The 46,978-nt window shown below is 62.2% G+C and carries 47 protein-coding genes, 1 tRNA gene, 1 other RNA gene and 1 pseudogene; 25 read left to right on the forward strand and 25 right to left on the reverse strand.

Annotation, left to right across the window (positions count from 1 at the left end; genetic code table 11):
• On the reverse strand, positions 1–1,790 hold a 1,790-nt coding region (locus VBE63_RS10895; RefSeq protein WP_323683053.1), incomplete at its 3' end, for an N-acetylglutaminylglutamine amidotransferase.
• Positions 1,791–1,974: 184 nt separating this feature from the next.
• Between VBE63_RS10895 and VBE63_RS10900 the strand changes: the two genes are divergently transcribed.
• Complete coding sequence (locus VBE63_RS10900; RefSeq protein WP_323683054.1) at positions 1,975–2,556, forward strand: superoxide dismutase; 582 nt, start codon at positions 1,975–1,977, stop codon at positions 2,554–2,556.
• A 194-nt stretch (positions 2,557–2,750) separates the two neighbouring features.
• Here the strand turns inward: VBE63_RS10900 and VBE63_RS10905 are convergent.
• The 10 genes from VBE63_RS10905 to rsmI all read right to left on the reverse strand — a co-directional run bounded on the left by VBE63_RS10905 (position 2,751) and on the right by rsmI (position 9,013).
• Positions 2,751–2,824 (reverse strand) — tRNA-Gln (locus tag VBE63_RS10905).
• A gap of 66 nt (positions 2,825–2,890) precedes the next feature.
• Positions 2,891–3,277 carry a 30S ribosomal protein S9 gene (gene rpsI, locus VBE63_RS10910; RefSeq protein WP_323683055.1) on the reverse strand — a complete coding sequence of 129 codons (387 nt, stop codon included), beginning with the start codon at positions 3,275–3,277 and terminating at the stop codon, positions 2,891–2,893.
• A gap of 87 nt (positions 3,278–3,364) precedes the next feature.
• A complete protein-coding gene (rplM, locus tag VBE63_RS10915) occupies positions 3,365–3,793 on the reverse strand; it encodes a 50S ribosomal protein L13 (RefSeq protein ID WP_323683056.1) in 429 nt (142 codons plus the stop codon).
• Between the two features lie 96 nt (positions 3,794–3,889).
• A complete protein-coding gene (sbcB, locus tag VBE63_RS10920; RefSeq protein ID WP_323683057.1) occupies positions 3,890–5,335 on the reverse strand; it encodes an exodeoxyribonuclease I in 1,446 nt (481 codons plus the stop codon).
• A 132-nt stretch (positions 5,336–5,467) separates the two neighbouring features.
• Entirely contained in the window at positions 5,468–5,812 is a 345-nt protein-coding gene (gene rplS / locus VBE63_RS10925; RefSeq protein ID WP_323683058.1) for a 50S ribosomal protein L19, read from the reverse strand.
• Between the two features lie 4 nt (positions 5,813–5,816).
• Positions 5,817–6,599 carry a tRNA (guanosine(37)-N1)-methyltransferase TrmD gene (gene trmD, locus VBE63_RS10930; protein WP_323683059.1) on the reverse strand — a complete coding sequence of 261 codons (783 nt, stop codon included), beginning with the start codon at positions 6,597–6,599 and terminating at the stop codon, positions 5,817–5,819.
• A 38-nt stretch (positions 6,600–6,637) separates the two neighbouring features.
• Positions 6,638–7,159, reverse strand: a complete 522-nt coding sequence (gene rimM, locus VBE63_RS10935; protein WP_323683060.1) for a ribosome maturation factor RimM — start codon at positions 7,157–7,159, stop codon at positions 6,638–6,640.
• A 42-nt stretch (positions 7,160–7,201) separates the two neighbouring features.
• Complete coding sequence (gene rpsP / locus VBE63_RS10940) at positions 7,202–7,468, reverse strand: 30S ribosomal protein S16 (protein ID WP_323683061.1); 267 nt, start codon at positions 7,466–7,468, stop codon at positions 7,202–7,204.
• Between the two features lie 204 nt (positions 7,469–7,672).
• An RNA gene (rnpB, locus tag VBE63_RS10945) (RNase P RNA component class A) lies at positions 7,673–8,043 on the reverse strand.
• Between the two features lie 139 nt (positions 8,044–8,182).
• A complete protein-coding gene (gene rsmI / locus VBE63_RS10950; protein WP_323683062.1) occupies positions 8,183–9,013 on the reverse strand; it encodes a 16S rRNA (cytidine(1402)-2'-O)-methyltransferase in 831 nt (276 codons plus the stop codon).
• 159 nt (positions 9,014–9,172) lie between these two features.
• On the opposite strand from rsmI, the gene VBE63_RS10955 reads away from it, so the two are divergent.
• From VBE63_RS10955 to VBE63_RS10980, 6 genes are all read left to right on the forward strand, one after another.
• Positions 9,173–9,868 carry a hypothetical protein gene (locus VBE63_RS10955; RefSeq protein ID WP_323683063.1) on the forward strand — a complete coding sequence of 232 codons (696 nt, stop codon included), beginning with the start codon at positions 9,173–9,175 and terminating at the stop codon, positions 9,866–9,868.
• Positions 9,869–10,019: 151 nt separating this feature from the next.
• Entirely contained in the window at positions 10,020–10,517 is a 498-nt protein-coding gene (locus tag VBE63_RS10960; protein WP_323683064.1) for a FlgO family outer membrane protein, read from the forward strand.
• A gap of 45 nt (positions 10,518–10,562) precedes the next feature.
• On the forward strand, positions 10,563–12,443 hold the full coding sequence (locus VBE63_RS10965) for a penicillin-binding protein activator (protein WP_323683065.1): 1,881 nt from the start codon (positions 10,563–10,565) through the stop codon (positions 12,441–12,443).
• A 45-nt stretch (positions 12,444–12,488) separates the two neighbouring features.
• Complete coding sequence (locus tag VBE63_RS10970) at positions 12,489–12,857, forward strand: YraN family protein (RefSeq protein WP_323683066.1); 369 nt, start codon at positions 12,489–12,491, stop codon at positions 12,855–12,857.
• A complete protein-coding gene (locus tag VBE63_RS10975; RefSeq protein WP_323683067.1) occupies positions 12,835–13,512 on the forward strand; it encodes a BON domain-containing protein in 678 nt (225 codons plus the stop codon). The genes VBE63_RS10970 and VBE63_RS10975 overlap by 23 nt, the downstream gene beginning before the upstream one ends.
• A complete protein-coding gene (locus tag VBE63_RS10980) occupies positions 13,499–14,908 on the forward strand; it encodes an FAD-binding oxidoreductase (protein WP_323683068.1) in 1,410 nt (469 codons plus the stop codon). The genes VBE63_RS10975 and VBE63_RS10980 overlap by 14 nt, the downstream gene beginning before the upstream one ends.
• 10 nt (positions 14,909–14,918) lie before the next feature.
• On the opposite strand, the gene VBE63_RS10985 is transcribed toward VBE63_RS10980, so the two are convergent.
• A complete protein-coding gene (locus VBE63_RS10985) occupies positions 14,919–15,470 on the reverse strand; it encodes an RNA pyrophosphohydrolase (RefSeq protein ID WP_323683069.1) in 552 nt (183 codons plus the stop codon).
• 289 nt (positions 15,471–15,759) lie between these two features.
• Between VBE63_RS10985 and VBE63_RS10990 the strand changes: the two genes are divergently transcribed.
• From VBE63_RS10990 to VBE63_RS11010, 5 genes are all read left to right on the forward strand, one after another.
• Entirely contained in the window at positions 15,760–16,428 is a 669-nt protein-coding gene (locus tag VBE63_RS10990) for an HAD family phosphatase (protein ID WP_323683070.1), read from the forward strand.
• A gap of 110 nt (positions 16,429–16,538) precedes the next feature.
• Positions 16,539–17,297, forward strand: a complete 759-nt coding sequence (locus tag VBE63_RS10995; RefSeq protein ID WP_323683071.1) for a GNAT family N-acetyltransferase — start codon at positions 16,539–16,541, stop codon at positions 17,295–17,297.
• 95 nt (positions 17,298–17,392) lie between these two features.
• Complete coding sequence (locus tag VBE63_RS11000; protein ID WP_323683072.1) at positions 17,393–18,196, forward strand: lysophospholipid acyltransferase family protein; 804 nt, start codon at positions 17,393–17,395, stop codon at positions 18,194–18,196.
• Entirely contained in the window at positions 18,193–19,422 is a 1,230-nt protein-coding gene (locus VBE63_RS11005; protein ID WP_323683073.1) for a glycosyltransferase family 1 protein, read from the forward strand. Before VBE63_RS11000 ends, VBE63_RS11005 begins: the two co-directional genes overlap by 4 nt.
• Positions 19,394–19,921 carry a phosphatase PAP2 family protein gene (locus VBE63_RS11010; protein WP_323683074.1) on the forward strand — a complete coding sequence of 176 codons (528 nt, stop codon included), beginning with the start codon at positions 19,394–19,396 and terminating at the stop codon, positions 19,919–19,921. Before VBE63_RS11005 ends, VBE63_RS11010 begins: the two co-directional genes overlap by 29 nt.
• An 87-nt stretch (positions 19,922–20,008) precedes the next feature.
• On the opposite strand, the gene VBE63_RS11015 is transcribed toward VBE63_RS11010, so the two are convergent.
• Entirely contained in the window at positions 20,009–20,404 is a 396-nt protein-coding gene (locus VBE63_RS11015) for a sulfur globule family protein (protein ID WP_323683075.1), read from the reverse strand.
• 177 nt (positions 20,405–20,581) lie between these two features.
• A complete protein-coding gene (gene nadC / locus VBE63_RS11020) occupies positions 20,582–21,469 on the reverse strand; it encodes a carboxylating nicotinate-nucleotide diphosphorylase (RefSeq protein ID WP_323683076.1) in 888 nt (295 codons plus the stop codon).
• 170 nt (positions 21,470–21,639) lie between these two features.
• Here nadC and ampD point away from each other — a divergent pair, with 170 nt between their 5' ends.
• Positions 21,640–22,206, forward strand: coding sequence for a 1,6-anhydro-N-acetylmuramyl-L-alanine amidase AmpD (ampD, locus tag VBE63_RS11025; protein ID WP_323683077.1), 567 nt, complete (start codon positions 21,640–21,642; stop codon positions 22,204–22,206).
• A 19-nt stretch (positions 22,207–22,225) separates the two neighbouring features.
• Here ampD and VBE63_RS11030 read toward each other — a convergent pair whose 3' ends face one another.
• On the reverse strand, positions 22,226–23,080 hold the full coding sequence (locus VBE63_RS11030) for a UDP-2,3-diacylglucosamine diphosphatase (RefSeq protein WP_323683098.1): 855 nt from the start codon (positions 23,078–23,080) through the stop codon (positions 22,226–22,228).
• Positions 23,081–23,378: 298 nt separating this feature from the next.
• On the opposite strand from VBE63_RS11030, the gene VBE63_RS11035 reads away from it, so the two are divergent.
• A complete protein-coding gene (locus VBE63_RS11035; protein WP_323683078.1) occupies positions 23,379–24,602 on the forward strand; it encodes an argininosuccinate synthase in 1,224 nt (407 codons plus the stop codon).
• 41 nt (positions 24,603–24,643) lie between these two features.
• Positions 24,644–25,216 carry a Uma2 family endonuclease gene (locus tag VBE63_RS11040; protein ID WP_323683079.1) on the forward strand — a complete coding sequence of 191 codons (573 nt, stop codon included), beginning with the start codon at positions 24,644–24,646 and terminating at the stop codon, positions 25,214–25,216.
• Between the two features lie 34 nt (positions 25,217–25,250).
• Here VBE63_RS11040 and VBE63_RS11045 read toward each other — a convergent pair whose 3' ends face one another.
• The 5 genes from VBE63_RS11045 to VBE63_RS11065 form a co-directional block, all read right to left on the reverse strand.
• Positions 25,251–25,685: a DUF971 domain-containing protein gene (locus tag VBE63_RS11045; protein ID WP_323683080.1), complete on the reverse strand. Its 435-nt coding sequence runs from the start codon at positions 25,683–25,685 to the stop codon at positions 25,251–25,253.
• A gap of 292 nt (positions 25,686–25,977) precedes the next feature.
• Positions 25,978–27,033 carry a ferrochelatase gene (hemH, locus tag VBE63_RS11050; RefSeq protein ID WP_323683081.1) on the reverse strand — a complete coding sequence of 352 codons (1,056 nt, stop codon included), beginning with the start codon at positions 27,031–27,033 and terminating at the stop codon, positions 25,978–25,980.
• 159 nt (positions 27,034–27,192) lie between these two features.
• Positions 27,193–27,744, reverse strand: a complete 552-nt coding sequence (locus VBE63_RS11055) for a hemerythrin domain-containing protein (RefSeq protein ID WP_323683082.1) — start codon at positions 27,742–27,744, stop codon at positions 27,193–27,195.
• Complete coding sequence (locus VBE63_RS11060; RefSeq protein WP_323683083.1) at positions 27,745–29,490, reverse strand: NAD(P)-binding protein; 1,746 nt, start codon at positions 29,488–29,490, stop codon at positions 27,745–27,747.
• A gap of 9 nt (positions 29,491–29,499) precedes the next feature.
• On the reverse strand, positions 29,500–29,883 hold the full coding sequence (locus VBE63_RS11065) for a DUF6394 family protein (protein WP_323683084.1): 384 nt from the start codon (positions 29,881–29,883) through the stop codon (positions 29,500–29,502).
• A 129-nt stretch (positions 29,884–30,012) separates the two neighbouring features.
• Here VBE63_RS11065 and VBE63_RS11070 point away from each other — a divergent pair, with 129 nt between their 5' ends.
• Positions 30,013–30,900, forward strand: a complete 888-nt coding sequence (locus VBE63_RS11070) for an alpha/beta hydrolase (RefSeq protein WP_323683085.1) — start codon at positions 30,013–30,015, stop codon at positions 30,898–30,900.
• Positions 30,901–31,004: 104 nt separating this feature from the next.
• Here VBE63_RS11070 and VBE63_RS11075 read toward each other — a convergent pair whose 3' ends face one another.
• From VBE63_RS11075 to thrC, 3 genes are all read right to left on the reverse strand, one after another.
• Positions 31,005–31,253: a hypothetical protein gene (locus VBE63_RS11075; RefSeq protein ID WP_323683086.1), complete on the reverse strand. Its 249-nt coding sequence runs from the start codon at positions 31,251–31,253 to the stop codon at positions 31,005–31,007.
• 31 nt (positions 31,254–31,284) lie between these two features.
• Positions 31,285–32,886 carry an alpha-isopropylmalate synthase regulatory domain-containing protein gene (locus VBE63_RS11080; protein ID WP_323683087.1) on the reverse strand — a complete coding sequence of 534 codons (1,602 nt, stop codon included), beginning with the start codon at positions 32,884–32,886 and terminating at the stop codon, positions 31,285–31,287.
• Between the two features lie 278 nt (positions 32,887–33,164).
• Positions 33,165–34,559 (reverse strand): threonine synthase, encoded by a 1,395-nt coding sequence (gene thrC, locus VBE63_RS11085; protein WP_323683088.1) that lies wholly within the window; start codon positions 34,557–34,559, stop codon positions 33,165–33,167.
• A 446-nt stretch (positions 34,560–35,005) separates the two neighbouring features.
• Here thrC and VBE63_RS11090 point away from each other — a divergent pair, with 446 nt between their 5' ends.
• The 9 genes and pseudogenes from VBE63_RS11090 to VBE63_RS11130 form a co-directional block, all read left to right on the forward strand.
• Complete coding sequence (locus VBE63_RS11090) at positions 35,006–35,260, forward strand: DUF4212 domain-containing protein (protein WP_323683089.1); 255 nt, start codon at positions 35,006–35,008, stop codon at positions 35,258–35,260.
• Between the two features lie 18 nt (positions 35,261–35,278).
• Positions 35,279–37,075, forward strand: a complete 1,797-nt coding sequence (locus VBE63_RS11095) for a sodium:solute symporter family protein (protein ID WP_323683090.1) — start codon at positions 35,279–35,281, stop codon at positions 37,073–37,075.
• A gap of 228 nt (positions 37,076–37,303) precedes the next feature.
• A complete protein-coding gene (locus VBE63_RS11100) occupies positions 37,304–39,247 on the forward strand; it encodes a putative nucleotidyltransferase substrate binding domain-containing protein (protein WP_323683091.1) in 1,944 nt (647 codons plus the stop codon).
• 50 nt (positions 39,248–39,297) lie between these two features.
• A complete protein-coding gene (locus tag VBE63_RS11105; RefSeq protein ID WP_323683092.1) occupies positions 39,298–39,972 on the forward strand; it encodes a 3'-5' exonuclease in 675 nt (224 codons plus the stop codon).
• A 162-nt stretch (positions 39,973–40,134) separates the two neighbouring features.
• The gene (locus tag VBE63_RS11110) at positions 40,135–40,944 is read left to right on the forward strand and encodes a hydrogenase subunit MbhD domain-containing protein (RefSeq protein WP_323683093.1); all 810 of its coding nucleotides are present in this window, start codon (positions 40,135–40,137) and stop codon (positions 40,942–40,944) included.
• Positions 40,941–42,386: a complex I subunit 5 family protein gene (locus tag VBE63_RS11115; RefSeq protein WP_323683094.1), complete on the forward strand. Its 1,446-nt coding sequence runs from the start codon at positions 40,941–40,943 to the stop codon at positions 42,384–42,386. Before VBE63_RS11110 ends, VBE63_RS11115 begins: the two co-directional genes overlap by 4 nt.
• The gene (locus VBE63_RS11120; RefSeq protein WP_323683095.1) at positions 42,383–43,885 is read left to right on the forward strand and encodes a complex I subunit 5 family protein; all 1,503 of its coding nucleotides are present in this window, start codon (positions 42,383–42,385) and stop codon (positions 43,883–43,885) included. The genes VBE63_RS11115 and VBE63_RS11120 overlap by 4 nt, the downstream gene beginning before the upstream one ends.
• Entirely contained in the window at positions 43,885–45,813 is a 1,929-nt protein-coding gene (locus VBE63_RS11125; protein WP_323683096.1) for a complex I subunit 5 family protein, read from the forward strand. The genes VBE63_RS11120 and VBE63_RS11125 overlap by 1 nt, the downstream gene beginning before the upstream one ends.
• A gap of 281 nt (positions 45,814–46,094) precedes the next feature.
• Positions 46,095–46,229 (forward strand): annotated as a pseudogene (locus tag VBE63_RS11130) (IS1595 family transposase); the annotation flags it as partial.
• A 78-nt stretch (positions 46,230–46,307) separates the two neighbouring features.
• Here the strand turns inward: VBE63_RS11130 and VBE63_RS11135 are convergent.
• Both VBE63_RS11135 and VBE63_RS11140 read right to left on the reverse strand, forming a co-directional pair.
• Positions 46,308–46,496: a hypothetical protein gene (locus tag VBE63_RS11135; protein WP_323683099.1), complete on the reverse strand. Its 189-nt coding sequence runs from the start codon at positions 46,494–46,496 to the stop codon at positions 46,308–46,310.
• Between the two features lie 94 nt (positions 46,497–46,590).
• Positions 46,591–46,821, reverse strand: a complete 231-nt coding sequence (locus tag VBE63_RS11140; protein ID WP_323683097.1) for a type II toxin-antitoxin system prevent-host-death family antitoxin — start codon at positions 46,819–46,821, stop codon at positions 46,591–46,593.
• Positions 46,822–46,978 lie beyond the last annotated feature (157 nt).

The raw sequence follows: 46,978 nt of genomic DNA on the forward strand, positions 1-46,978 counted from the left end.
CGCCCATCGCTATGGCGCTGCAGCCAATACTCGAGCAGGGCAAGATGCCAGAGCTTGCTGCCCTGGATGCGGGTGTGATGCTGATCAGGGGCATCAAGGAGACAGTCAATGTATTCGCGCCGATAGAGACCTCGCTCACGACAGGCCTGCGCGTTGAGAATCTCGCGCATGAAGTCGAGGAAGGCGCCACGCACATACTTCAGCGCTGGCATCGGGAAATAACCCTTGGGTCGGTCGATCACCGCATCTGGCAACCGACCCCGTGCAATCGCTTTGAGCGGATACTTGCCACCATCGCGCAGGCGCAGCTCGGGCGGGCAACGGGCCGCCAACTCAACCAATTGATGATCAAGGAACGGCACCCGAGCCTCCAACCCCCAGGCCATGGTCATGTTGTCGACCCGCTTCACAGGGTCATCAACGATCAAGGTGGTCACATCCAGGCGTAGCACCGCATCGATGACCTCATCGGCCCCTGGCTCGGCGAGCCGCTCCACAATCATGGCTTCGGTATAATCTGGCCCAGAATAGGCTGGGGCGACCATCCGCAGGTACTCATCCTGATCGCGGTCGAAATAATGGCGGCGCAGCCGATCGACTGGCGCGCCCTGGGTCTCCGCAGCGATGCGCGAGTACCAGAAGTAGCCGCCGAAGACCTCGTCAGCGCCCTGACCGGACTGCACCACCTTGATCTCGCGCGAGACCTGCTCAGCGAGCAGATAGAAGGCGACCGCATCCTGCCCAAACATCGGCTCGGTCATCGCATCCACGGCCTCCGGCAGCCGGCGCAGCACCTCGTCGTTCGGCACCCGAAAGCGATGATGCCGGGTGCCAAAGTAATCAACGACCTGGTCCGAGTACTCGAACTCGCTGCCGGCCTCCTCGGGGGTATCTTCGAAGCCGACCGAGAAGGTATGCAGATCGCCAACACCGTGTTCGGCGAGCAAGGCGACCAGCAGGCTCGAATCGAGTCCGCCCGAGAGCAGGACCCCGACCGGCACATCAGCGATCTCACGACGCTTGCGCACCGCGGCCTCAAGCGCGTCGTGAATCGCCTCGATCCATTCGTCATCGCTCGTCGGCAATCCGGACTCAGTGGTGCCGCGGGTCGCCTCCAGCTGCCAGTAGCGCTGTTCGGTGCGACGCCCACCGGCCTCGATGCGCAGCCAGTGCGCCGGCGGCAGCTTGCGTACATCGCTGAGGATGGTGCGTGGCGCCGGCACCACAGCATGCAGCGTGAAGAGGTTGTGTAGCGCCACCGGATCGATACCCGCACTGACGCCGCCGGCGGCGACCAGCGCCTGCGTGGTCGAGGCAAAGCGCAGCCGGCCATTGGACTCGCTCCAGTAGAGCGGCTTGATCCCGAAGCGATCGCGGGCGAGGAAGAGCTGATGCCGGTTAGTATCCCAGATCGCGAACGCGAACATCCCATGCAGACGCTCGACACAGGCCTCGCCCCAGGCATGCCAGGCCTTGAGGATGACCTCGGTATCACCATCCGAGAAGAAGCTATAACCTCGGTCGCGCAGCTCGCGACGCAGCTCAGGGTGATTGTAAATCGTGCCGTTGAAGACCAGTGCGAGGCCCAGACCCTGGTCGACCATCGGCTGATTCGAACGCGCCGAGAGATCGATGATCGATAGCCGCCGATGCCCGAAGGCCAAGGCACCATCGCTGTAGCTGCCGCCATGATCCGGCCCACGCGGCTCTAATCGCTGCATCATCCGCTCGATCGCGCCCAAGTCTGCCGGCCTGCCATCGAAGCGCAGCTCTCCGCAGATACCACACATGAGCTCGCGTCCTCCGCCATTATTGTGCTTGCGGCCAAGCTCGGCACCTCTCCAGGCTGCGCTTCGCCACACCAAGTTCACCGGACGCGAACAGCATTCCCTTGATATCCCCTGTCTCGGGCCTACGTTTTTGTCGCAAGCAGTTCATTCACCCATCCCTAGCCCAACCGCCAGGAGACTCAGTATGGCACACGAACTTCCACCACTCCCTTACGAGAAGAATGCTCTTGAGCCGGTGATCTCGGCCGAGACGATCGATTACCACTACGGCAAGCATCACCAGACCTATGTCAACAACCTCAACAACCTGGTGCCCGGCACCGAGTTTGAGGGCAAAACGCTTGAGGAGATCGTCAAGTCAGCATCCGGCGGCATCTTCAACAATGCGGCCCAGGTCTGGAATCACAGCTTCTACTGGAACTGCCTCAGCCCCACCGGCGGCGGCGAGCCGAGTGGTGCTCTGGCCGACGCGATCAGCGCCAAGTTCGGCAGCTTCGATGAGTTCAAGAAACAGTTCAGTCAATCAGCGGCCACCAACTTCGGCTCTGGCTGGACCTGGTTGGTCAAGAACGACGACGGCAGCGTCGAGATCATGAACACCTCGAACGCCGGCACGCCGCTGACCGAGGGCAAGACCGCGCTCCTGACCGTCGACGTCTGGGAGCACGCCTACTACGTCGACTACCGCAACGCGCGGCCGAAGTACCTCGAAGCGATCTGGGACAAGATCAACTGGGAGTTTGTTGCCAAGAACTTCGCAGTTTAAAAGATTGACGCTCGGCCCGGCACGCCGCGGGCCGACGACACTCGAGATCACCGAAGCCAGACAAGCAGCAAAAGCCGACGGCTTAGCCTCCCGCTCGACTAAGCCTCGATCAGGTCCGCCCCAGGCATGTCTCGCCACCTATGTAATCGCAGGCTCAAGACATAAAAAAACCCTTCCGAAGAAGGGCTTTAAGATGGCTGGGGGACTAGGATTCGAACCTAGGTTGACGGAGTCAGAGTCCGTAGTCCTGCCGCTAGACGATCCCCCAAATGAGTCGTCTTCACACCGAGGTGTTGAGCTTACTAAACACTCGGAGCGAAGATCGATGCGCCGATTAACGCTTGGAGAACTGCGGACGCTTACGCGCCTTGTGCAGACCAACCTTTTTGCGCTCAACCTCACGGGCGTCGCGGGTGAGGAAACCAGCGCGGCGCAACGGCGAACGCAAGCGCTCGTCGTGCTCGACTAGGGCGCGTGCGATGCCGTGGCGGATGGCGCCTGCCTGTCCGCTCGAGCCACCACCGACGACGGTCGCGTTGATATCAATGCGATCGACCATGTCGACCGCCTCAAGCGCTTGCCGGACGAGCATCCGCGCGGTCTCGCGGCCAAAGTATTCATCGAGCGAGCGGCCATTGACGTTGATCTGCCCGGAGCCCGTGCTCAGGAACACGCGCGCCGAAGAGCTTTTGCGACGCCCTGTGGCGTACTGTTTTTCCATGGTTCAGGTTTCCGAGAGTCTGGTTTCCGAGAAACAGGTCTTTAGGGGATGGCTTAGCGCCTTTACCGGACACTCCAGCGCGAATCGCTAGATCTCGAGCGGCTGTGGCTGCTGCGCGGCATGGCGATGATTTGGCCCGGCGAAGACCTTCATCTTCTTGATCATCGCGCGGCCGAGCGGATTGCGCGGTAGCATGCCCTTCACGGCAAATTGAATCACCCGCTCCGGATGCTTATCCAGCATCTGCGCTAAGCTGGCCGAGCGCAAGTTACCGATGTATCCGGTGTGCCGGTAATACATCTTGTCCGACAGCTTATTGCCAGTCACCCGCACCTTCTCGGCATTGACGATGACTAGGTAATCGCCAGTATCGACATGCGGGGTGTAGGTGGGCTTATGCTTGCCGCGCAGACGGCGCGCGCACTCGCTGGCGAGCCGACCAAGCGTTTTGCCCTCGGCATCAATTAAGTACCAAGCTCGCCGAACTTCAGCCGGCTTTGCGCTTTGGGTTGTCATGGCGGTCGCTCCCAGCGAGTCGTCAGTAAAAAGATAGACCGCCTAGGATAAACAATCCTAGCGGCTGCCGCAACCATCTCGAGGCTCGAAATGGCATTAAATGTCTTCTGCTGTCATCACTAGCTCGCCCCAGCGCGCGAGCCGGTCGAGAATGGCGAGCGCCTGTGCATCGGCACTCCGCTCGGCGCGCAGGTTGGCGAGCTTGGCCTCATAGGCGTCGATGGTGATCGAAGCGCCAGCATCAGGCTCGGTTAAGCGCTCAAAGCGCCAGGCGTCCCAATCTTCGCGCTCTGGCTCGCTGAGCGTTTCAGGCCAGCTCCGCGCCCGCATCCGCAAGAGCAGGGTCGGCAAGCGCGCGTCTTCAAACCGCGGTTGCGCATCGGCCAGCTCAGATGGTTTCAGGCCCACGAGTTGGTCCATCAGTCGCCGATCCCGATCCGAGAAAAAGCCGCCAGTGTAAAGCATCTGCTCAGGATCAGTGGACGCCTGCCGAGCCGGCTCCGCGGCATAGGCCTGACGTAGGCGCTCGGCAATCTCGCCGCGATGCTCGATCGCCCGGGTCGCATGCGCGGCGACCTGTGCCGGATCGATCTGCCAGCGCTCTGCGGCCTGCGGCGTTAGGGTCTTTATCGGCGCCAGCATCGGTGCCCCGTTGATCTTGACGCCCTTGACCGGCAGGCGCTCAATCCCCTCGGGCAGATCCTCCCGGCGTGAAAACAACCGCTGTTGGAGCGCGTCGGGCGCCAGATCCAGAATTTGCGTCGGGTCCTGGCGCAAATCGAAGCAGATCACCGCATTCTTCTGGCTCGGGTGCGCCGCTACCTTGATCACCGGCGCGATGCAGCCTTGGGCCGCTGGATAACGCTGCGAGACGTGCAGCAATGGCTCGCCGGCCGCGAACAGGTCCGCCACATGGACCTTGTTGCGCAGCGTTAACGCATAGTCAAACAATCGCGGCTGCACGGTCTTGAGCCGTCGCGCCATGGCCAGGGTTGCACGCACGTCAGCCAAGGCATCGTGGGCGCCAACGTGCTCAATGGCATTGGCCGCGGTCAGCGCTTCGAGCTTGAACGAGGTCACGCCAGGCTCGCGCTCGGGCCATTCGATGCCCTCTGGCCGCAGCGCATGCGCGAGACGCAAGACATCGATCAGATCCCAGCGCGAATTCCCGTGCTGCCAGGCATGCGCATAGGGATCGAGCAGGTTACGGTAGAACAGCCAGTGATTGATCCGATCGTCGAACCGCAGGCTGTTATAGCCGACCGAACAGGTGCCCGGCATGGCCAGCGTTTGCTGGATAGTGCGCGCAAACTCGGCCTCGGGAATGCCTTGCTCAAGCGCCTGATCCGGCGTAATGCCGGTGACCAAGCAGGCCTCTGGCTGCGGCAGCAGATCAGTGGCCGGGCGCGCGAAGATGACCAGCGGCTCGCCGACTTCATTGAGGTCGGTATCGGTGCGCAGCCCGGCGAACTGACAGGGCCAATCCAACATGGGGTCGTTACCCCAGGTCTCGTAGTCGTACCAGTAAAAGGTCGCCGTCATGAGCGATAGCCGTTCCAGTTGACGGCGGGACCAAACAAGCCGGAAAACCTAGGGTTCATGGGCTTGTCCTTTTCCAGACATCATCAACCAGACCGCGGATGACACAGTTGGGCCAAACGCCCCAGGCGCAGGTCAAACCTTCTCTTTAATACGGGCAGCCTTGCCGGTAAGACCACGCAGATAATAGAGCTTTGCACGACGCACATCGCCCCGACGCTTGACGATGATGTCAGCGATGGACGGGCTGTGGGTCTGGAAGACACGCTCCACGCCCTCGCCGTGCGAGATCTTGCGCACCGTGAAGGCCGAGTTAAGCCCACGATTGCGCTTGGCAATGCAGACGCCCTCAAAGGCCTGCAAACGCTCACGATCGCCTTCCTTGACGCGGACCTGCACGACAACGGTGTCGCCCGGCGCGAATTCAGGCACCGACGGGCGCATCTGCTCTTGCTCGATTTGCTGAATGATATTACTCATGTCGTTACTCACTCTGTTCCGATCCGACGCGCGGCCGAGACCGTGACGCCTCCTGAAGATAGTCGTCAAGCAATCGCTGCTCGACCTCACTCATGCCTCGATGTTGCAACAACTCAGGACGCCGCTGCCAGGTGCGTCCCAAAGCCTGCTTTAATCGCCAACGCTCAATCGCCTGATGATCGCCGCTCAGCAGCACCTCGGGCACGCCGCGATCGCCAAGTTTCTCCGGTCGGGTGTAGTGGGGGCAGTCCAGCAACCCATTGGAATGCGAATCCTGACGCGCCGAATCCGCATGTCCAAGCACGCCCGGCAGGAGCCGGATTGCCGCGTCCATCACGACCATAGCCGCAAGCTCGCCGCCACTGAGGACGTAGTCTCCAATCGACCATTCCTCATCAACACAATCCTCGATCAGTCGCTCATCCACGCCCTCGTAGCGACCCGAGAGCAACACCCAGCCGGAGGCCGCACTGATGCGCTCAATCTGCCGCTGATCCAGGCGCTGCCCCTGCGGAGACAGGTAGGCAACGCGGCTCTGAACCCCCTCGGCAGCGGCCTCGGTCTTAGCTGCCTCAAGGGCTTGCCGTAACGGGGCATAACGCATCACCATTCCCGGCCCACCGCCATAGGGACGATCATCGACGGTGCGATGCGCATCCTGGGTGTAATCACGCGGCGTATGCAGATGGATACTGGCGATCCGCCGCTGCAATGCCCTCGCGACCACTCCCTCTTCGGTCAGCGCGGCGAATTGCGCCGGAAACAGGGTAATAATATCGAATCGCATCGCTTCCGCCTGCTCAGGCAGCGCTGCTGCCGTGGTCGCTAGAACTCAGGGTCCCAGTCGACCATCAAACGGCCTGCGTCGAAATCGACATCGAGCACGCACTGACCCCAGACGAAGGGCAGTAGGCGCTCTCGTTCCCCTCGCACCACCAAGACATCATTGGCGCCGGTCTCGATCAAGTGACTCACCTTCCCGAGCGACAGGCCCTCGCGTGTCTCAACCCTCAGCCCCTGCAGGTCGATCCAGTAGAATTCATCCGGCGACGGCGGCGGCAATTGATCACGTCGGATCAAGATCGCCTTGCCGGTCAAGGCCCGCGCTTGATCGCGGTCGTCATAACCTCGCAGCTGCGCAACGAGTCCTTTACCATGCGGTCGCCAAGCGACAACCTGCTGTTCCTCTCCATCAATCAGCCAAGGCGAGTAGCTGAAGATATTCTCGAGTGGACTTGTCTCTGAAAAGACCTTTAGCCAGCCGCGTACACCATAGACGCCGAGGATGCGACCAAGAACGATGCTGCCGGGTGCAGCCTGAGCCGACGCATCGGCGCTCCCGATCATTCCTTGCTCGCAGCCGGTCGCGGCAGCGATCAACGTCAGTGCTTAAGCCGCAACGGATGTCTCGGCATCCTTGGCCGCATCCTTGAGCAGCTTTGCAACGCGATCCGATGGCTGCGCGCCCTGGTCAAGCCAATGCTGCGCGCGCGCGCGGTCGACGCGTAAGCGGCTTTCACCACCGGTTGCGCAGGGATTGAAAAAGCCCAGGCGTTCGATGCAGCCACCATCCCGTGCCTTACGCATGTCGGTGACGACGATCTGATAGAAGGGACGCTTCTTCGCGCCGCCACGGGTGAGTCGAATCTTGACCATCGCTGTTGATCCAAAATGCTCGCGTTGAGAAAAACCGCTGCCACGGTCCATCGGCCCGACAGGGCACGAGGCTATTTCCACGTGGCGTAACACACCATTGTACCCGAGTGAACGACTACCGAAAAGACCCTTTAGGCGCCAAGATCGGCAAGGGTGGGCGGGTCAGGTGAACGCATTGCGGCGGCAGCCGCTGCGAACGAACAAAACGGGAGCCGGCCTGTAAGCCGGGTTCTGTCATGGACAGTCATTCATCTAGGACGCGGATCACTCCGCGCCTCAAGCGACCTACCCGGGAGCCCATGCGGGCCGCATGTCGCAGCCTAAGCCGCTTGCTCCTCTATTTGGTCTTGCTCCGGGTGGGGTTTACCCTGCCATCGCGTGTTGCCACGGACGCGGTGCGCTCTTACCGCACCTTTTCACCCTTACCGCCCGCTTGCGCGGGGTTGGCGGTTTGTTTTCTGCGGCACTTTCCGTGGGCTCTCGCCCCCCAGGCGTTACCTGGCACCCTGCCCGATGGAGCCCGGACTTTCCTCCGCCTAGCGCATACGCTAGGCCGCGACTGTCCGGCCGACTCCCGAAATTCAGTCTAGCCTCTCAGGGTCCAGCTGACCATGATCATTTTCGCACGAACTCATTTGCGAATTATGCGCACGAGCGCTTGCGCGCACCAGCGCACTGCCTGCGCACTGACAAGGGAGCCAGCCTCATGGCTCATCAGGCTTCGGTCTTGTCACGCGCAGCAAGTGCCGCTTTGTATAACTGATTACGCGCGCCGCCCGTGATCGCCGCCGTCAAGGCCGCGGCCTGCTTGAGCGGCAGCTCGGCTGCGAGCAGTGCCAACACCCGCAATTGCTCGGCGCGATCACGCTCATCCTCGCTGCGCAGATCACCTTCGATGAGGATCACCAGTTCGCCAAGCTGCTGTTCAGGGCTTGAGGCCAGGCGCTCGGACAGCGCCTGAAGGCCATCCACCAGAAAGGTCTCGAAGCGTTTGGTCAGCTCGCGGGCAATCACGGCACGTCGATCAGCGCCAAGCGCATCGGCCATATCGGCCAGGGTCGCCGCAGCCCGGCGCCCACTCTCGTAACAGATGATGGTCCCGGGCTCCTTGACAAAGTCTTCACACCAGGCCAGCCGCTGCGCCCGGGTGCGTGGTGGAAACCCAACAAAGAGGAAGCGATCGCTTGGCAGACCAGCCGCCGACAGCGCACAGATCGCCGCACAGGGCCCCGGGATCGGCTCAACGCGAACGCCTTGCTCGCGCGCCGCACGCACCAGTACGAATCCGGGATCGCTGATCAGTGGTGTACCGGCATCACTGATCAAGGCCACGGCCTCACCGGCCAGCAGGCGTGCCAAGAGACGCGGCGTTACCTGATCCTCGTTGTGCTCGTGAAAGGACAATAGCTCGCCCCTGATACCAAAAGCAGCGAGCAGAGGACGGCTGTGCCGGGTGTCTTCGCAGGCGATCACATCTGCTTCGGCCAGCACCGCCTTAGCCCGTGAGCTAATATCCTCTCGATTGCCGATCGGTGTCGCGACCACGTATAGTATTCCTGTCAAATCATCCCCCTAGCGGTTGGCCTCGTTGTTTTTATCTCACAAGTGTGCATGATGCCCGCACAACGCGCTCACCTCCTGCAGGGGACTGCGAGGCTCGGGCGCAGATACCTGGGCTCTCGACCCAGCCAACTGGAGGTGCTGGTGGCCTTATCGCGACTCGCCATTCTTGCCATTGTCAGTGGGATCAGCCTGGTCCTGAGCGGCTGCTTTTACACCAATGCAGCCCAGGTGCCCATGGCGAAAACCTACCCTTACAGCGAGCAGCAACGCATGCAAGCCGCCCATCATTGGCAGGTACTGGCCGAATATGAAGCGAAAGGCATTCTGCAGCAGCCTAATCTCAGAGCAATCCCGCTGTACCTGCCAGAGCAGACCGACCACACCAGCGGTGAATTCGCCCGTGGCTATCGATCGCTGCTCACCAGTGAACTTGTCTCGGGCGGCGCCATCATTAAGCATCGGCCAGGCCACGCCGCAACCCTCAACTTCAATGTCGAAGTGATCAACCACAGCGATCGCGGCTTCATTCGCCCCTACCCAGGGGCGATGACCTTGGCCGCCTTTGCCTCGGGTGTCTCCGTGCTCGTGGCACCATCGAGCAATGCGGCGCTGGCATTGATACCCCCAGTCGTCGGCGCTGATGTCACCAGCGGGAGTTGGTCATCGGTCAGTGATGAGGAGGTGATCATTACCACGAAGATCACCGATAACGAACGCGTCCTCTATTCGTCATCCAACATCTACTACATCAATCAGGGCGATCGCCGACACTATGCGCCTCACCGGGTCCCCAAACCGCCACCAGTCACCCGTGTTCCCCTGGATAATCAATGGTGAGCATGCGGCGGTGAAACCATCTTCAATCGAACATCTCAGGCGCGGCTGGCTCAGTCTGGTCACGCTCTTGTTCGCCTTGATGCTCGCTGGATGCCCCTCTGCACATGCACCTCAAGCGCGGGATACTCAACCTTGGGCGCCCGCTTCAAGCGTGTCTTTCTGGAGCGCCCCCCATGCACGGCATGCACGGGCCAATGACCCGGCGAGCTTATCCGCTGAAATCACGGCCGCCGCCAACCGATTAGTGAGCGTCAATCCACAGTTGCAGCACTATACGCCGATGATCGCGGCCACCTTCGTTGACATCAATGATCTGCGAGCATCTTCGACTTTTGGCCGCATGAGCTCTGAGCTCTTCGCCTCGGCCCTCTCTCAGGCCGGCATCCAGATGCGGGAGGTGAAGATGCGCGACAGTCTCTTCGTAGAGGCAAAGCTCGGTGAGCTTATCTTGACGCGCGAGATCAAGCGCCTCAACGAGGCCTATTCTGCGAACTCAATTCTTATTGGGACTTATGCAGTGGGCTCAAATCAAGTGTACATGAGCGTGCGCGTGGTCAAAAGCGCCGACGCCCTCGTGCTAGCAACCGCTGATTTCAGCCTGCCACTCAACAACAATCTGCGCACGATGCTAGGCGAGCGCGGTTGGTAATGTCACTGCCGCTCAAGCCCATCGCCTGCATCTCAGGAGTGCATGATGCCTAAACGCCCCGGTTCGCCGTTCCAACAACGGATGCCTGCCATCATCCAGCAAGACCATCCGCCTCTTCACGACCAGGCACGCAGCCGTACCGGCGTGCAATGGATTGCTCTGGGGTTGATCATCATCATCGGTTTTATCGCTAGCTGCGCGATAGACCCCGTCAAAGACGCTGAGCGCTTACTTGACACCCTGCCGCCAAATGCACTCGCCGAGGCTCGTCGGTTGGAGCGCGATCATCAACCCGTTGCGGCCGCCGACGCCTACCTTGCACTCGCCGAGACGACACCCCCGCCAGCGCGTCAACAACTTGAACTCGAAGCGGCAAGAACACTCCTGCAGGCGAGCGATGTGCAGCGTGCGAGCCGTATCCTGCTCGCACTCGATCAAGCGGCTCTCACCGCATCGCAGCGCCAGGCCGCCCTGCTGCTGCAGGCCGATATCGCACTGAGTCGCGGACGCGCGGAGGACGCGATCAGCGCGCTCGATCGCGTCAACCAGGGCACCCTGCCCGCAAACCTGAAGCAGCAGTATCTCGGTTCCCTCGCGGCCGCTTATCGGCTGAGCAAAGCGCCCGTTCGTGCCGCTGAAACGCTCGACCAACTAGACCGGCTGCTCGACTCACCCAAAGCGCGCCTGGATAACCAAGTCTCGCTGCTGTTCACCCTGACCAGTCTGAATAAGGCCAGTCTCGCGCAGGCCGAAAAGGCCTCCCAGGGGCGCATGCGCGGCTGGACGGAACTAGCAACGATCCTCGCTGGGCAGAGCAGACTCAGCCCCGAACTCAATGCCAGTCTCAAGGCATGGCAGCTCAAGAATCGCGCAGGCCATCCCGCGTTGGCCGAGCTTGCCGGGGCTTACTTCGCGACGCTCGCCGGCGGCTACGCGGAGGGTACCAAGGCACTCGTCCTGTTGCCGACCAGCGGCCAGTTTGGGGCGGCGGGAGGCGCCATCAAAGACGGCATCATGGCGGCTTACCAGGCCGATCGCAGTGGCACTCGCCCTCAGTTAAGCTTCGGCTCGGATAGCGCATCGGCCTATGCAAGTCGTATCGAGGACGGCGCCAACCTCGTCATCGGGCCACTACAACGGGCATCCGTCAGCGCGCTTGCCAGTCAGGGCGCATTGCCGGTCCCGACGTTGGCTCTCAACCGCATCAGCGGCGCAACCCCAGAGAACCTCTTCCAATTCTCACTGGCTCCGGAAGACGAGGCCTTCAACGTCGCCAATTATGCCTTCGCTGCCGGACTCAAGCGCGCAGCACTGGTTTATCCGCAGAGCGCTTGGGGAGCCCGGATGGCCGATGCGTTCCGCAGCCAGTGGCGGGCATTGGGCGGCACGCTGGTCGCGCAGCCAAGTTACGGCGCGATTCGCGACGCGGCTGAATCCCTGGCCGGCAGCGATGCGCAGGTCCTGTTCCTCGTCGCCACGACGAAGAACATAGCGGCACTCTGGGAGGCGCTCCAGATGTCGGGCGTCAAAGGCCCCGTCATCGCAACCTCACACGTCTATGAAGGCACTTTCAATCGCGCCCAAGATCCTGTCTTGGCTGGGCTCTATTTCGTCGATATACCTTGGCTGCTCGACCAGCAACGCTCCGATCAACTCTCGCGTCGGGCGCTGCAAGGAACCCTGGGCGACGTCAGCGGTCCCTTGGCAAGACTCTATGCCATGGGGATCGATGCCTATCGGCTTGCCCCGCGTGTCACCGAAATGAGCCAGCAACCCGGGACTTTCTTTCCTGGCGAGACCGGTGGGCTGAGCATCGACGCGCGCGGCCAGGTGCGCCGCCAATTAACGCTGGCGCGCTTCACCCGCTCTGGCATTGTCACCCTGGAGCGCATCAGTGATGACGCACCAGAAGCCGACGGCGATTGAGGCTGCGCGCAGCCCTCGACGAGCACGCAGGGCAAGGTATCAGGCTTGACCAAGAAGACGACGCCCTGGCGTAAACGGCTCGGCGACTATCAAGAGCAACAGGCGCGCCGTTATTTGGAGGATCAAGGCCTCTGCCATGTCGCCAGCAATGTACGCTGCAAGCGCGGCGAGCTGGACTTAGTGATGCGCGACGGCGACACCCTGGTGTTTGTCGAGGTTCGCTTTCGCGCATCGGACCGTTTTGGTGGCGCTGCGGCAAGCGTAGACCCGCGCAAACAGGCTCGCCTCGCGGCGGCGGCAGCCTATTATCTGCAACGCCATTCAATCCATCTGCCCTGCCGGTTCGACGTCATCGCCATCGATGGCACCGGCGCCATCCAATGGATTCGTCATGCCTTTGACGCCAGCGCTTAATCTGCTCCCCATGCTGCTGATCGCCCTGGCCGCCGGCCTTGCCCCGCTGCTGCAGGGCTGCGCACCGGCGGTCGTGGTCGGAACCGCCTACGGGGCGTCCGTGATCCATGAGCGCCGCACAGCCGGAACCATTCTCGACGACGAGATGATCGAGCTGAAAGCGAAGCACCTCTTCTACCAGAATCCCGAGATTGAACGGGCAAGCCGCATCGCGATCACCAGCTACAATTATCAGGTGCTGCTCACCGGCCAGGCCGACACCCCTGGGGTGAAAAAACAGTTCGCCGAGATCGTGAGTCGCATCCCGAAGGTCAGCAAGGTGTTCAACGAGGTGCACATCGGGCCGCGCATCTCACTCGCCCAACAGAGTCAGGATGCACTGATCAGCTCGCGTGCCAAGATCGCGATCGGTGGTGGCAAGGGCATTCAGGGATTCGACGCAACACGCGTCAAGATTGTCACCGAAGATGGCATCCTTTATCTGATGGGACTGGTCACGCGTGAAGAGGCCGACACCACCACCGAGATCGTGCGCCGACTGCCGGGTGTCGTCCGCGTCGTGAGGCTGTTCGAGTATATTGAGCCGACTTCGGCGTCGAGTCGCTCAGCAACGACCCATTCGACAGCCCGGACTGCCGCTGATGGCCATGACTAAGCCCGTCACTCAGGCCCTCGCGGCCATTGTTGGCCCTGAAGCCCTGCTCACCGACCCAGGCGATTGCTGGCCTTACGGTTACGATAATAGTCGCCGTCAGAGCCTGCCCGCGGCGGTCGCCTTTGTGACCAGCGCGGCGCAGGTCGAGGCCTTGGTCCAACTCGCGAACCAGCACGGCTTTCCCATCACGGCGCGCGGGCTCGGCACCGGCACTACCGGCGCCACGGTCCCGGAGCGCAGTGGTATCGTCGTCGCCTTCGAGCGCATGAACCGCATCCTGCAGATCGATCCGGCAAACCGAATCGCCATCGTCGAGCCCGGCGTGATCAACGAAACGCTACAGCGGGCCTTAAGCGAATACGGCTTCTTCTGGCCACCCGACCCCACCAGTGCTGCCGTCTGCACCATCGGCGGCAACCTCGCCTACAACTCGGCGGGGCCGCGGGCGGTGAAATACGGTACGCCGCGCGAGAACACGCTGGGACTCACAGCGGTGACCGGCAGCGGACAGCGCATTCGCACCGGTGTGCTCACCACCAAGGGGGTAGTTGGCTATGATCTAACACGGCTGATCATCGGCTCCGAGGGAACCTTGGCTCTGATCACCGAGGCCACCCTGAAGCTGACCCCGGTCGCCGAGGCGAAGCAGACGCTGCGCGCCACCTATCGCCATATTCACGCCGCCGCTGATGCGGTCGCGGCGATCATGGCGCAACCCATCACCCCCTGCGCGCTGGAGTTCATGGATGCGGCCGCGATCGACATGGTGCGCCAATACTCCGATCTCGGCGTCAGCGCCGACACCGGCGCGCTACTGATGATCGAGGTCGACGGACCGGCGGATTGCGTCTCAGCCGCCGCGGATGCCGTCGCCTCAGCGGCACGCAATCCTGGTCTGCTCGATCTGAGCGTCGCCCGCGATCAGGAGCAAATCGCCGCACTCTGGCGCACCCGCAAGGCCCTCTCACCGGCGCTGCGGCATGTCGCGCCGAAAAAGATCAATGAAGACGTCGTTGTGCCCGTCTCCAGGATCGCGACCTTTATCGATGCGCTGGAACAGCTCGCGGACACATATCGTATCCGCATTGTCAACTTTGGCCATGCCGGCAACGGTAATATCCACGTCAACCTACTGGTCAATCCGGATGACGCTGACGAGATGGCGCGCGCGGCAGACTGCCTGGCCGGCGTCTTCGATTGCGTCGTCGCCCTCGGCGGCACGCTCTCCGGCGAGCACGGCGTCGGACTCGAGAAGCGCGACTTCGTCGACCGCGAGATCGATCCCCCCGCGCTCGCGCTGATGCGCGCCATCAAGGCTCAGTTTGATCCGAGCGCTATTTTGAACCCAGGCAAGGGACTCCCGCTGGTCCCCAGCAACTCAGCAACGGCTCGATAACAGACCCCTATTAGCGCCGCCGCTGGCGTAGATATCCGCGGCTGCTTTGGTGGATCTGCGCGGAGGCGACATCATAGGCTGGCACACCATCTGGATAGAGCAGCGGCGCCAATTCCTGCAAGGCGCGCTCGTAGACACGACGCTTGAAATAGACCACATCCTGAACCGGATACCAGTAGCGCACCCAGCGCCAAGCGTCGAATTCAGGCTTCTCGCTCCGATCGAGACAGAAATCACCTTCACCGCAGTGCACCCGTAGCATGTACCAGACCTGCTTTTGGCCGATGCAGATCGGACCGCAGTGGCGCCGAATAAATCGTTTTGGCAAGCGGTAGCGCAGCCAGCCTCTGGTGCAGCCCAGGACTGTCACATGCCCCGGCAGCAGGCCAACCTCCTCCTCGAGCTCCCGATACATGGCCTCAAGCGGTGTCTCGTCGGACTTGATACCGCCCTGCGGAAACTGCCACGCATTTTGCCCGACCCGACGCCCCCAGAACAGGCGGCGGTCTGCATTGCTCAAGATAATGCCGACGTTTGGCCGGAAACCGTCCCCGTCGATCAAGTTGCTGTACCTTTTTGACTTTCGTTGGCATTCTTCCACAATCTGCCCAGCGGCTTCAAATCCTGTGAAGGGCCATCGAGACATCGCCTATCCCAAAACGGCACGTCTGTACGCTCAGCCTGTATGCTCAGTTTGTGCGCTTGAGCTTCTTGAGCATAGCGCCCGAATCAGACTGAGCGCTGGCAGTATCGAGCCAAGCGAGCGTCAAAATCGCGCTAAGGCCGGCCGAAACTGGGATAATCGCGGTTAATACCAAGACGCTTTCTGAGCCTAAATTCCGAGCCTAACCATGCCTCTTGCCCTCTTCGACCTCGACAATACGCTACTCGGCGGGGATTCGGATTATCTCTGGGGGCGCCATCTGGTCGACCTCGGTGTCGTCGACGCTGAGCATTACGAGCGCGCCAACCAACAGTTCTATGATGATTACCGCACCGGTCAGCTCGATATCGATGCTTTTCTACGCTTCTCGCTCGCCCCTCTCAGCCAGCATCCGCGCGAGCAGCTCGAGCAGTGGCGGGATGCCTTTGTTCGTGAACGCATCGAGCCAATCATGCTGCCCGCGGCAAAGGCCCTCGTCGAGCAACATCGAAGCATGGGTGATACCCTCATGATCATTACCGCAACCAATGCCTTTGTCACCGCACCCATTGCGGCAGGTTTCGGCATCGATCACCTGATTGCCACCGAGCCCGCCATCCACAATGGCCGCTATACCGGAGAGATCGTCGGGCCACCGGCCTTTCGCGAGGGCAAGGTTGAGCGTCTTCGCCAGTGGCTAACCACCCATGCCGCCAACCATGCCGAAAGCTTGCGCGGAAGCGTCTTCTACAGCGACTCGATTAACGACCTGCCACTGCTCGAAACAGTAGAGGTTCCGGTCGCCATCGACCCTGATGAGCGCCTGGCTGCCATTGCCCGCGAGCGCGGTTGGCCGATCCGATCACTGCGCGACTGACAACAGAGCACTGCCAGTAGTTGTCATTGATCCGTCACAGCAAGGCCACCGGATCGACATGCGCCTTCGTTAAACTGAGAAGTTACCCCGTTGCGATGGTCGGAGAGAACATGGGAGCGAGTGCATCTGCGCTGAGTATCAAACGCGGTGAGCGTCTTTTCGCTGAGCTGGCCGATTCCCCACAAGCGGTTCGAGAGGCACAAGCGTTGCGCTATCAGGTCTTTGGTGAAGAGCTTGGCGCTAAGCTCAAGGCTGGCGAGCATGGACTGGATGCCGATGAGTTCGACGCCTTCTGCGAGCATCTGTTGGTGCGCGAGACCAAGACCAAACGCGTCGTCGGCTGCACCCGACTGCTCAGCACCCAGGGCGCCGAGCGCATCGGCCGTTTCTATTCCGAGAGCGAGTTCGAGCTAGGCGCCATCCCCTCGTTGCCCGGCCAGTTGTTGGAGCTTGGCCGAACCTGTGTCTCACCTGAATGCCGTCACGGCTCGGTCATCGCGGTGCTGTGGTCCGGCGTGGCGCATTACATCCAGCAGCACCGGGTCGACTACCTCTTCGGCTGCGCAAGCGTCCCCCTAGGCGAGAACGACTGCCAGGCCGCCGCCATCATGAACCGCCTGCGCCGACAGGCCATGGCGCCGAAGGCATTTCAAGTCATACCGCGAGTCCCACTACAAACAGGCGGTAATCTGACAGAGATCCTCGATGCGCCGCTCCCAGCATTACTCAAAGGCTATGTCCGTTTGGGCGCCCTTGCCTGTGGTGAACCCTGTCGAGATCCGGATTTTGAGGTCGCTGACGTCCTCATGCTGCTCGACATGCGCTCAGTCAATCCCAGTTATGCGCGACATTTCTTGGAGCGGATCTAGCCCTGAACCTCTAGGCGGGACTCTCTAGATGTGAGCATATAGTAGCGACTCCATAAAGATGTAACTCTCCAAGGGTGACCCTCTAGGCCTGATCAATGTCCAACAACATCCGACCGCATCTACGCGCCAGCGCTCGCTTCCTTGCGCTATTGGGCTTTCATCTGCTCGGCGCCGCCATCCTGCTTGGCATCGCCATTTGGCGCCGACTTGGCGGCTCCGTGGCATCGGCGCCCGCGATCATTCAGTGGTGGTTTCAAGGCGTCTCGCCGATCCTCGGCCTGCGCATCCGCGTCGAAGGCCAACAAGCTAAGAGCGCGCTGATCGTCGCCAACCACATCTCTTGGCTCGACATCGCCGTGCTCGGCTCACTCGGGCCCATTGGCTTCCTCTCCAAGGCTGAGGTTCGCCGCTGGCCCTTGATCGGCTGGATGGCCGCGCAAGTGGGTACCCTCTTCATAGCGCGTGGCGGCAATCAAACCGCGGATCTCATCCAACGCATCGAGCAACGCCTGCGCGAGCAACGACCCGTGGTGATCTTCGCCGAGGGCACGACCAGCGATGGCCGGCAGCTGCGTGGCTTCTATCCCAGGCTCCTCGCCGCGGGACAACAGCCGGGCATTGACGTGCAGCCGGTCGCGATTCGCTATGGAACCAATACCGAGCCCGACCTGATCGCCCCATTCATCGATGACGATGCATTAATCCCGAGCGTTTGGCGTGTGCTGCGCCGGACCACCACGGAGGCAAGCGTGCACTTCCTCACGCCCATCGTCAGCGCAGGCATGGATCGACGCAAACTGACAACCCAATGCGAGCAGCAGATCGCTGAGGCGCTCGAGGTGCCCATCGTGGCCCGAGCAACCGCCAAGCGTCGCGGGTCGGAGGTCGCAACCCAGTGAGCGCAGGCAACGGCAGCGTTCAGGATCAGAGACCGACGGAGGCGCAGCCCAGACTCCATGTCGCGCTGGTGACCGAAACCTATCCGCCCGAGATCAATGGCGTCGCCAATACCATGGCACAGCTCGCGCGCGGGCTGGAGCGAAAGGGACACCAGGTCAGCCTGATCCGTCCGCGCCAACCGGCGGATCAGTCCAACAATCCACCGCCAAACGCGCTACTTGTCAGCGGTCTGCCCTTACCAGGCTATCGCGGCCTGCGCTTTGGCCTGCCAGCCTTTAGGGTTATACAACGTCGCTGGCGCGAAACAGGTCCAGACGCTGTCTACATAGCAACTGAAGGTCCGCTTGGTCATTCGGCACTGAAGGCCGCCACACAGCTAGGCATACCCACCCTGACTGGATTCCACACCCAGTTCCAGCAGTACTGCAGCCATTACGGTGTTGGCCTCCTGATGAAGCCGATCATCAGCCTGCTCAGGCGCTTTCACAATCGCTCTGGCGCAACCCTGGTGCCAACCCGCGCCTTGCTTCAGGAGCTGGCAAGCGCCGGATTTGAAAATCTGCACATACTCAGCCGTGGCGTCGATACCGAGCGGTTTTCACCCAGATACCGGAATCTCGCTTTGCGCGCCTCCTGGGGCTGCAGCGATGAGACGCTCGTTGCACTTTATGTGGGCCGCATCGCCGCCGAGAAACATGTCGATCTGGCCATCGAGGCCTTTGATCGTATTCGTGGCACTCAACCGGATAGCCGCTGCGTCCTGGTCGGCGATGGCCCTGAGCTAGCGCACCTGCGCCGCCAACACCCTGACTACGTCTACACCGGCGCCAAGGTTGGGGAGGAACTGGCCGCGCACTATGCCTCGGCCGACTTGTTTGTCTTTCCAAGTCTCACCGAGACCTTCGGCAATGTACTCACCGAAGCCTTAGCCAGCGGGGTCGCCACCCTCGCGTTCGACTATGCAGCCGCTCGCGAGCATCTGCAGGATGGCCGAAACGGCTATAGTGTCGCGCTGGACGATCGCGCGGCCTTTTTGCTGCGCGCCGAACAGGCCGCGAGTGATCGCACGCGGCTGCGACAGTTTGGGCAAGAAGCCCGGCGAACCGCGGAGTCGCTGAGCTGGGACCGAGTCATCAGCGACCTTGAACATCATCTTTACGCTGTGATCGGCTGCACCAGCAACCAGGGTGAGCGCCATGAACCCATTCCTGCGACTGCTGAATGAGTTAGAGACCCCCGTCTGTCGGCGTTGGAGCCGTGCCCATCAACGCCCTTGGCTGCTGCATCCCTTCGCGTTGATCAGCCGGCTCGGAAACGGCCTCTTTTGGTACAGCCTGATGGTCGTCCTACCGATCGTTGATGGGCTCGATGGCCTTGAGGCGGCGCTGCACATGCTCTTGATGAGCGGCGTAGCCTTGGTGCTTTACAAAAGCCTCAAGGGCCGCACCAGACGGATACGACCTTGTCACTACGCGGCAGACATCGCCGCCAGCGTCCCACCCTTGGACCGCTACAGTTTCCCATCCGGGCATACCCTGCACGCAGTCAACTTCTCGACCATCGCGCTCTTCTACTATCCACAGCTCGGCTGGCTCTTGGTGCCGTTCACGCTCCTCGTCGCCATGTCACGCGTGGTACTTGGCTTGCACTATCCAACGGATGTGATTGTTGCATTCGCCGTTGGCCTCGGCCTCGCCTACAGCAGCTTGCTATTGGTCGCCTAGTCGGACACAAAAAAAATCCGCCGGCCACCCCCAACTTTGGAGGCAGGCCGCCGGACTCGACGCCTTTGGCGAGAGACTTAACTCTGCTTATTTGGCTTCAGGGGCTGCCGGAGCAGCTGGGGCACCGTAAGGCGCTGCGCCGTAAGGAGCCGCATAGGGGGCAGCACCATAAGGGGCGCCATAAGGAGCACCATAGTAGGGAGCGCCGTAGCCGCCGTAGTAGGGGTTACCATAGCCGTAACCGTCACCGCGGCCATAGCCGTAACCACGCCCACGACCGTAACCACGACCGCCGCCGCTCATGCTCATGTTGAAGTCGCCGTAGCCATCGCCGAGCATATCGCTGAACATGTCGCCCATCCCGTCGCCCCAGCCATTGCCATAGCCCGGGCCGCCGTAGCCAGGACCACCCCACCATGCGCTGGCAGAAGCGGACACACCAAGAAGCGCGGCAACGGCTGCGGCAGTAGCAAGCTTTTTCATTTCTATTCTCCGAATTCGATTTATCTGGGTTGCAAGCGTCGCCGCGTTTCATGCGACAACGGAAATTATTATATTAGCGTTTTCTAAAATTGACAATTGCTAATCCCTATTCCGCTCCTCCTTGCGATAGGCGACACCAACAGCCCCAGCTACAGCCGCCCCAGCTGCGCTTGAAACCTAAGGCAAGAGCAGACGCATGGAGAGGTCGACCGCCTCCACGTGCTTCGTTAGACCGCCAACGGAGATATCGTCGACCCCGGTCTCTGCGATCACGCGAAGCCGGTCGCGAGTGATGCCGCCAGAAGCCTCCAGTCTCGAACGCCCGGCCGTCAGCTCCACCGCCCGACGCAGCTCCGGCAAGCCAAAGTTATCCAGCAGCACACGTTCGACCCCCGCACCCAAGGCCTCGCTGAGCTCATCCAAGGATTCGACCTCGATCTCAACCGGCGCCCCATTCGCCAGTCGACGCGCCGCTGCAATCGCCGCGCGGATCGAGCCCGCCGCACGGATGTGGTTCTCTTTGATCAAGATGGCATCGAAGAGGCCCATCCGATGGTTATCACAGCCACCACAGAGCACCGCATATTTCTGCTGGCGCCGCAGCCCTGGCAGCGTCTTGCGGGTGTCCAGGATGCGCACCGGTAACCCCGCCACAGCATCGGCATAGCGCCGGGCACGGGTTGCTGTGCCGGAGAGCAGTTGCAGATAGTTCAGCGCAGTTCGCTCGCCGGTCAGGAGTGGGCGCAAACTCCCACACAGTGAACAGAGCTGCTGCCCGGGAAGTACCCGTTCACCATCCCGCGCCTGCCACTGGATCGAGATCTGCGGGTCGAGCTGTCGGAAAACCTGATCGAACCAAGCAGTACCGCATAGCACCGCATCATCGCGCGTGATGACCTCAGCGGCCGCTCTGGCATCCGCCGGCAACAGCTGAGCGGTCAGATCGCCATCGCCCAGATCCTCCATCAAAGCATCCCGCACCTGCGCTTCGATCAGCGCCGCTGGTGGAAGATGGTGCGACAATGAGTCCGCACTCGGGTCGGGAGTAGGCACAGCGGTGGTCATCAAATCAGCTCCTCAACGCATAGAATAGGCGAACACAGCGGATCGATGAGCCAGGCTGCGTCCTGCTTGCGCCCCTGCCCTAGGCCTGCGCGCAACCCTTATTCTCTCCCATCGTTTGCACTTTAGGCGATGACTGAACGATGTGAATAAGCGGATGGGCGGATGAGAGGATGAGCACTTTGATCACACCCAGGATCGACGATGCCGGAAGACTGAGCATCGCAGGTTGGATACCCTCTCCGAATGCCGACCAGCGGCCAGAGGGCGTCGAGCCCGACCTACTGGTCATTCACAATATCAGCTTGCCTCCAAGGCAGTTTGGCGGCCCTTGGATCGAACAGTTGTTCCTGAATCAGCTCGCCCCGAGCGCCGACCCCTTCTTTGCCAGCATTGCTGGGCTCCGAGTCTCGGCACATCTACTCATCCGAAGGGATGGGGAGTTGCTCCAGTTCGTTGCGCTTGGACGCCGCGCTTGGCATGCAGGACGCTCGTCGTTCCGAGGTCGCCCAGCGTGCAACGACTACAGCATCGGCATTGAGCTAGAGGGAGCGGATGATGTCGCCTTTTCGGACGCTCAGTACGAGCGGCTTGCGGAGGCGACACAACTGATCCGCGCTCGCTATCCGGCCATCACCCGCGACCGGATCACCGGTCATGAGCAGATTGCTCCGGGTCGCAAGACGGACCCAGGCCCGGCATTCGACTGGCAGCGTTATCTCAACAGCCTGCCCGACTGATGTCCCCGAAAGATCAAGACTAGCCGGCGCGCGCGACCATAGCCGCCACGGCAGCAGCGGCAGGACGAGAAACCGGCTCGGGCTGTGCCAGCGGCTGCTCCGAGGTCAGCACCTGCTGCGCGTCGGTCCAGCGCAACAATTCGATGGTGCCGTCGTGATGCTCGACCAGCGCCGTGCAGCTCTCGACCCAATCGCCACAGTTGCAGTAGGTCACGCCCTCGATGTCACGGATCTCGGCATGATGGATATGACCACAGATCATGCCGTCGACATCACGCCGCCGTGCCTCCTCGGCCACCGCCTGTTCAAAGTTGCCGATATAGTTGACGGCGTCCTTGACCCGGTGCTTCAGATAGGCCGCCAGCGACCAGTAGCCGAAGCCAAACCGCCGCCGCAAGGCATTCAACCGATGATTGGCCGAGAGCAGCAGATCGTAGAGCCGCGAACCGAGCATCGCCAGCCAGCGCCCGCTCTGCACCACCTGATCGAACTTATCACCGTGCATGATCAAGAACTGTCGGCCATCGGCGGTGGTATGCACCAGCTCATCGCGCAGCTTCACCTGACCGTACTCAGAGCCCAGGTGGTCGCGCAGGATCTCGTCGTGATTGCCCGGCACATAGACTACCTCAGTGCCATCACGCGCCTTGTCCAAGATCGCCCGCACCACATTGTTGTGCGTCTGCGGCCAGAACAGACCGCTCTTCATCGCCCAAACATCGATGATGTCGCCGACCAGATACAGTTGCTTACAGTCAGTCGCTTGCAGAAAATCGAGCAAGAACTCGGCTTGGCAGCCGCGAAACCCGAGATGGACGTCCGAGATCCAAATGCTCCGGTACTTCAACGGCCGTAGATGTGTTACCTGGCTCATGCTGCTCAGGCCCCAGTAAAATAACGTGCCGGCCATGGTCTCGCGTGTTTGTTGCGAGAGGATGCACATGTGATGAAGATCTGGTGAAACTCTCCCTCCGCTGCAGTCGACCCTCTAAAGCCTGTTGCTGAACTCAGCAAGCCACCGCGAATGCGTATACTGCGCCCTACAAGCGGCCACCCTAAGCGGCGATCGATTTCCGACTTGCCGATGCCTGCCAGCCCCTTGCCCTCAGGCCGGGAGGTCATCGGTAAACACCCTTCAAGACCAGACTTCAAACTGAGACTAGGAGTTTTTCATGCCCCGCGATTCCGTGAACAAGGTCGTCCTCGCCTACTCCGGCGGCCTCGATACCTCGGTGATCCTGACCTGGCTGCAGGAGGAATATGGCTGCGAGGTGGTCACCTTCACCGCCGATATCGGCCAGGGTGAGGAGGTCGAGCCGGCCCGCGCCAAGGCCGAGGCCGCTGGCATCAAAGAGATCTACATCGAAGACCTGCGCGAAGAGTTCGTGCGCGACTTCGTCTATCCGATGTTCCGCGCTAACGCCATCTACGAGGGCGAATACCTGCTCGGCACCTCGATCGCGCGGCCGCTGATCGCCAAGCGCCTGGTCGAGATCGCCACCGAGACCGGCGCCGACACCATCAGCCACGGCGCCACCGGCAAGGGCAACGATCAGGTCCGCTTCGAGATCAACGCACTGGCGCTGAAACCCGACATCAAGATCATCGCGCCCTGGCGCGAATGGGACCTGCTCTCACGCGAGAAGCTGATGACCTACGCGGCCGAGCACGGCGTGCCGGTCGAGCAGAAGCGCGACGGCACCAAATCGCCCTACTCGATGGACGCCAACCTGCTGCACATCTCCTACGAGGGCTATGATCTGGAAGATCCCTGGGTCGAGCCGGGCGCGGGCATGTGGCGCTGGACGCGCGACCCCGTCGATGCACCCAACACCCCGCAGGAGATCGAGCTGACCTATCGCGCCGGCGACATCACCGCCATTGACGGCAAGCCGATGTCCCCCGCCGAGGTCCTCACCGAGTTGAATCGCATCGGCGGCGAGCACGGCATCGGCCGCGCCGACATCGTCGAGAACCGCTACGTTGGCATGAAGTCGCGCGGCTGCTACGAGACCCCCGGCGGCACCATCATGCTCAAGGCGCATCGGGCGATGGAATCTTTAACCCTCGACCGCGAGGCCGCGCACCTGAAAGACGAGTTGATGCCGCGCTATGCCACGCTGATCTACAACGGCTATTGGTTCAGCCCCGAGCGGATGATGCTGCAGGCCGCGATCGACGAGAGCCAGCGCCTGGTCAACGGCCAGGTTCGGCTCAAGCTGTACAAGGGCAATGTGCTAGTGGTCGGCCGCCAATCGGAGACCGACAGCCTGTTCGATGAGTCCATCGCGACCTTCGAGGACGATGCCGGCGCCTACGATCAGGGCGACGCTACCGGCTTCATCAAGTTGAATGCCCTGCGGTTGCGCGTGGCTGGTCGGCGACGCGGCCGCTGAGCCGCAGCGTTCTCAACAGGTGGACGGTTGAAGGTGTATCCGTGGAAGCCCTGAAGCTCGCAACCATTGATGATCTCATGCTGAGCGCCGATGATCAGGCCGATGATCAGTTGGAGCTGATCAGCGGTGAGATCGTCCGTCGTCCGATGACGCGGGCGTTTCATGCCCGCGCCCAGGGCAATACGCGCGAAGAGCTCGGACCCTTCAATCGCCGCTCCGGGCCCGATGGTTGGTGGATTCTTACTGAGGCCAGCGTTGCCTACGAGCCGCACGAGTGTCCCGCCCATGACCTAGCCGGGTGGCGCAAGGCCAGGTTGCCGTGCCTGCCCAGTGGCTTGATCGATCTGCCGCCCGATTGGGTTTGCGAGATCATCTCGCCCGGCCATGAGCGAAAAGACACGCAACAGATTCCGCTGCTCTTACAGCGCCATCAGGTGCCCTATTACTGGCTCATCTGGCCGGAGGACGGCAAGCTGGTCGCTCACCAGTTGGAGGCTGGTCGTTATCGCGTCATCGCAACGGTCGACCAGCATCGGCGGGCACGAATCCCGCCGTTCGACGAGATCGAGCTTGATCTGAGCTACATCCTGTCGGATACACCCGACTCAACCTGAAACAGGCGCCCGCAACTTCAGGGTTTGATGCGCATCAGGCTGCGGTATTCGCCACCGGCAGCTCGGATGGCGCCTCCCCTCGCTCGCGCAGCACCTCAAACGGGTCCGGCGCCGTGCGCTTGCGGCCAACATCGTTGAGTCGGCTCAGATAATCCAACCACAACGGCTGCCAGCCGCGTCCGAGCTTGTACAGGTACTGCCAGTCGTAGAGGCCAGAGCGGTGGTTGTCGTCGAAGACGATCTTCACCGCGTAGCTGCCGATCTGCTGCAGATCGGTGATGTTGACCTCCTCCTTGCCAACCTGCAGCTTGGCTTGGTCCGGTGTATGGCCGCGCACCTCGGCAGAGGGCGAATAGACGCGCAGGTATTCGCAGGGCAGTCGGAAGCGCGCACCGTCGTCGTAGGCGATCTCGAGGATGCGGGATTTCTGGTGCAGGTTGATCTCGGTCGGCAGCGGATGCTGTTCCATTGGTCAGGCAACTCCGTAACGGCTTAGCGTGAATCGCGCAGGGTCGATCCGCCGGGGTGGGCGCGACGCCATGCGCGTGAGACGTTCATCTGCCGACTCAGGTGCGGACGTCGACCGGGTTTGCAATGCAGCGACCATCCGCTGTGCGATCAACAGCGCGCCCACCCACAGCACTGAGCGCGGCAGCGAGCCCGAGCTGGCGCTGCACTCCCGCGGAGGCCGTGCCCCGAACGCGCTTCGCCATCGGTGGCGCGGCAGGTTTGCTGCGCCGAGAGACCATCTGGATCGGCGATCAGGCCGCCTGCGCCTGGGCCAGCCGCTCCACCTCCGGCCAGCCGCCGCAATGGCGCTCGATCAGGCCAGCGAGCATCTGCAGATGCGCCGGATCATCGTTCAGGCAAGGAATGTAGTGATAGTCCTTGCCGCCGGCATCGATAAAGTAACCGCGATTCTCGACATCGATCTCCTCTAGGGTCTCGAGGCAATCCGCAGAGAACCCAGGGGCGATCACATGCACACTCTCGACGCCATCCCCCCCCCAGAGCTTTAGCGTCTCGTCGGTATAGGGCTGCAGCCACTCATCGCGGCCCACCCGCGATTGGAACGAGACCATCCAGCGGTCATCCTCCAGCCCCAGGCGCTCGGCGACCAAGCGCGCGGTCTTATGACAATGGCAGTGGTAGGGGTCGCCGGCCATGAAGTAACGCTTGGGGATGCCGTGGAACGAGAACAGCAGCCGCTCCGGCTCACCCTTCTCAGCCCTAGCGGCGCGAATACTGTCGCAGAGGGCATCGATGTAGCCCGGCTCGTCGTGATAATGGTTGATGAAGCGTAGCTCGGGCAGCCAACGCCAAGTGGTCAGCTCGTTAGTGACCGCATCGAAGGTCGAGGCGGTGGTGGTGGCCGAGTATTGTGGATAGAGCGGCAGCACCAACAAGCGACGGACATTCAAGCTCTTCAGTCGATTCAGGGCTTCCGGGACCGATGGCTTGCCGTAACGCATGCCAAGCTCAACATGCACCCGCTGCCCCAGTCGCTCGCTCAGGATCGGCTGCAGCCCAGCGGCTTGCCGACGCGCGACATCCAGCAGGGGCGAGCCCTTGTCGGTCCAGACCGCCTGATAGGCCTTGGCCGAGCGGCTTGGGCGCACGCGCAAGATGACCCCATGCAGGATCAGCCACCAGATCGGCCGTGGAATCTCGACCACCCGCGGATCTTTGAGAAATTCGGCCAAGTAGCGGCGCACGGCCGTCGGTGTCGGCGCTTCTGGCGTGCCAAGATTCAGCATCAGCACGCCCAGGTGCTCTGACATGTCGTGCTCGAAGCCGACGACGCTTTTGTATTTCATCGAAGTCCCATGGGTTGCGCGATGGTCCCTGATCGTCTTATCCAGTTGCACAGATTGGCGCGCGCCGAGCCGGGTTTCAACCGAATTGCGCAATTTTCCTTAATCCCATCGGCCATTGCTAGGCTCCGTAAAGGGGGTCGCCGACAGGAGGCGAACCCATCAGGCCTCGCGCGAAACCTTAAGTTGGCGCAAGATCGCGCGAAATCGCAACGGATCATCCTGCCCGAAGACCGGGTCCTGAACCTTAGGCGCAGCCGCCAAGAGTTCACCCCAGACCGCCTCAGACAGACAGGTCTCGGCCAATGGAAACGCCTGCTCATCTTCAATCCGCATGTGATCACGGTGCTGGCCGATCAGCGCTCGCCCCTGCCGCTCGACATCATCCCGGCGCAGCACCTCTTCGTGCACGATGCCCTCGAGTGACTCCTTGAAGCGCCGGTTCATCTGCCCGAGCGCCTGATGCTGCTTCATCAGCTGCTGCAACACCGCATGCCCTGGGCCTTCTTGCGCCAGCACCCGCTCAAAGATCAGGTCTTCGCTCGGATGATGGACTTGATCGGCGTAGTCGATCATGTATTCCATCAGCTCACACATCAGCTCATAGTCCGGCTCAAGCCCATCGCGGAACTCATCCAGCAAGCCTTCGAGCAGGCCAAGCAGTTGCTCAAGCCGGCGATGATCTCGGTCGAGACACTGCAGTAAATCGTTCATTCAGGCCACCTCGTTGCGATGGTTTAGAGACTGCTCCAGCCAGCGCCAGACGCTACCCCGAGGCTGACTGACGCCGGTCACCACATAGCTGAGCACGTCTGGATTATTGAGCGTCCACTGCATCCAATCACGCGCGCCGGGGCGGCCACAGAGCAGCAACTGATCGCCAATCTCTAGCCGCTGGCCAAGATCAGGCAGCGCGGCATGGTGGCCACCGCGCTTGTGCAGCAGGATGATGGCCTGCAACGGCTCATCCCGACTGCGCGGATCACGCAGCAGATCCCCCAGGGTGGGCTCCTGACCCTGACTGTTGAGGGCCTTGACGACTTGACCCAAGGTTTCGCCAAACCGCAGCTCCCAGAGAATCGGTGGCCGCACCTCGACCAGCGCAACGATCCGGCTGACCAGCTCACAACACCAGCTATCGCGCTCTTTTTCCGCCTGACTGACAAACTCCGAGAGCAAGGGCGCGCTCAGTAGGGTGCGAATGCGCTGCGCCACAATCAGACTCGGGTGCATCAGGATATCCGCCTTGACTGCTTTGAACAGCTCTTCATTCATGAGCTGATTCTCCCGCACCACCGTGAACAGGTTGGGATTCAGCTCCTTGGCCGTCATGATAATAGACAGGTTGTTCGCGTCGTTATCCGTCCCGGCAACAATGCCGACCGCACGATGGATATCAGCCTGTTCCAGCGTCACGGCCTCGGTGCCGCGACCCTTGATCAGCAACCCCGGTGGCAAGCCCGTGCGCTCCGGCGCCATCTCGACCACGATCAGCTCGACCCCCTGTGCGGCGAGCTGAGAGGTGAGCGCCTTGCCAAACCGGCCATAGCCGCAGATGATCCAGAGTCCATCAGCCGGCGGATAGATCGGCTCCGGCAGGATCGAGCTGTTCAACTGCCCAAGCCAGTCGTGCAAGGCGGTGAGACAGGGTGAATCAATCGCGGTGCTGAGATAGCGGGCAAAGATATCGAAGGGATCGTAGATATGGTCGGTGCCAAACGAGGCCATGTTGGCCTCGACATCATGCGAGTCGGCCCGGCAGATCACCTTGGTATCGGGATGCATCAGCTTCGCGGCCAGGGCCACCTTCAGGTTTACCTCGTTCGACGAGGTCAGCGCCAGCACGCCGGCACAGTACGGGCTGCGCAGCCCCGCCAATAGCAGGGAATCAGGGCGGCGCACATCAGCTCGGAGCGCCGGCACAAACTCGTGCAGCGATTCCAGCTTCAGGAGATCGATTCGATCTGGATTATTGTCAAGCACCACCGCGCGCTGATTACGCTCGGTCAGCGCTCGCACCAGCCCGCTGCCGGTCTGCCCGTAACCGCAGACGAGATAGAAGTCCTCCTTGATGTGTCCGACATAGCGAGCGAAACGACGCTCTTCCATGGTCCTGCGCAACGCCTTGTCCTGCAACAAGCCGATCATCGAACCGACCGAATACAGCCAGCCGCTCACGGTGGCATAGATACAGAGCGTTACCCAGATGCGCTGTGCATCGCTGAACTCCTGCGGCAGTTCGCCAAAGCCAATCGTCGTCGACATATAGCTGACGAAATAGAAGGCGTGGAAGATGCTGAGGTGCCAGACGCTGCCATCCGGGTTACGCCCGGGGATGAGCACCAGACCGATGATCGTGATCGAATAGATGATGATCAGCGTCAGCAGTGGCGCTCGCATCCGCCGCAGGATGAGGAAGATGATGCTATCCACTGGCTGACCCGCCCGCGTCGACGCCATGGCTGGTGATCAGCGCCGCAGCATCGTCGTCTCGATGATCAGCAGAATCACAGAGACGACATTGGCGACCATGGCGCCCGCGGCCAGCGAGACCACGCTGGAGAGATCGCCCGCGGTGAAGCCATCGGCCGAGGCATGGGCGGCAACGGTCCAGAGCACCGCACCGGCAACCAACTGCAGCATCGCGACCAGGCTGGTCGCCAACAGTACCGCGCCCATCTGCGAGCGATCGCCGAGCTTGAGCACGGTCGCGATCAGATTCACCACCAACACCACCGCGTATTCCCAAGGGTGGTGATGGTCGAAATTGTCGATCTCGCCGTAGACAAAGCCAAAGTTCAGGGTGAGCGCGAGCAGGATGAAGAATCCAAAGACAACCTTTTCCGGGTTCATCAGGAAGCTCCTCGGTTAACAGGGACAGTCTTGAGCGGCGCGCGTATCCTATCCGCTTTCTCTGGTCAGTTTTCCGACTTCTCGCCGAAGTCGACCGCTTGCCACCCTCCGACAAGGCGTCTCCCTGCCATGAGTCAACCCCTCCAGCCCGTACCCCTGCCCGAGGCGCTCGATGCGCGGCGTGAGCAGATTCATACCGCGCAGGCCGGTCGCATCGCCTACTATCAAGACCTACGCGGAGAGGGCCGTCCGCTGGTTCTGGTGCACAGCATCAACGCGGCCCCGAGCAGCTACGAGGTCAAGCCGATCTTCGAGCATTATGCCAGCACGCGGCCAGTCTACAGCATCGACCTGCCCGGCTTTGGCCATTCCGAGCGCAGTGATCGCGCCTATTCTCCCGAGTTGTATGCAAATGCGATCCGCGTCCTGCTCGAGGAGGTGGTCCAGGCGCCGGCTGACCTGTTGGCGCTCTCGTTGAGTGCGGAATTCGCCGCACGCGCGGCGCTCGGCTCCCCGGCCAGCGTTGCCTCCTTGGTGCTGATCTCGCCGACCGGCTTCTCCGCCCGTGGCATGCCGCCGCTAGTGGTCGGCCAGGGCCTGCACGGGCTGCTCGGAGTCCGACTCTGGAGCCAAAGACTGTATGACCTGGTGGCCTCCAAGCGGAGCATCCGCCATTACCTCGGCAAGTCCTTCGGCGGCGAGCCACCACAGGAACTGATCGACTACGCCTACGCCACCTCGCACCAGCCAGGCGCACGCTACGCACCGCTGGTCTTTCTCTCGACGCAGCTGTTCACGCGCGACCCGATCAACAAGCTCTATTCGCGACTGACCAAACTCCCGGTCTTGGCGATCGCCGACCGCGACCCTTACGTCACCTTTGAGCAGCTCGAATCACTGGTGTTCCGGCAGCCCAACTGGCAGTTCGAACGCCTCGGCCCCCATCTTGGTCTGCCGCAGTGGGAGCAGCCCGCTACCCTGTTTGCAGCCTTGGATCACTTCTGGGCGACAGGCTGAGTTGTGATCCGACGCGCGCGACGGGCCAAACAACCCCACCGCTGATCTGCATCGCCGCGACCGATAGATCGGCGATGCCGACACCCAGGCGTGGGCCTCTCGGCTCAGTGATCAGCGCGACCGCGCAACCGGCTACTGACAACATAGAGCAGCGAGCCGACCAACATCACAACCATCGAAAAGCCGAACCAGCCGAAGAACAGATAGACCACCCGCAACCAAGCGACACCGCCCGCGGACGCCTCAGTAAGATCCACCGGCGCTTGGTGCAGAAAGCCGATCAGGGTCATCACCAACGCCAGCACCAGTGACCAAAAGGCGGAAAACAGCAGGAGGTTGAGCTTCTTTTTCATGCAAGGACCGCTGGTTGGTAAAAGATGACCGTCAGGCCGCCGTATCGGCCGCCATCCTGGTCTCAGACGCAACACTGGCATCACCCCGATCCCGGTCGCGCTTCAGTGACCAATGGATCACCAGGTTCAGCATGCGCATGGTCGCACCGATCGCGGCAAAGACCTGATTGGCGTGCACCCCACGGGTCTTGAACTGACCACGCTCATCCGACCAGGTGATGGTGCATTCGGTCAACGCATCGGTTCGTCCGCCCTTGGGGATGCGCACCTCGTAGTCGGCCAGCGTCGGCAAGCTCAGCCCCTGCGTCTTGACCACTCGCGCCAGCGCTTTATTAAAGGCATCGAAACCGCCGTTGCCGCTACCGGTCGCGGTCAGATGCTCACCGCGCAGGCAGATCTTGATACTCGCCGTCGACTCCAGCCCGTAGCTCGATGAGACGTTGCAGGCGATCAGCTCGGCGTGGCTGTAGTCCTTGCTCTCGAGCACCTCGGCGATGATGAACGGCAGGTCTTCAGCGGTGATGGTCTTCTTCGAGTCGCCCAGCTCGACGATGCGCTTCAGAACCTTGCGCTGATTCTCCTCGGACAGCGTGATGCCAATGCGTTCCAGATTCTTTGCCAGCGAGGCCTTGCCGGCTAGCTTTCCCAGCGCATAGACGCGTCGCCGCCCAAACCGCTCCGGCGACAGCTTGGTAACATAGAGGCTGCCTTTTTTATCGCCATCGGCATGGATACCAGCGGTTTGGGTGAAGACGTCGTCGCCAACGATCGGGGCATTGTCGCCGACTCGCTTGCCAGAAAAATACTGCACCAGCTCGCTGACGCGCCCAAGGTGGCTCTCGTCGATGCCGATCTCCAGGCCGAGCTGATCACGGAGATTGACCACCACCTCGGCCAAGGAGGCATTACCGGCACGTTCACCCAGGCAGTTGACGGTGCAGTGCACCGCCGCTGCGCCGGCCTGCGCCGCGGCAAACACATTCGCGGTCGCCAAGCCGTAATCGTTATGCGGATGGAAATCGAATCGGCAGTCTGGAAAACGGCGAATCATGTCCGACATCGCCGCAAACACGCGCTCCGGGGTCATCACGCCGAGGGTGTCCGGCAGCATGAAATGGCCGACACCGCTATCGGCGAGCGCCTCGGTCAGGGCGTAGACGTATGCCGACTTATCGGCGTAGCCGTTCGACCAATCCTCAAGGTAGAGATTCACCCGCAGCCCGCGCTCACGCGCCAGCTGGATGTTGGCCCGCACATCCTCGGCATGCTGCGCCGGCGTCTTGCCGAGCTGGGTCCGACAATGCTTCTCACTGCCCTTGGCGAGCAGATTGATCACCTGTCCGCCGGCGCGCTGAATCCAGTCCAGGCTCTTGCCGCCGTCGACAAAACCCAAGACCTCGATCCGATCGTCGAGCCCCTTGGAACGCGCCCAGTCGATGATCCGTGCCACGGCGGCAAGTTCGCCGTCCGACACCCGCGCCGAGGCCACCTCGATACGATCGACCCGCAGCAGTTCCAGCAGCGCCTTGGCGATATTCACCTTCTCGTCGGGCGAGAAGGACACACCTTGGGTCTGCTCACCATCACGGAGCGTGGTATCGAGGATCAGAATGCGTTGGTCGTCTGGGGTCACAGGATCTCGGAGCGGATAGCTCGGGTATGCACAGGGGTGTTGGACTCGCTTCGCCGCAGTCCATCTTCAACTTGCCAATGGTTGCCTGACAACTGCGCTCAAGTCGGGAAGCCAGTCACATATAAACTGCAGATGGTGCGGATGTGCGCAGATTAAAATATTCTAAAACAAGGCTCTAACAGGTTTAGCAGGGTCACCCAACAGGTGAAGCAATGATGAGCTGCAGCGTATTGAACTCTCTGCGTAATCTGCGGTTCAAATACGCTTTTTAGGCTTGATCAAACCTTGGCCGCTGCATCAAGCTTCTGGCGCATGAAGCCCCTCACCGCCTCGGCCTCGGCCGGCAGCTCAGCGCAGCGCGTCTCGCGCTCGAGCAGCCCCTGCAGCGAGCGCGGCGGCGCGGGCTCGATGCCGATGGCCTCGACCACCGCCGTACCAAACTTGGCCGGATGCGCCGTTGCAAGCACCAGGGCCTCGGCATTGTCGGCTGCCGCCCTCGCGCCCACCGCCGTGTGCGGGCAAAGCAGATAGCCACTGGCCGCATAGACGCGACGCATCTCGTCGAGGGTCTCGGCATCGGAGACGGCGCGTGCGTCAAAGTCCTCGGCCACCCGCCGCTGCCGCTCGCCATCGACCCGCAGCTGCCCGGTCTGCTCCATCTCGGCCAGCAGCGCCCGCACTGCCGCCGGGTCTTCATCGAGCAGATAGTACAGATAGCGCTCGAAGTTCGAGGCCAGTTGGATATCCATCGCCGGGCTCAGGGTGTGAAACACCTCGCCAGCCTGGTAGACGCCGGTCGCGACGAAGCGACTCAGGATGTCGTTGCGATTGGTGGCGATGATCAGCCGATCGATCGGCAGCCCCATGCGCTTTGTCAACCAGCCGGCGAAGACGTCGCCGAAGTTGCCGGTCGGCACCGAGAAGCTGACGCGGCGCTCGGGATTACCGCCGCTGATCCGACCCCAGGCGTAGAAGTAATAGATGGTCTGCGCCAGGATGCGGGCTAGATTGATCGAATTGACCGCACCGAGCCGATACTGCTGCTTAAACGGCAGGTCGTTGAACAGGGTCTTGACGATGCGCTGGGCATCATCGAAGGTTCCTTGCACAGCGATATTGTGCACGTTGGCATCCAGCACCGTGGTCATCTGCCGCTCTTGGATCGGCGACACCCGGCCCTTCGGGTGCAGGATGAAGATCTCGATCCCCGCCTTGCCGCGCACACCGTAGATCGCCGCCGAGCCGGTATCACCCGAGGTCGCACCAATGATGCGCAGCACGCCGTTGTCGCGCGCCAGAAGGTACTCGAACAGATTGCCCAGCAACTGCAGCGCGACGTCCTTGAACGCCGCCGTTGGGCCATGAAACAGCTCAAGCCATTGCCGGCCGGCATGGTCCGCGATTGGCGTGACCTCCGGGTGCAGGAATGTCGCGTAGGAGCGCTCGACCAGACCAACCAGATCCGCGCGCGGGATGCTGTCGCCAACGAAGGGCACCAACACCTCCACCGCCAGCTGTTGGAAGTTGAGCCGGGACCAGTCTTTTAGGGTGTCAGCCGACAGGCTCGGGATGCGCTCGGGCACCAGAAGCCCGCCGTCGGTTCCGAGGCCCATCATCACCGCGTCGGCAAAGTCGACCGGCTCAACACCGCCGCGTGTACTCAGGTATCGCATCGTATCCTAGATCTTTGCAGTCATGTTGTGTGCAGGGTAGCGCTGCCCGCCAGCCCGCCAAGGTAGTGAAAAGGCGCGCCAGTCGCAACCGGCCACTTGGCCAGAAGCAGCAGGTCGCGCTGCTCAACAATAAAAAACAAGCAGTTGCAGCCGATCAACGCAAGTCGACAACGCGAGGAGTCCGCCACCCCGGCTACTGACCGCCTGACCAAAAACACCGCCACTGACAACACCCCAGCCTGGGCTCGAGAGTTTTTCTCGGCTATTCAAACCTTTCAGCTCAAACGCCTCGTCGTTGACAGGGGATTGTAGCGGGCAACACAATGCGCGACCGCTGGCCAGGCAAGGGAGTCCGCCGAGCAGCGCGTGCCGTTACACCAAGAACAAGGGTTGCTTCGACAACCTTACTTCATCTCATCCAACACTCTTGAGGGAGGGACAACACGGTGACACCTGAAAACCGTTCCGCCTATTGGAAGGCGAATCTTCGCCTATTAGCCATCTTGCTCACCATCTGGTTCATTGTCTCCTACGGGTTTGCCATCCTGCTCGTCGAGCAACTGAACCAATTTCACCTCGGCGGCTACCCGCTCGGCTTCTGGTTCGCACAGCAAGGCTCGATCTACACCTTCCTGGTGCTGATCTTCACCTATGCCTACGGCATGAACCGGCTCGACAAGAAGTTCGATGTCGAAGAATAACCAGGAGCCCCGCCAATCATGAACAATCTCGATATCTGGACCTATGCCATCGTCGGCACCACCTTCGCGATCTATATCGGGATCGCGATCTGGGCCCGCGCCGGCTCCACCAGTGAATTCTACGTCGCCGGCGGTGGCGTGCATCCGGTCGCCAACGGCATGGCGACAGCGGCTGACTGGATGTCAGCGGCCTCCTTCATCTCGATGGCCGGCATGATCGCCTTCAATGGCTATGGCGGCTCAGTGTTCCTCATGGGCTGGACCGGTGGCTATGTGCTGCTGGCTCTGCTGCTGGCGCCCTATCTGCGTAAATTCGGCAAGTTCACGGTGCCCGAGTTCATCGGCGACCGTTACTATTCCAACTCCGCGCGCGTGGTGGCCGTCATCTGCCTGATCCTGGCCTCGGTGACCTATGTTATCGGTCAGATGACCGGTATCGGCGTGGCGTTTGGTCGCTTCCTCGGCGTCTCCTATGAGATGGGCATTCTCTCCGGCATGGGCATCGTCGCCATCTACGCCATCCTCGGCGGCATGAAGGGCATCACCTACACCCAGATCGCACAGTACATGGTGCTGATCTTCGCCTACACCATTCCGGCGATCTTCATCTCACTGAACCTGACCGGCAACCCCGTCCCGCAGCTCGGTTTGGGCAGCACCTACATCGGCGACGACAGCGGCATCTCATTGCTGACCAAGCTCGATCAGGTGGTCACGGATCTCGGGTTCAAGGAATACACCACCCAGGTCATGGGCAGCACGCTCAACATGTTCGTCTACACCTTGTCGCTGATGATCGGCACCGCCGGCCTGCCGCACGTCATCATCCGTTTCTTCACCGTGCCCAAGGTCTCTGATGCACGCTACTCTGCAGGCTGGGCACTGGTCTTCATCGCCATCCTCTACACCACCGCCCCGGCTGTAGGCGCGATGGCGCGTCTGAATCTGATGGACGTGATCCAGATCGGCCCCGTTGGCGAGGAAACCGGCAACTTGGTCTATGAAGATCGCCCCGAGTGGTTCAAGCGCTGGGAGACCACGGGTCTGTTAAAGTTCGAAGACAAGAACGACGATGGCCGCATCCAGTACTATAACGACCAGAACCCCGAGTTCGCCGCTCAGGCCGAATCCTTCGGCTGGAAGGGCAACGAGATGGTTACGGTCAACAACGACATCATGGTGCTGGCCAACCCCGAGATCGCGCAGCTACCCAACTGGGTGATCGCGCTGGTGGTCGCTGGTGGTCTGGCGGCGGCACTCTCGACGGCGGCCGGTCTGCTGCTGGCCATCTCCTCGGCCATCTCACATGACCTGCTCAAGGGCGTGTTCATGCCGCAGATCTCGGAGAAGAAGGAACTCCTCGCCGGACGCTTGTCGATGATCGGCGCTATCATCCTCGCCGGCTATCTGGGTATGAATCCACCCGGATTCGCGGCGGGAACTGTCGCCATCGCCTTTGGTCTCGCCGCCTCCTCGATCTTCCCGGCGCTCATGCTTGGCATCTTCGCCAAGCACATGAACAAGCAGGGCGCGGTTGCAGGTATGATCGCCGGCATCACCGTCACCTTGCTCTATGTGTTCCAGCACAAGGGCATCCTCTTCATCCCCGGCACCGAGTTCCTGACGCCGCTGGGGATGCAGGCCAACTGGTTCTTCGGCATCACCCCCGAAGCCTTTGGCGCGATCGGCGCCTTGGCGAACTTCATCGTCGCCCTGATCGTCTCGGCGCTCACCGCGCCGCCGCCCGAGCACATCCAGCATCTGGTCGAGGATGTTCGCGTGCCGCGTGGAGCCGGCCAGGCCACCGGCCACTGACCGAGACGCGATGAGCAGCGCGCGCCTCATCGGCGCCGACTGCTCTCGTTGACCTTAGCCCCGCCTCTGCGGGGCTTTTTCGTTGCGCGCCCGAAAGACCTGCAGAGTGCGACAGCAGCGAGTCGGCATCGAGCCAGCATTCAGCACGAGCAGCCACTAGGCGACTTACGGCATACTCGGCAAAAAAAGAGACTTCGCAGTCACCGCCTGACCACCCGAGGATGCCCTATGGACGTCGAACTGATCGAAATCCAAGAGTTTCTTGCCAAGCATCCGCCGTTCGAACAGTTGCCCGTCGAGGCACTCGAACAGCTGCCACGCCAATTCACCGTCCGCTACCTGCGCCGCGGCACCCGCTTCCCACCCGCAGACGATCAGGCACAGCACCTCTACATCCTGCGTCGCGGCGCCATCGAGCTGCGTGACGCCGAAGGCGAGCTCGTCGGCAAGCTGGCTGAGGGCGATCTGTTCAGCGATGTCTGCCTCAGCAGCGACAACTTCGGCAGCGACAGCGACAGCGACAGCAGCAGCGGCAGCGGCAGCAGCAGCGGCAGCAGCAGCGATGCCAAGGATGCCAAGACCAAGCTCAGCGGAGAAACGGTTGAGGACAGCCTGCTCTATTCCATGACCTGCGCACAGTTCGAGCAGCTGCGTTCAGCGCATCCCGAGTTCGCCGACCATTTCGATGGCTCGACCACCAAGCGCCTGCGCAAGGCCCTCGATGTCTTTATCGAATCCTCCGCCGCCACCGGTGGCTTGATGACGGTCAGCGCGCGCGATCTGTTGCGCCGCAAGCCGATCATGGCCAGCCCCCGCATCAGCATCCGAGAGGCCGCCAGCCTCATGTCCGCCGAGCGCGTCTCCGCCTTACTGCTGATGGAGCAGGATCGCCTCAGCGGCATCATCACCGATCGCGACCTGCGCAACCGCTGTGTCGCCACCGGCCTCTCCACCGATCAACCGGTCAGCGAGATCATGACCGCCGCCATCTCAACCATCGATGCCGACGCCCTCGGTTTCGAGGCCCTGCTGCAGATGACCCGGCTCAATGTGCATCACCTGCCGGTGGTCGACGGCAAACGCCTGCTCGGCATGCTCTCGACCAGCGACTTCACCCGCTTCCAGAGTACCAGCGGCGTCTACCTGGTTGGCGACATCCACAAGGCCGAGTCACTGGCCGCGCTGGAGACGATCAGCGCCAAGGTTCCCGAGCTTCAGGTCCAGCTGATCAGCAGCGGCGCCACCGGCGGCCATGTCGGCCAGGCGGTGAGCGCCATCACCGACGCCATCACTAAGCGCCTGCTCGAGCTCGCCGAGGCCGAGCTTGGTCCGCCGCCCGTGCCCTATGCCTGGCTGGTCGGCGGCTCGCAGGCACGGCGCGAGCAATCCTCGCACTCCGATCAGGACAACGCCCTGCTCATCGCTGACGGCATGAGCAAGGACGACGACCGCTATTTCCGCCAGCTCGCCGAGCGCGTCAACGATGGCCTGAACGCCTGCGGCTATATCTACTGCCCGGGCGAGGTGATGGCGAAAACGGCCAACTGGCGCCAGCCGCTCGCGACCTGGCGGCAGTATTTCGACGACTGGATCAACCGCCCGGACCCCAAGGCGCTGATGCTCGCCAGCGTCTTCTTCGACCTGCGCGCCCTGCATGATCCTGCCGGACTCTTCGACGGGCTGCATGAGCAGGTGCTCGAGCTTTCACGCAGCAACCGCATCTTTATCGCCCACATGGCCGCCAATGCGCTCAAGCACCGACCGCCCTTGGGCTTCTTCCGCAACTTCGTCCTCATCCGCGGCGGTGACCACAACCACACCTTCGACATCAAACACCGCGGCACCGTGCCGATCATCGATCTCGCCCGCGTCTATGCGCTGTCCACCGGGCTGGCGCCGATCAACACCATCGAACGGCTCGAGGCCGCCGCCGAGACCGCCGCCCTCACCCACGACGGCAGCGCCAACCTGATCGACGCCTTCGAGCTGATCAACACCCTGCGCATCCGCCATCAGGCCAGCCAGCTGCGCAACGGCGAGAAGGCCGATAATTTCCTCGCCCCGGAACAGCTCTCGCCGCTCGAACGCGGTCATCTAAAAGACGCCTTCTTGCTCATCGACCGCATGCAAGAGACACTCGGACAACGCTACCAAGCGGGACGTTTCGGATGAACGGCAAAACAGCTCATGTTGTTTCTGAGCTGTCCCTAAGCTAAGACAACATGCGTTCGCCATCGGATGGACGTCGTCGCCAGTGCTTGAAGCACGTCGACAGTGGGCCTTTACATGAGTACCTGGCACGACCCTTCCCCTCGCCGGTGCTCGACTATCGCTGTGTCGACTATGTCGCCCTCGATCTCGAAACCACCGGGCTGGACGCCAAGCGAGACCAGATCTTGAGTATCGGTTGGGTGCTGGTGCGCGGCCAGCGCATCGATCTCGCCAGCGCCCGCCATCGGCTGCTGCGCTGCAAGGGCGATATCCCGGCGGAGACTGCCGTGATCCACCAGATCACCGACGACGAGGCCGCTGCCGGACTGCGCCAAGGCCGCGTCCTGCGCGAGCTGCTCGGTGTGCTCGCCGGACGAGTGCTGATCGCCCATCACGCCAAGATCGAGCTGAGCTTTCTCGACGCCGCCTGCCGTGACCTCTATGGCGCTGGACTGCTGGTGCGCTGCGTCGATACCGAGGTCTTGGCGCGGCGCACCTTCGAGCGCCGTAACATTCCTTTTCGGCCCTCGGAGCTGCGCCTACACTCCCTCTGCGAGCGCTACAACCTGCCGCGCTATCGCGCCCACAATGCCTTTTACGATGCCCTGGCGGCGGCTGAGCTGTTCTTGGCCCAGGTTGCCTATCGAGATAACGGCAATGGCTTTCGCCTCGGCGATCTACTCTGAAGTACTCTACTGAACCGGCGGTCGGAGAACATGGATTTTGGTCCGATGGAAAGGGCGCCGAGCCCATTGCGCAGACAGGTCGGCATGAATGAACCGGAATAACGGATTGCAGCACATCAGTCCTCGCGACGCTGACGTCGTCTCCCGAAGGCCAGGTCGATAATGGCTCAGACAGCAGCCTGGGTGTTGGCGGTGGTGTTGGCGGTGCTGTTGCCCCTACTGGCCGGTTTCTGCCTCATGGATCGAAATCTTTGGCGTGCATGCCTGGGCTTCGTGGTCTTCGCCTTGTTGATGTCCCTGGCCTGGCTGCTGCTCGGAGCTCCCTGGCTAGCAGTGGCCGAGGCGCTGTTCGGCGCGCTCCTGACCGGCGGCACACTGCTCTGGACGCTGCGCGGTCGTGGTCCGCTGCCGCGTCTATCGGCGCTGGATGAAACCCCGCGACGAGCGCTCCTGATGGCTCCGCTGCGTTGGCTATTGATCCTGATCTGGCTAGGTCTCGTCGGTGCTGCCCTAGTCTGGCTGCTCGGTATCGAAGCACTGACGTTGCCAACGTCAATCTCCGCGCTGTTGACCACGACCGGCGTTCCGATCCTGGCACTCGGGCTTTGGGCCTTCACGACCCAGCGCCATCTGCTGCGCCGGTTGCTGGCCTTCAACCTGCTCGGCTCCGGGGTTTTCCTACTGCTGGCCGGGCTTGTGGCACCAGCACCGGTTCCAACCGCCGAGGTCCGGGCGCTGATCTTCATCGGCTTGGTGGTGGCGCTGCTCGGCTCGGTGCTCGGCGCGGCGTTGTTGCTGCGCCTGCATGCACAGGGCGGTCAGATCACCCTGAATGCCGTCTATGGTGCTGGTGCTGGTGCTGGTGCTGGTGCAAATGCAGGCATGGGGACAAGCGCGGGTCTGGCTCTGGGTACAGAGTCAGACGCAGCTGGCGATGCTGGCACAGGTTTTGGCCCAAGCCCAGGCAGATGAGCCCGACCCCGTTCCACCTGCTCTGGCTGCTCTTCGCACCGCTGGCCCTCGGCCTGCTGGCTTGGGTGCGCCCACCGCGCCACAGCGGATGGGTCTTGCTCGTCACCCTGCCGCTGCCATTGGTGGCACTCTGGCTGCTGCTCGGGCTCGACACGGGGCCGATGACGGGACGCCTGCCGCTCGGACCGCTGACACTCCACTGGCGCCTGGACGGACTGGCCGCGTTGTTATGGCTGCTGACGCAGCTATTGCTGCTGGCCAGCGCCCTGTATGCCGTTAGCTATGCCCAAGCCACTCCCCTCAGGAAGCGCGGCTACGCCTGGCTCTGGCCACTGCTCGGCGGTCTGGCGCTGGGCCTCGGGCTGATCTGGATCGCCGCCGATCTGCTGCTGCTCTACGCCGGTCTGGAGCTGATGGGGCTCTGCGCCGTCGGCATGATGCTGCTTCCAGGCAGCGTCGAGGCGCTCACCGCGGGTCTGCGCTATCTGCTGTTCGCGCTGGTCGGCTCACTGACCTGGCTGCTCGGCATCGCCTTGCTGCTGGGCGCTTGGGGCCGACTCGATCTGGCAGGTCTGGCAGCGGTTGCTCAACCTGATCCGGTGACTCAGATCGCCGTCGCCCTGCTGGCCAGCGGCCTGCTGCTGAAGGCGGCGATCTTCCCGCTGCATAGCTGGCTGGCCCCAGTCCATGGTAGCGCCTGGACCCCGGTCAGCGCGATCCACGGCGCGTTGGTGGTCAAGGCCTCGTTCTTCATCCTGCTGTTGCTCTGGCGAGCGCTACTGCCCGAGGCCATCGCTGGCGCCTGGGCGCTCGGCCTGCTTGGCAGCCTGGCCGTGCTCTGGGGTGGGGTGCAGGCCTGGCGCGCCGTCGGGCTCAAACAACTGGTAGCCTGGTCCACCGTCGGCCAATTGGGCTATCTGATGCTGGCCTTCCCGTTGCTGGCGGGGACCAGCGCCGCCGTCGCCCTGATGGCCTGGCAAGCGACCTGGCTGCAGCTCGCCGGGCATGCGTTGGCGAAGGCGGCGATGTTCATGGCCGCCGGCAATCTGCTGCTCTCGACCGGCGCGCATCGGCTCGAGGGCCTGACCGGGACCAGCCGCCGGCTGCCGCTCTCGCTGATGACCTTTGGCCTCGCGGCGGTGACCCTGATGGGGCTGCCGCCGAGTTCCGGCTTCACTGCCAAGTGGCTGTGGCTGCAGGCCTCGCTGGCATCGGGCCAATGGCTCTGGGTCGTCGTGCTGGCGCTGGGCAGCCTGCTCAGCGCCATCTATGTGTTCCGGGTGCTGCGCTGCTCCTTCGTCGAGGACGCGCCCGAAACGGCGTTCCGCAGTCTGCCGCTGGGGATGGAGTTGATCGCCTTGGTGCTGGCACTGGCCGCCATTGGGCTGGGTCTAGCGGCCGCCTGGCCGCTGTCGTTTCTGACGCTAGCGGGGGTGCCATGAGCGCCCTGCTGCCCCTGGCGACCCTGGCCAGCTCGCTCCTGACCGCAGCGGTGATCTTCATGCTGCCGGAACAGGCCGTGCGCACCCGCACCGCGCTCAACCTCGCCGCCGCGTTGATCAAGCTGGTGCTGGTGATCTGGATGGCATGGGGATTGATCGCGGGCGAGGTCTACGCGGTCGAGTTTCCGATCGTCGAAGGCCTGAGCTTTGTCTTGCGGGTGGACGCGCTCGGGCTCACCTTCGCCGGGCTGTCTTCGCTGCTGTGGCTGTTTACCACCATCTATGCCATCGGCTACCTCGAGGACTCGCCCAACCGTCGGCGCTTCTTCGGCTTCTTTAGCCTTTGCGTCACTAGCAGCCTGGGCATCAGCCTGGCCGGCAACCTGTTTACCCTGCTGATCTTCTATGAGCTGCTGACGCTCTCCACCTATCCCTTGGTCGCGCATCGTGGCACGCCAAAAGCACTGGCTGCGGCCACCGTCTACCTGCGCTATACGCTCAGCGCCGGCCTGGTGCTGATGATCGGCATGGTGGCTTTGCAGGTCTTGGCCGGGGATCTGCGCTTTGGTCAGCAGGAGATCCTGGCCGAACTCGGCCCGGAGGCTTACCCCTGGCTGATTGGCCTGTTTTGGTTGCTGATCCTTGGCTTCGGTGTCAAGGCGGCGCTGGTGCCGCTGCACGGCTGGCTGCCGCGGGCGATGGTGGCACCGGCGCCGGTCAGCGCCTTGCTGCATGCGGTGGCGGTGGTCAAGGCCGGCGCCTTCGGCATCGTGCGGCTGGTCTACGATGTCTATGGCATCGGCTTCAGTGCCGCGCTGGGCGTGCTCGATGGACTGGTGGTGATCGCCTCCGTCACCATCGTCTACGGCTCGCTGCGCGCACTGGCTCAGCAGGAGCTAAAACCCCGACTGGCCTACTCCACGGTCAGCCAGGTCTCCTACATCCTGCTTGGGATCGGGCTGTTCGGCCCGCTTGGGACCATCGCCGCGCTTGCCCATCTGCTGCATCAGGGCCTGATGAAGGTCACGCTGTTCTTCTGCGCCGGCAATTATGCCGAGGAGTTAGGGATTCATCGCATCGATGAGCTCGATGGCGTCGGCCGGCGCATGCCACTGAGCAGTCTGGCCTTCACCATCGGCGCGCTCGGCATGATCGGCATGCCGCCAGTGGTCGGCTTCATCTCCAAGTGGATGCTAGGGATGGGCGCCGTCCAGGCGGACATGCCTTGGGTCATCGCCGTACTGGTGGCCAGCACCCTGCTCAACGCGGCTTATTTCCTGCCCATCTTGAATCGCCTCTGGTTCCGCCGTGGTCCGGCCCATGGGGTCGGCACTTGGCCGGCTGAACGTGCACCGAGTCGGCTCGAGACTAGCGCCTGGCTGCTAGTGCCGGCCTTGGCCACGGCGCTGCTCAGCCTTCTGGCCGGGATGCTGGCGGGGCTGCCGTTCAGCCCCTTGCAATGGGCAACCCGAGTGGTCCAGCAGACCTACCTGATGTGATGACCGACCTGCCCTTCGCGCCCCAGTCCCTGGCATCGTTGTCCCTCGGCCCGTTGCTCTTCGCGACATTGCTCTTCACGGCACTGCTCTGGCCCCTGCTGCTCGCACTGCGCAGCCTGCTGTCGGCGCTGATCGCAGCGGAGAAACCGCGCCGGAAACCGATTTGGCTCCTAGATTGGCTCTGGATCAGCGCGCCTTGGCCCGCGCTCGTGCTCGCCGTGCTGGGCCCCGATGGCAGCCTCTGGCTGGAAGCCTGGTTGCTGGGTGGCCAGTGGGAGTTCGATGACCAACGCCGCCTGCTGCTGGCCTTCAGCGCCCTACTGTGGGGCCTGGCGGGCTGGTACGCGCGCGGCTACTTCGCCGCCGAGCAGGCCCAGGCCGCAGCCGGCGACCCGCACAGCCGCGCACGCCTGCTGCGCTTTGCGCTGTTCTGGCCGCTCACCCTCTGCGGTAATCTGCTGCTGCTGGTGGCCGAGGATATCGCCAGCTTCTACCTCGGCTTCGCGCTGATGACCTTCTCGGCCTATCCGCTGGTCATCCACAGCGGCAGTCGCGAGGCGCGCACTGGCGGTCTGGCCTATCTGGTCATGGCCGTGCTCGGGGAAGGCCTGATTCTGGCCGGCCTGCTCTGGGGTGCCGGCACCGGCTCGGCACTGACCCTGTCGGAGCTGCGCGCAACCCTGGCGACGGCGGACATGGGCCTGTGGATGGGAGTGCTGCTCTGGCTCGGTTTCGGCGTCAAGGCTGGGGTGATCGGCCTGCACCTGTGGCTGCCATTGGCGCATCCGGTGGCACCGACACCCGCCAGCGCCGTGCTCAGTGGCGTGATGATCAAGGCCGGCCTGGTGGGCTGGCTGAGCACGCTGCCGCTGGGCATGGCTGGTGTCGATGCCGCCTTCCAGGGGCTGGGAGTGGCGATGCTCACAGCCGGGCTGATCGGCGCCTTCGCTGCAGCGCTATTGGGCGTCGCGCAACGCCATCCAAAGGCGGTGCTGGCCTATTCCAGCGTCAGCCAGATGGGCATGATCGCGGCCCTGGTCGCGATTGGGCTGCTACAGCCTGACAATTGGCCCGCGCTCAGCGTGCTGGTGCTATTCTTCGCCGCCCATCATGGCTTGAGCAAGGGCGCGCTGTTCCTCGGCGTTGGCATCAGCGAGCAGCCACCGCGCTTACCCGCCTGGCTGCTCTGGACCCTGCTGACGCTGCCGGCGTTGTCGCTGGCAGGCGCGCTGAGCTCCGGTCTAATCGCCAAGTGGGGCAGCAAAAAGGCACTCGATGCCGCTGGAGAAGAGGTATTAGCCTTCTGGCTGAGCCTGGCCGCCGTCGGCACCACGCTGCTGATGGCGCGGACGCTGTGGCGTCAATGGAGGCAAAGGCCTCAGCATGCCCCGACGGCAGCCAAGGATCGACGCCTTCTCGCACCCATGCCGCTGGCCTGGTTGATTAGCGTCCTCGCCGCGCTCAGCCTGCCACTTTGGTTCAGCTGGCTCGCAGGCGGAATCGAAGGCGTGCTCTCGGGCCGACTCGCGAACAGATTCGCCTGGCCTCCGCTCAGCGCGCTCCCCACCCTGCTCTGGCCGCTGGGGCTCGGGCTGTTGTTGTCGATCGCGCTCGGCTGGGGTCTGCGCCGAGTCGCGACACGGCTGAGCCACTGGCTGCCCGCCGGCGATCTCTGGTGGCCATTGGCCTTCTGCGGCCGTTGGCTGTGGCGTCTCGTCATTAGGATGCTGCGGAGGCTAGCACTCTTGCAATCAGCCTGGATCGCTTGGTGGGTCGCGCGCGAGCGCGATGGCTTGACCGGCTTGGATACACTGACGCATGCCGAGGGCTGGCTGCGCCGTCAATTAGCGTTGTTACTGCTAGTCGTGGCCCTAGGGTTGGCTGCTGTGCTGTTGCTCAGCGCCAAGAGCACGCCGCTTTGGCGGTGAAGGTCTTAGATATCCTCAGCGGCAATCGCTTCGCGATCCTCAAGGCACTCACCGGGGTTTCCTGATGACGGCGTCGAAGTCAGGCTTGGCTGGCTTGCGGCGGCCTGAGTCCGACGGGCGAGGTCATGATGACGAAGGCCGCACCAGCGAGCGCAGCGCGCGTCCGAAAAAGCCCTCGCGCTTGGCTTTAATGCGCTTGATCAATCGCCGAACCTGTTCAAGTTGGCCCGCCTCATGATCATCTTCGATGAAAGATTCGATCAGCTTGAGCTGTGACCTGCGTGCATTGGATTGCATCGCTGGCCAAACAGTGGTTGTTGGACACGCATCAGGACGCAGTGGACAGTGCGCACTTGGCCAACTACTTGAACGAATTTGTGTTCCGCTTCAACCGCCAGCGTTCCCGCAGCCGCGGGATGTGTTCTCGCGGGATGTGTTCTATCGGGGGCTTGAGCTTGCTGTTGCTCACGAGCCGGTGCGTTACAAGGATCTCGTCAAGGTTCAGCGCCCGCGTGCAGTACCGTCAACGCCGCCGCGGGCAAGCGGCCACCCGCCGAGCTTTGATCGGCCTCCGGCAAACCGTCCATGGAGGAACTCCGGTTAAGTGGAGAGTCCAGAGCGCTCTTTTCGACGCCAAACTCAAGCTCGCCCAAGACCACAGGGGAGAGCAGAATATCGGCCAACAGCCTTTGCTCCAGCTGGCGCTTGACCGTGGCGACCTCCTTATCATGGCCGCAATCATGATGTTGGTGTCGAGTAGGTAGCGCACAGGGTTTCCTACAGCGTTGCGACCGGCTCCGGTGGCCGCTCATCCGGCGCCACCAGATCAATCTCCTCTGGATGGTCCCAGAAAGGTCGAAAGGCTTCTGCTGCCATGGTCGGCATGTCGGGCACCAGCCGGGCGATCACCCGCCCACGGCGCGTGATGGCAACGGTCTCACCCGCTTCAATGGCGGCTAGCAGCCCGGAAAACGCCGCTTTTGCTTCAGTAACCTGCACATGTCGCATGAGAGGATCTCGATAAAGTGACCATGTGGTCAGAATATCCTCGACTCAGGTTGGATACAAAGCCAACGCCTGGATAGGGCTCCAGATCTGTTGATCTGCCCTGGTTTGCATTGGCCTGGTGCGGTTTCTCTGGTAGTAGGCGGCGCCAGATAGCTCG

This window comes from Lamprobacter sp., from assembly GCF_034860625.1.
Lineage (GTDB): Bacteria > Pseudomonadota > Gammaproteobacteria > Chromatiales > Chromatiaceae > Lamprobacter.

Excerpts from the sequence above, each read along its gene's own strand:
- VBE63_RS10900 (WP_323683054.1), top strand. The coding sequence starts at position 1,975 with ATGGCACACGAACTTCCACCACTCCCTTACGAGAAGAATGCTCTTGAG.
- rpsI (WP_323683055.1), bottom strand. The coding sequence starts at position 3,277 with ATGGAAAAACAGTACGCCACAGGGCGTCGCAAAAGCTCTTCGGCGCGC.
- rplM (WP_323683056.1), bottom strand. The coding sequence starts at position 3,793 with ATGACAACCCAAAGCGCAAAGCCGGCTGAAGTTCGGCGAGCTTGGTAC.
- sbcB (WP_323683057.1), bottom strand. The coding sequence starts at position 5,335 with ATGACGGCGACCTTTTACTGGTACGACTACGAGACCTGGGGTAACGAC.
- rplS (WP_323683058.1), bottom strand. The coding sequence starts at position 5,812 with ATGAGTAATATCATTCAGCAAATCGAGCAAGAGCAGATGCGCCCGTCG.
- trmD (WP_323683059.1), bottom strand. The coding sequence starts at position 6,599 with ATGCGATTCGATATTATTACCCTGTTTCCGGCGCAATTCGCCGCGCTG.
- rimM (WP_323683060.1), bottom strand. The coding sequence starts at position 7,159 with ATGATCGGGAGCGCCGATGCGTCGGCTCAGGCTGCACCCGGCAGCATC.
- rpsP (WP_323683061.1), bottom strand. The coding sequence starts at position 7,468 with ATGGTCAAGATTCGACTCACCCGTGGCGGCGCGAAGAAGCGTCCCTTC.
- VBE63_RS10965 (WP_323683065.1), top strand. The coding sequence starts at position 10,563 with ATGCCTAAACGCCCCGGTTCGCCGTTCCAACAACGGATGCCTGCCATC.
- VBE63_RS10975 (WP_323683067.1), top strand. The coding sequence starts at position 12,835 with ATGCCTTTGACGCCAGCGCTTAATCTGCTCCCCATGCTGCTGATCGCC.
- VBE63_RS10980 (WP_323683068.1), top strand. The coding sequence starts at position 13,499 with ATGGCCATGACTAAGCCCGTCACTCAGGCCCTCGCGGCCATTGTTGGC.
- VBE63_RS10990 (WP_323683070.1), top strand. The coding sequence starts at position 15,760 with ATGCCTCTTGCCCTCTTCGACCTCGACAATACGCTACTCGGCGGGGAT.
- VBE63_RS10995 (WP_323683071.1), top strand. The coding sequence starts at position 16,539 with ATGGGAGCGAGTGCATCTGCGCTGAGTATCAAACGCGGTGAGCGTCTT.
- VBE63_RS11000 (WP_323683072.1), top strand. The coding sequence starts at position 17,393 with ATGTCCAACAACATCCGACCGCATCTACGCGCCAGCGCTCGCTTCCTT.
- VBE63_RS11010 (WP_323683074.1), top strand. The coding sequence starts at position 19,394 with ATGAACCCATTCCTGCGACTGCTGAATGAGTTAGAGACCCCCGTCTGT.
- VBE63_RS11015 (WP_323683075.1), bottom strand. The coding sequence starts at position 20,404 with ATGAAAAAGCTTGCTACTGCCGCAGCCGTTGCCGCGCTTCTTGGTGTG.
- nadC (WP_323683076.1), bottom strand. The coding sequence starts at position 21,469 with ATGACCACCGCTGTGCCTACTCCCGACCCGAGTGCGGACTCATTGTCG.
- ampD (WP_323683077.1), top strand. The coding sequence starts at position 21,640 with ATGAGCACTTTGATCACACCCAGGATCGACGATGCCGGAAGACTGAGC.
- VBE63_RS11030 (WP_323683098.1), bottom strand. The coding sequence starts at position 23,080 with ATGAGCCAGGTAACACATCTACGGCCGTTGAAGTACCGGAGCATTTGG.
- VBE63_RS11035 (WP_323683078.1), top strand. The coding sequence starts at position 23,379 with ATGCCCCGCGATTCCGTGAACAAGGTCGTCCTCGCCTACTCCGGCGGC.
- VBE63_RS11045 (WP_323683080.1), bottom strand. The coding sequence starts at position 25,685 with ATGGAACAGCATCCGCTGCCGACCGAGATCAACCTGCACCAGAAATCC.
- hemH (WP_323683081.1), bottom strand. The coding sequence starts at position 27,033 with ATGAAATACAAAAGCGTCGTCGGCTTCGAGCACGACATGTCAGAGCAC.
- VBE63_RS11055 (WP_323683082.1), bottom strand. The coding sequence starts at position 27,744 with ATGAACGATTTACTGCAGTGTCTCGACCGAGATCATCGCCGGCTTGAG.
- VBE63_RS11060 (WP_323683083.1), bottom strand. The coding sequence starts at position 29,490 with ATGGCGTCGACGCGGGCGGGTCAGCCAGTGGATAGCATCATCTTCCTC.
- VBE63_RS11065 (WP_323683084.1), bottom strand. The coding sequence starts at position 29,883 with ATGAACCCGGAAAAGGTTGTCTTTGGATTCTTCATCCTGCTCGCGCTC.
- VBE63_RS11070 (WP_323683085.1), top strand. The coding sequence starts at position 30,013 with ATGAGTCAACCCCTCCAGCCCGTACCCCTGCCCGAGGCGCTCGATGCG.
- VBE63_RS11075 (WP_323683086.1), bottom strand. The coding sequence starts at position 31,253 with ATGAAAAAGAAGCTCAACCTCCTGCTGTTTTCCGCCTTTTGGTCACTG.
- thrC (WP_323683088.1), bottom strand. The coding sequence starts at position 34,559 with ATGCGATACCTGAGTACACGCGGCGGTGTTGAGCCGGTCGACTTTGCC.
- VBE63_RS11095 (WP_323683090.1), top strand. The coding sequence starts at position 35,279 with ATGAACAATCTCGATATCTGGACCTATGCCATCGTCGGCACCACCTTC.
- VBE63_RS11100 (WP_323683091.1), top strand. The coding sequence starts at position 37,304 with ATGGACGTCGAACTGATCGAAATCCAAGAGTTTCTTGCCAAGCATCCG.
- VBE63_RS11105 (WP_323683092.1), top strand. The coding sequence starts at position 39,298 with ATGCGTTCGCCATCGGATGGACGTCGTCGCCAGTGCTTGAAGCACGTC.
- VBE63_RS11110 (WP_323683093.1), top strand. The coding sequence starts at position 40,135 with ATGGCTCAGACAGCAGCCTGGGTGTTGGCGGTGGTGTTGGCGGTGCTG.
- VBE63_RS11115 (WP_323683094.1), top strand. The coding sequence starts at position 40,941 with ATGAGCCCGACCCCGTTCCACCTGCTCTGGCTGCTCTTCGCACCGCTG.
- VBE63_RS11120 (WP_323683095.1), top strand. The coding sequence starts at position 42,383 with ATGAGCGCCCTGCTGCCCCTGGCGACCCTGGCCAGCTCGCTCCTGACC.
- VBE63_RS11125 (WP_323683096.1), top strand. The coding sequence starts at position 43,885 with ATGACCGACCTGCCCTTCGCGCCCCAGTCCCTGGCATCGTTGTCCCTC.
- VBE63_RS11140 (WP_323683097.1), bottom strand. The coding sequence starts at position 46,821 with ATGCGACATGTGCAGGTTACTGAAGCAAAAGCGGCGTTTTCCGGGCTG.